Here is a 57671-nt window from a genome sequence, read left to right as displayed (position 1 = left end):
TAATCCAAAGGCGATACCGATGATAATCGCTAATGTGATACTGACCGCAGGGCTTGCAATAAAACCTTGTAATAACCAAGTCGCAATCACGTATTGCACTACGGAAGCCACAGCAGCAAACGAAATATCAATGCCCCCAGTGACAAGAACCACAAATAAGCCCAAGGCGAAAATACCCGTCACCGCATAGCTTTCACTGAGGTCGAGTAAATTTTGAATAGTCAGAAATTGCGGGCTCATCAATGTGAAGAACACCACCATGATAAGAATGACCCAAGTCAGCCAGCCTTCGACAGATTGTGGTCGTAATTTTTGCCAATTAGCCATTGATGATTTCCTCCAATTGTTGCTCATTGATGGAATCTGTCACAATTTCTTTGACGATAGAGCCTTGTTTCATATGTAAAATTCTGTCGCAATTGTAATAAGCTTCGGAGGCTTCATCGGTAATTAATAAAATAGAGATACCGACACCTGACAAACGGTGAATGAGTTTGTAAATACTGTCTTTTGCACCGATATCGACGCCAACGGTTGGGGAATCTAAAATCAGTACTTTAGGGCGTGTTAAAATCCATTTGGCAAGTACCACTTTTTGCTGGTTACCGCCTGAAAGTGTTGAAAGGGCGTTATTTGGGTCGGTGACTTTAATATCTAAGTCGGCTATCCACTCTTGTACGATGTCTTGGCACTGTTTTTCATCGATTAAATGCCATGGTGTTTTGAGTCGATCAAGAATCGAAATCACCATATTGTCTGCGATGGATTGCTGTAAGATAGCGCCTAAAGTCAGGCGGTCTTCAGATACATAACCAATACCACGCTTAATAGCGTCGGTGTTATTTTTTAACTTAACAGGCTTGCCTTCGATGAATAATTCGCCGCTGTCTGGATGGGTAATGCCAAACAACGATAGCGCTAATTCGGTGCGGCCTGAACCAAGCAAACCACATAAACCTAATACTTCGCCGCGTTTTAAATTTAAGTTGATATCACGATATTGCCCAGCTCGACTGAGGTTTTTTATCTCGAGTACCGTGCGTCGGTCTTCCGCGTTATTTGGTGGCTTACGTTCATGGACAATGTCTAAGCCAGTCATTAATTCAGTAATTTTGCGTGTAGTTAAGCCTTCAGCAGGCCATGTCCCAATTTTTTGACCATCACGGATCACGGTGATGCGGTCAGAGATCTCTTTGACTTCTTCTAGTCGATGACTCACAAAAACAACGGTAATTCCCTTATCTTTTAGGTAATTAACTGTTGAGAGTAGTTGGTTGACTTCTGTACGGGTCAATGAAGCCGTTGGTTCATCCATAATCACCAGACGTGCATCGGCGACTAAGGCTCGGCAGATAGCAACTTGTTGGCGTTGAGCAATGGGTAAGAATTGTACCGGTGTGTCAGGGTCAATGGTGAAAGCCAACTCATTGAGGATTTCTAACGCTTTTTCGCGCAGTTGTTTTTTGCGAAACCAGCCAAAATAGCCTTTGAGATTCAGCTCAAAAGCGATATTTTCGGCAACGGTTAAATTTGGAAATAACGACAAATCTTGGTAGATAACTTGTACACCTAATTCACGGGCTTTATCTGGCGTCAGCCGATGATAGCTTTTTCCATCAATTTCAATTTTGCTACCGTCATCAGGGGCATAGACACCACTGATGGTTTTAATTAATGTGCTTTTCCCACACCCATTGGTGCCTGCTAAACAGTGCACTTCACCTTTGTTGAGCGTCAAATCGATATTGCGTAATGCACGGTGACCACCGAAGCTTTTGGAAAGGTCTCGCAAGGTAATGAGTGGATCGGATTTGTCAGCTTTTGAGGTGCTTGTCATAAGTACAATTCCTACTGCAAATAAATTGGTGTTGGCTTGTTCGTGATGAGTTCGAGCTGCTGTGTTAGTACAGGCAACTCGAACTCAAAGAACATAAAATTTAATATATTGATAAATATTGTATTTTTGTTGTGAATGTTATTTTAACAGGGTGAAATTACAGACCGACTTCGACTAATTTTTTAGTATTTTCAATATTCAAATTAACGGGGTTATCACTCAAAATGGTGTTACCACTGACTTTGATTTCACCCATATCACCAATAGACACGCCATCTTTAATTTCTTCACCATTCATCATGGCAGTCGCAACCTGTACAAATACTTGTCCTGCGACTTTTGGATTGGAAATATAGCCGCCATCAATTGCACCTTTTTCCAGTAATTTGATGCCTTGGCCTGGCGTAAATGTCCCGAATACACAGGTTTCATCATTTTTGCGGCGTTTATCAATGGCACGGCCTGCACCGATAGGGCCTTGTGAACCAAATGACATGATGCCTTTTAAGTCTTTGTGTTTAGATAATAAATCATTGGCTGTGCGCATTGAGTCATCAACGGATTCGGCAACACCAAAGCGGTCATCGACCATTTGCATTTTCGGGTAATTTGCTTTTTGGTAAGCAATTGCCGCGTCGGCCCATTCGTTCACTAATGGTACTGTCAGGCTTCCCACAAACATGGCATATTTACCTTCTTCGCCCATGCATGCCGCCATATCTCTCATATGGTTAGCCCCCATACTTTGGGTATCAAGTAATTCAAAGTCCCAATCTGCATTTTTTTGGTTTGGTGATTCGTGGGTAATGACTTTAATTCCAGCGTCTTGAGCTCGCTTTAATACAGGTTCAAGAACTTTAGCGTCGTTAGGGACAACGCCAATGACATCTACTTTTTTGGCGATTAAATCTTCGATAGCACGAACTTGTTCTGCAGGGTCAGCGGTTGTTGGGCCAACTTGGAAGGCGTTTACTCCCAGTTTTTTGCCTTCTTCAGTAATACCTTGTTCCATAACATTAAACCAAGGAATACCACCGACTTTCACGACGACACCCATGGTAAAGGGCTTTTGTGCTTTTTGTGATTCAGCCATCGCGACATTTGAAAATAGTGCAACGCTCATTAAACAAGGTAAAACTAGCTTCTTCATGTTCATAGTTGTATTCCTTAGTGTAGATGGATACTAAATCAAGAATTTTCATTTTTAGAAATAATGAATTTCTCATATTTAGATATGCCTATAATTAAGTGCTAGGAATTATGAGTAAATAATATCCCTGCACTTATTTAATACAGAAAATAAAATGGAACTTATTATTTTTACTTACATTACAGCTATATAATTTTTATTTTTATAAATTATTTGTCACACTCGATAATTTTAAGATTAGAGAATTGTTTTTGAAAATTATTATCATTTAGTTTGTTTGTAATTAATACGTCAATATCATCAAATGTACAAACCTGACTAAATGCATACTTTCCTAATTTACTATTATCCGCGAGCAAAACTTTATTTTCAGAAACCTGTAACATAATATTTTTTAATTTTGAGTTTATTTCACTGCCATCGCGAATACCATTTTCGATATTGAATCCTTGGCATGAAAGAAATAAGGTTTTTATCTGAAAGCTACGAATAATACTTTCTGCAATTGGGCCATGAAAATCATCATGACGTTCTGAATATTCCCCACCAATACCAATAACACGAACTCGGTCACGGCAGGCCAATGCTTGGATAATTTTGACCGAGTTTGTCACCACAGTGATGTCGATATCGGGTATTTGCCGTGCTAGAAACCAGCAAGTACTGCTGTTATCTAGCATAATACAGTCACCAGGCTGAATTAATTTTAGTGCAGCCTTCGAAATTTTCATTTTGGCATCAGGATGCTCTTCAGTTCTTTTACGAAAAGACTCTGCGCCATCAACCATTTGACTGAGTTTGACCGAAGATGGCATAACATTCACCATCGGCATTTCTTCTTGGTCGATGGCCACCGCGCCTCCAAAGCTACGGATGATCCTATTTTCTCTCTCAAGAGTCGTTAAATCGCGACGAATAGTTTCTTGAGACACGAGACATAATTGAGCTAAATCACGTACCAACGCCGAACCATTCTGCGAAACATGAGAACATATTAATTTATGGCGTTCGGCTTGTAACATATTTAGCTCCTATTATTTCCACGGTATTCATTCTGCCCGTGTTGCTTTTTTTTTGTCGTGATTGGATTCAAGTAATCTCTTTTTGAAAAAAACAAAGCCGATTAAAGTGACTTTGATCTTCATTTTATGAATTTATAATAATTTTATTACATAATAATTAGACTCATATCACCATATTGGCGGTGTCTTTTTGTTTTTCTCACAATAAACAAAAAATATTGGGCTAACTCGGTCAATTAACCACATCTTGGTGGTGACTTTATTTGACTGAATGTAACCGATTATGCCTGAGTTAGGCTGTTTTGTTGCGAATTTGTAAAGTGAGGTGCTTTTTAAATGGCCTAAATCTGTTTACCTTAATAGGTAGATATAGGTTATCAACACACAAAAAACATCACCATAATAAATTTTTGTTGTTGATATTAAAGCATATTTTAGCAAACTAGGGAGTTGTTATGTTAGAACAATTGAAACAACAGGTTTTTGAAGCGAATCTCGCCTTACCCAAACATAACCTAGTAACTTTTACTTGGGGTAATGTGAGTGGTATTGACCGTGAAGCTGGGTTAATGGTGATAAAACCTTCTGGCGTTGACTATGAAACCATGAAAGCAGAGGACATGGTGGTGGTCTCGTTGGAAAGTGGAGAGGTGGTAGAAGGGAAATATCGCCCTTCTTCAGATACTGACACGCATTTGGCGCTGTACCAAGCATTCCCTGAAATTGGCGGTATTGTTCATACTCACTCCCGTCATGCCACTATTTGGGCTCAAGCAGGGCAGCCATTGAGTGCCTTAGGGACAACCCACGCTGATTATTTCTATGGTGAAATCCCTTGTACCCGTAAAATGACAGAAAGTGAAATTGAAGGGGAATATGAAAGAGAAACAGGCCATGTGATCATCGAAACCTTCAAGGAAAAAGGGCTGTCAGCAAAAGATATTCCAGCGGTATTAGTGAATAGCCATGGCCCATTTGCTTGGGGAACAAGCCCCGATAATGCAGTGCATAATGCCGTGGTATTAGAAGAAATTGCCTATATGAATTTATTTACCCGTCAATTAAGTTCACAAATAGGTTCAATGCAACAAGTATTATTAGATAAACATTATTTACGTAAACACGGTAAAAATGCGTATTACGGGCAAAAATAAAGCAGTTAAAAATTTATTGAATAAAACTGGCGAATAAAAGTAATTATTGATTTTATAACCAATAACGGATTTTTTCGTCAATAAAATAGCCACAATAAATAGGCTATGTGGCTATTTTACTATTTATTAAATACAGCCATCACTCAGGTTTATTTTATTAAGCCTGTGGTTGTTTATATAACAAGTGAATTTATTTAAACTAAGTATATTTCTCTAAGTTGCTTAATATCATTATTTGTGAATTTAAGTTCATTTTTAATATAGTTTTCTACAGAGCCGGATATTTCTTCCATCGTATTAAATACCTCTATAATAAATGATTCTTGAGTATCAATCAGTGAAAGTAAATAATCCAGTACATTTTTGTCTTGAGTTATTTTCCGATATCCTGCCATTTTAATTTCGTTACGTTCAAGCCGGTTAAAATGGGTGAGCATATAGTCCTGCACAATGGTTTCTTTCGGAACACCTAACATGGAAAGTACCAGTAATGCGCCATAACCGGTTCGATCTTTTCCGCCGCGGCAATGCTGAATATTTGGGGCATTATGACTATCTAATAAGACTTCTATCATTTGCTTAAAGGCGGATTTTGACTTATCACTCACTACAAATTGGCGATATTGTTCTAATATTTGTAACCCATCGCCGTTAATCATCTCTTTCGGAATATGCTGGATAACACTTTCGATTAACGCTTTATCTTCATTATCTGGTGATGCGGCAAATTGTGCTGCTAATTCAGCAGTTTGAGCCGTTGCATCAAGATGGTAGGTTTTCTTTTCACCAACATGGCAATTGGGCGATTTATTAATTTCATTTTGAGTACGATAATCGATAATGCTGTTAATCCCTAGATGGGAAATATAATTTACCGCTTGTTCATTCAAATTAAATAGATGGTTGGAACGGTATAACATTCCCCATTTCACCTGTTTTCCGTCTGTTGTGGTATAACCCCCAAAATCACGGAAGTTATTTAATCCCTCAATAGGTAATGTTCTTTCAGCGAATAATTTACGTCCATTGGCATTTTGTAAAATAAAATAGATGCGTTGTTTAGCATTTAATGGGTCTTGAACTGTAATGGTATTCTCTAATTTATCTGTAATGAAATTCTCAGGATAAACCTGAGTATCAGGTTTATCCGTCCAATATAATGCCAGAGGAGAGGATGGAATTTCACTAAACTTTATTTCGAGTGTTGATTCATTCACTCTGTTGACTTCGATTTCCATATATTTCCCTTTATCATCCTAAAATTCCGAACACGGAACAAACAACACCTAAAACCATAATGGCAACAATGAGTGCAACGGTATGTTTTCCTTGAAATTTACGAACAAGGAAGAAAATACCGAGTGCAAAGAGAAGGGTGAGTAAGTTAGGTATTACCTTATCAAACATCTCTTGTACTTTGATAGATTGTTCACCGACGGCGATGGTTAGCGGAGTGGAAAGCTTGACGGTCGTCGCTATCAAGGAACCTAGGACCATGACCCCGACAACGTTCGCTATATTAGTAATTCGCTGAATAATATTTGATTTTTTCGATTGCTCGATTAAATCAACGCCTTTGTTATAGCCATAATGAATAAAGAAATATTTGGTACCGATATTGACGATATTAAACAGAATAAACATTAATATAGGGCCGATAATATTACCTTGCAGCGCAAATGCGGCTCCGATGCTGCCGCAAATGGGCAGCCATGTAAATTTTAATAAGCTATCACCAAGACCTGCAAATGGCCCCATCAAACCAGCTTTTACAGAAATGACTGCCTCTTTTTCTTCTTCTGTTGTTTTTTCTTCTAATGCTGCGGTGACACCGAGAATTAATGCACCTGCGTTAATTTGTGTATTAAAAAACTCGAAGTGGCGTTGCATGGCTTTAATACGTGTTTCTTGATCTGCTTTTTCATAAAGTTTATCGAGAACGGGTACCATACAATGAGCAAAACCAATTGTTTGCAGTTTTTCGTAGTTGTATGAGAATGACATGGTTTGAATTCGCCAAAACATACTATTAAGCTCTTTTTTCGTGAGTTTTTTATTTTCAGAGGTGGTTATTTCACTCATAGGTCATACTCCTCTTCTTCATTTTTATGGGAAGTTGGTGCTGTTTTTTCTTCTGGTGTTTGGCGCAAGCTGTTGGCAAATGCCATGTCATAAAGCACAGCAAATGCCAGAGCGATAAAAGTAATTGGGATAATTGGTAGTTTTAAATAGGTTGTGAGCATAAAACCGAGCAGAAAGAAAAACCACATTCTGCCTTTAAGTAACATGAGTAACAGAATACAGATACCGACAGCAGGGATTAGTTTAGATGCGACACCCATACCGGTAAGAATACTTTCAGGTACGGCATTTAATATGCTATTGACTAAGTCACTACCAAAATAAACCGCAATAAAGCAGGGAATGGCACGAATAAAAAACCACAGTGGCGTCGAGAAATAATGCACTTTTGTTAGGCCACTGTAGTTGCCATCAAGAATGGATTTACTGGCCCAGACATTTAAAAAACTAGCAAAAGAACGCCAGATAATCAGTAATTGCTGACATAGAATAGAGACTGGTACGGCAAGGGCGATACCCGCTGCAATTCCGCCATTGGAAGCAATACCGAGCGCAACTCCAATAATTGAACCGGCGATAATATCGGGTGCAGAATAAGCACCAACATTACCAATTCCCATCCACATTAATTCTAATGTGGCGCTAATGGCTAACCCTTGAACCATATCGCCCATGATAATACCGGCCACAGTACCGGTGAGTAATGGGCGTCTTAGCATTTGCGGACCGACATCATCCAATGAGCAAATACCTGCCCAAATCGCAATTAAAATGGCCTCTACCAACATAATAATAGGCTCCTCACTTATTGAGTGAAAATAAGTATGATTAGATGAATTAATTGAGTAATGTTTTTAATTCAACAATGGGATCTTTAGGAACCATTTGAATTTCAACAGTAATGTTATTGTTGATGAGCGACCTAAAGGCTTGTTCTTCATCCGGTGTCACAGCAACCGCACGAGATAAATTACGACGGCCTTCTTGCATACGCATTCCGCCGACATTCAGTTTTTCCAATTTTAAGCCACTTTCGACGAGCCTATTCACATCAATACTGTTAGTAAACAGCAACATAGTGCGGCGTTTAATTTCTGCTTTTTTTAAGACTTCAATGAATTTATCGACACCAAAAACGACGACTTTTAGATCTGGTGGCGCCGCCATAGTAAGAACGGATTGTTGAACGGTGTCATTGGCAACTTTGTCGTTGACGATAATCACCTGCTCAATATCAAAATTTTTAACCCAAGTAGTAATAACTTGGCCGTGGATAAGTCTGTCATCAATTCGGGCAACATTAATTGGCATGGGATTCTCCTAAAGTTCGCTATCGTTTTGTGCTAATGGTTTAAGTTGTTCACCGACATTAATGCAACTATCAGGGAATACATCATTAATGACTTGATGAAGTTCATGTAAAGGAAGGTCTCGGTTGCTGAGTATTTCGAGAAAAGTCGGAACGTTAATTCCGCAGTACAGCACGACATCATTTTGAGTAATAACGAGCTCACTGGCTAAATTGCAAGGAGAACCGCCTAATAAATCGACCAAAATTAAAACGCCATTGCCTTTATTAACATGCTGATATGTTTCAAATAAATGTTTTTTTACCTCATTAATATTGCTTTCTCTTTGAATCGAAATCACGCTGATATCTTCTTGCGAGCCGATCAGCATTTCAGCACATTCCAGTAATCCTTGTGCAAAAGGCCCATGGCTAGCCAGTATGATAGGTATTTGAGAGCTCATTTTTTCCCCTTGTATTTATCTTTTTTATTTTAGTAATAAAATTACTTTTATATATTTATTTTAAAGTAACAATATCACAAAAAATAGGAATGAAAAGAGGGAACTCCCTAGAAAGGGTCATTTTTGTGAGCAAGATCGAAGTGGCTACTCAGAGCCACATAGTCGATATTAAGAAGGAGAAAGCTGATCAGTTATTGCTATTTAGACGAGTAAAGCGTTCCGCACGAGTGTTAATTTGTTTTTGAATTCTTTCATCATACTGTTTGATAAATAAGTTAGTAATCAACATATTAATTACAGTGAGTTGGGATATTTTTGAGCGAATGGGGATGATCCTTGAAATATTTTCAGTCGATATTGTATGCAAGATAGTCTCAGCTAAGGTTGATACTGAACTTTGTCCCATTTTTGTGATAGCAATGGTCGGAACTTTCAATTCTCTGGCAAGAGTGAGTAGCTTGATACATTCGTGGTTTTCACCGGAATGAGATATGACAATGACAAGATCGTTCTGATCTAACGTATTCACGATACTAAATTGAATGCTGTAATCAAGGTGACAATTAACATCTTTTTTTATTTTAATTAATTGATATTCAAATTCTTTTGCAACTAATCCACTACTACCAGCACCATAAATTACAATTTTTTTACTCTTGCTAATTAACTCATTTGCTTGCTTAAAGGCATTTAAATTAACCAAAGCACAAGTTTCTTCTATGGATGATTTTTCAATCAGTCCTACTTTGTGATTAACGGTTTCCATCGAGTCATTAATATCAATATCTTCTTGTAATAGGGTGCCGTAAGATTTGTGATTAATCGATGAAATTAAATCAATTTTTAGGTCACTAAAACCTTGGTAGCCTAACTTATGACACAGGCGCAAAATAGTGGTGGTACTGACCTTATTTTCTTGGGCAAGGGATTGAATGCTAATACTTTGCATGTTTTTCTTATTAGCAATAATGTACTCAGCGACTTGTTTTTCTTTGGTGGAAAGGCTGTCTCTGGCCTCTCTAAGTTTTAGGTCTATCATTATTTATCCTGCTAATAAATTAAAATTTGCCATCAAGAAACGGATCCTACCATATCCTAAAAATAGGGAAATGGTGACTTTTCTTTATTGGGTTCATGTCACGATAAATGAATTTATGGCTCAGGATAGAAAGTCAGGTCTGTAGGGAAAATTAATAAATATAAGTAGTTAGTTATATCCCTATTGCTTAACGATGGCCTAAGCAATAGGGAATAGTTTGTTTTTAAAGTGTGACGCCCATTTTGAAAATTGCTAATTCACGAAAGTCATTGATTTCATTTTTGGTGTGCTCACCATTAACGGTTTTCACAACAAGCTGAATGAAGTCATCTAATAACTGATCCATAGATTTTCCTGTTAATAGGGCGCCCGCATTGAAGTCAATCCAATGGGGTTTTTTGGCGGCTAACTCATTATTAGTCGCAATTTTCATGGTGGGAACAAAGCCACCGTATGGTGTACCGCGACCGGTTGTAAATAACACCATATGACAGCCTGCTGCACCTAAGGCACTGGTCGCAATGGCATCATTACCCGGTGCACTTAACAAGTTGAACCCTGGGGTTGTCAGGCGCTCTCCGTATTTTAAAACATCCATTACTTGGCTAGTGCCTGCTTTTTGTGTGCAGCCGAGGGATTTTTCTTCGAGTGTCGAAATACCGCCTGCTTTATTCCCTGGAGATGGGTTTTCATAAATTGGCTGGTCATGGGCAATAAAATATTGTTTGAAGTCATTGATCATATTGACCGTTTTCTCAAACGTCGGTTCATCATGGCAGTGGTTCATTAGAATTTGTTCCGCGCCAAACATTTCAGGGACTTCCGTTAACACCGTGGTTCCGTTATGGCTGACTAAAAAATCAGAAAAACAGCCCAACAGTGGGTTAGCGGTGATGCCTGAAAGCCCATCAGATCCACCACATTCAAGGCCAAATTTCACTTCACTCAGTTTGCCTGCTTCACGTTTGTCCTGCTGTACGAATTGATAAAGCGTATTAAGGTGCTCGACACCGGCTTCAATTTCATCATCTAATTGTTGGCATACCATGAATTTTACACGTTCATCATCATAGTCACCTAATGTTTCTTTAAAGGCGGCTACTTGATTGTTTTCACAGCCTAAGCCAATGACTAGAACACCACCTGCGTTAGGGTGCTTAACCATATCTTGTAAAATAGTACGCGTTGTTAAATGGTCATCACCGAGCTGGGAACATCCTAAAGTATGGTTATACAGATAAACGCCATCAATATCAGAAGCACCATGATGTTGTTTATTAAAGCGCTCGATCATTTTTCTAGCGAGTGCATTCACGCAGCCAACGGTTGGGATCACCCAAATTTCATTGCGGATCGCGACATCACCGTTTGCTCGACGATAGATTTGCACATCTGGATCCGGCCGTGTAGCGGTAATTATGTTGTGTTCAGGGTGGTATTCATATTCATTTAAGGCACTTAAATTAGTCGCTGTATTATGTGTATGAATATGCTCGCCAACGGTTATTTTCGTTGTTGCGTGGCCGATAGGCGCACCATACTTCATGACATTTTCACCCGCTTCAATCGTATCTAGGGCAATTTTATGGCCGCGACCGATGTCCTGCTTTAATGTCACGGATTGGCCATCAACGCTGACAGTATCACCCGAGAGTCTATCGATTAAGGTAATGGCGACATTGTCATTCGGATGTATTTTTATTATATCTTTTATCATATTGCATTCTCTGGGTTGAAAATCGGATTCAGTGCGATCGGCCACTTAGTGTCGATTTTTGGGTTGTCTAAATTTCAAACATTATACGATCTGGTTTATAACTTTTAAAGATGTTATACCAATTTATTGTGATTTATTTATGGGAGCACTTCTATTTCACCCATCACCATAAAATTTCGTTATACTGTGAGGCATTAGTGGCCAATGAGTCGGGTTGTTATATGAAAGGAGAAAATAATGAGCTCACAAGAGAGTGAACCGCGCCTATACCAACAAGTTGCGGCTCTGGTCAAAGAACGCATCGAAAATGATGAATACCCAATTGGCACTAAATTGCCTGCAGAACGGTTACTTGCTGATGAAATGAAGGTGAGCCGTACGGTGATCCGCGAAGCTATCATTATGTTAGAAGTGGAAGGATATGTGGATGTACGCAAAGGATCTGGCATACACGTCATCAGTAATCGGTCTAATAACTCAGTCAATACAGAAACCGGATTAGAATTTAGTCGTTGTGGGCCATTTGAGCTATTACAAGCAAGGCAACTGATTGAAAGCCACATAGCCGAATTTGCCGCAAGCCAAGCCACGAAAGAAGATATTTTAAAATTGGTTGATATTCAAAAGCATGCCCGTAAAGAGGATCGTTTTCGTGACTCAACATGGGATCTTGCCTTTCACATGCAAATTGCCGCGTCGACCCATAACAGTGCGATGGTGGTAATTGTTGAGCAAATGTGGAGCCAACGCTTACGTAATCCTTACTGGCTCAAGCTTCATGAGCACATTGATAACCGTTCGATTGAGAGCTGGTGTGATGAGCACGACCAAATTTTACAGGCGTTAGCGCGTCGAGACCCGAAAGGGGCGCGGCAAGCCATGTGGCAACATTTGGAAAATACCAAAAAAATGTTGTTCAATGCGACCAGTGATGACTTTGAATTCACTATGGATCGCTACTTCTTCGCAGATAGCCCAACGATGGATGATAACAGCTAGTTATTCTTCATCATCCTCAGAGATCTGCTTCAGCGCGGGGAGATTAACTAAAATAATTTTCCCGTATTTTGCATCAATCCAACCGAGTTTTTCCCATGCAACTAAACGCTTATTGATAGTTTGCCGTGTGGTATTAATGATGGTCGCCAAGTCATCTTGTGTCAGGTATAGGCTCAATTGAATCCCCTTTTCATGAGGTTCACCATAACCTTCCGCTAAGCTCAATAAGCGCTTGGCCAGCCGGGCGGAAACAGACAATAAGGCGCTGTCATTGATAATGGTAAAGGCGTTACGAATCACTTTGCAGAGCAAAATATTCAGAAATTGGTAAAAAACGGGGTGCTTTTCCAAGATCATGGCTAAATCTTTCGGTGATATCGTCAGTAAAATGGTTGGGCTGATTGCTTTAGCGTCATGGGTGCGCGCTGACTTATCTAGCATGGCAATTTCGCCAAACCAATTGCCAGGTGAAAGATAGCGAAATACACATTCACGGCCATCTGAGGATATCGAACTCACTTTTACTGAGCCTTGAATCACCGCATATAAACCACGTGCAGGGTCACCTTGATAGTGAACCATTTCACCATCAGGATAGAAGCGTAATGTGGCGCATGTCATTAAGATGGAAATTAAATAATCGGGTAAGTTACTAAACCAACTATTTGTTTTTAATATTTCAAGAATACTTTCATGCGTTAGAACTAATTGACTGTTTTGTACCGCAATGTTCATCTGAATGCTCCCTGCATGATTAGCTGACTTTATCATGACATTTGGTAGGGTTATGTTCAATCATGAACCGCCGTAATATTCGAATAAACCTCACTAATAAGAAATAGAGTAATAGAAAACCCGAGCCATTTATTGTGGCTCGGGAGGGGATTCAAAAGATCATTAATTAATCTTCAAATCGTTTTTCAATACCTAATCTTCTTAATGTCAGAATCAACAGACCACCGATAAAGGCGACTAAAGCGATAAAATAGAGCCCTGCACGGGCAGACTCAAAGGTGGTTTCTGCCCACACTCTTAAGTTTGGTGCCACAAAGCCACCTAAGTTACCCACAGAGTTAATCAGGGCGATTCCTGATGCCGCAGCGGTACCGCCTAAGTATGCAGATGGGAAGCTCCAATACAGAGGTTGCATAGCTAAGTGGCCTGCTGCTGCGACACATAACGCAATAATGGCAATAACTGGAATGCTATCGAATAAACCAGAAACAGCGATCCCTGCAGCCCCTAACATAAAGGTAATGGCAGCAACTTTACGGCGTTCTTTTAGACGTTCTGAAATACGAGGAACGTAGTAAACTGCAATGGCTGCACACAGTGGTGGTATGGCGGTGACAAAGCCTACTAGTATGCCGACTTTACTGCCTAATAATGTACCAATTTGGGTTGGTAAGAAGAAATAAATACCGTAACCACAGACTTGAACGGTAAACCAAATCAGACACAGGTAGAGAACACGCATATCTAATAATGCTCTCAGGGCACCTTTCGGGCTATGACCTGCTTTGGCGTCTTCTTCCAAAGCTAATTTAGCGGAAAGTGCATTTTTTTCCTCAGCCGTCAGCCATTTGGCTTTTTCTGGGCGGTCATCAAGGTAAAAGAATACCCAAATCCCGACAATAGATGCCAATAAGCCTTCTACGACAAACATTAACTGCCAGCCGTATAAACCGAAGGCAAATGAAGTTCCTTCTAGTGACAGGAGTGAGCCTGATAATGGGCCCCCAATGATAAATGCCAGTGGTGCACCAAATAAGAAGTAGCCTGTCACCCGTGCCCGGATATTTTGTGGGAACCAGAAGGTTAAATACAAAATAACCCCCGGAAAGAAGCCAGCTTCACTGACACCAAGCAAGAAGCGCAGCACAATAAAGGTGGTTTCATCATGGGCAAACATCATGGCGGCAGAGACTAGCCCCCATGTGACCATAATGCGCGATAGCCATACTCGAGCACCAATGCGGTACAGTAGAATATTACTTGGCACTTCAAACAGTGCGTAGCCGATAAAAAAGATCCCTGCGCCAAATGCGTATGCAGCGTCACTTAACCCAGTCGTTAACTGAAACTCTTGTTTTGCGAAACCAATATTAGAACGGTCTAAATAAGCCAATATGAACATTAATACCACCATTGGTATTATTTTTCGTATTGCTTTGCTGGTAGCCGATGATAAATGATCCGTATTGGTGGACATGGTTCACCCCAGTTTTTTGTAAGATAGTAATGTTATCTATTCATTTTTATTATGTGTTTAGCCCGCCGCTGAATAACCAGCAGAGTAGAGTATAGAGCTAAAATACTCGCCATACTTCAAGTTGCAGTGTTGTTGACCGCATCATGAATTATTTAGAGTGTAAATAAGTAATTTAAAATGAATAATTCTTGTTATTAATTTCCCTTTTTCATGTTGTTAGAAATGAAATATTGAAAAAGGGAATGATCATTATTTCACGTTAAATTTAGCTAATGCTTCAGGTTTTAACGTTGTACCTGCCCCAGGCGCGGTTGGTGTGGTATAAACACCATCAATAACTTCGACCGGGTCAACAAAGCAGTCCAGCGTCCAAGGAATGAATTCTAGTAAAGAGCAGGCTGGATGCGCCATGACCAGATGCAATTGTGCCTGCATCATATCGCCATGGTGTGGTGTCACCGGTAAATTAAAGGCCATACCTAAATCAGCAATTTCCCATACTGCTGTTAAACCACCACAGCGTGTGGCGTCAGGTTGTAAGTAATCAACGGCACCTGCCAAGACAAATTCCTTAAACGAATCATTGTGATAAAGTAATTCACCTAATGCGATAGGTGTGTCCATATAAGCGGCAAGTTGTTTATGGCTGGCGACATCATCATGCCACAACGGCTCTTCAAACCACTTAATATTAAAATCATTTAAACGGTGGCCATATTGCTTGGCTATACTGATATCCCACTTACCATTCGCATCTACCATTAAGTCGATATCATCGCCAATTGCGTGGCGAACCGCTTCAATACGTTGTAGATCTTCGCGTGGGTCTGGTTTGCCAATCTTCATTTTTATTGCTTTGAAGCCTTCTTCGAAGATCATTTTTTTACAATCATCGACTAAGTCTTCTTGGCTACGCACTAACCAACCGCAGTCGGTGTTATAGGCGTTAACTTTATTGTGTTTTGAACCGCCAAACAGTTGCCATAACGGCTGATCTGCGGCTTTAGCTTTGAGATCCCAAAGGGCGATGTCGATGGCAGAAATTGCCATTTGCATTAAACCACCGCGACCAACCCAAATATTGGTTGAGCTGCGAGTGAGTTTTCGATGCAAATAACGTACTTCTGTTGGGTCTTCACCGAGTAACATTGGACCGAAAACATCTTCAATAATGGTGGTGATTAACCGGTCGGTAGTGATATCGGCGTGTGTTCCGGTGTGGCCATAGCCGACTAACCCACATTCTGTTTTGATCATGACACCCGGCATTCCCCAATGGGTAATACTGTGAGTTGAGTCACCAATTAGGTCATTAGTGACAGGTACGTGCATGATAAAAGTACTAATTTCTTTTATTTTCATTGTTGTTCCCAGGTGTTGTAAGGTGGTTGAATGCCAATCTAGCAGTGGGAAATGGATTAAACTGTCAAATGATTTACAGATTGTGCCTTGATGGCGCCTTTTACTGATAAATATGAGCTAGATCTCTTTATTTTGTATGATAGATCACGATGGAATATCTAAATTGGTATAACAACTTAAGGGGTTAAGATAACAACCATACATTTTAAGTATTATTTTTCGTGATAATAATGAGAGTGGGACAATAAAAATTTTTATTGGGGTATGGGGTTCAATCTAGAGTAGGTTTAGAATAATTGCGGAAACCCAGCGTTATAGCGGATGAAAAATGTCTAAACGATTACTTTTATTACTGTGTATTTTATTTACGAGCTATCTCCCTCAATCTATGGCTTCTGAAATCGTCAATAATACAGATGATTGGCAGTTGGCAGACATCCCTCCCAAGCTAATTCAAACAAAACAGCCTGAAATTATTTTTGCGATGATTGCTGGAGAAATGCGCGCTGTCGCAGAACTGAACGCAGAACACGGGTTTTACGCTTATTCTCCCTCAGGGGATTATTGTGCGATGCAGTTTGGCAATGACTACGCATTTGTGAAAACGATATCATTTTCTAACAAAAAGCCGCGCTATGTACCTGAAGTAGATAGGCTAAATGACTTACAAAATCCCATTTATGATTATTTAGTCACACACCAAAAAACAGCGGTATACAACTCAACTCAAAGTAATCGTAAGCAAATAGCCTCTTTATGGGAAAACCTGCGTTATCCTGTGTTAGCGCGAATGATTAAAACGGATAAAACAGGTGAAAAAACGGCATGGTTAACCATTCGTATTGGGGATAGGCTAGGCTATGTGCGTTTAGATGATGTTTCGTTGGATAAAGGCATTCCGATTTTAACTTATCACCATATTCTCAAAGACAATGAAAATAAGCATTTTCGTGAAACATCCACCACGACATTGGTGGAAGCATTTCGCGAACAAATGAATTATTTAAAACAAGCGGGCTACCAAACCCTTTCGCTTGCTGATGTGGAAGATTATTTAAATAAATCTGCAAATCTACCGGGTAAGGCTGTTGTGTTGACATTTGACGACGGTTTAAAGTCAGTTTATCGCTATGCATTACCGATTTTAAGGCATAACCGCCAGCAAGCAACGCTGTTTATTATTTCTTCCCGGATTAAAACGCAGCCACAAAAATGGTCAGCGGATGGCTTACAATTTATGAGTAAGCAAGAAATTAAAGATAGCCGAGACGTTTTTAACATCCAATCTCATACTCACTTTTTGCATCGTTTAGATAACCATAACTCACCAATTTTATTTAGCCGGAAAGAACATACCATTATGTTGGACTTTAAACGGTCGATGAAAATTTTGAGTCGCTTCGAACCGGAACAACGCTATTTAGCCTATCCTTTTGGTGGATATAACTCCGCAGCGATGGACGCGGGGGGAAAAGCTGGCTTACATTTAGCACTGACAACCATTCAAGGAAAAGTCAAATTAGGGGATAACCCATTTGCCCTCAAACGTTTGTATGCTTTTCGGACTGACCCATTAGAGAAATTTGCTCAGATGGTTGGAAATAGTGAAAAAAGCGTCATAAATCAAAATATTATTATCGATAGATAATCAATATAGCGAAGTAAGCACTGGGGTGTTTGGCTCAGTGCTCATCCGCTTGCTTACCCTTTCCCATTTCTTTTAAAAACTTCTGTTGGTAAATAAACAATTCTTTCGCGCTAATACAATGATAATCCATCGAAAACTGCTTGGCAGTTTGCTCAATGATTTTAGCAAGGGCAGGGTAATGGCGGTGGTTCCAATTGGGAAATAAATGGTGTGTAAGATGTAAGTTTAATCCACCTAACCAATAAGTTAACCAACGAGGTGTAGTTTGCCAATCATAAGTGGTTGAAAAAGTGTGAGTATAAAAACCATGCGGCATATTGCCTTCTTTGGGGGGCGTATAAAAAGTCGCTTTCGCCCAATGGGTGCCAAGTATCAATACAACAAATATAAGAGAGGCTAACATTTGGCTAAATAAGTAAGTGAGTAGCAAGGTCGCTAAACTGATATCAGTGATAACAAAAGCGGGTATGACTATCGCCACAATCAAATGCAGTAACTTAGCCAATAAAAATGCTCCAATACCACGACGGCCTTGATGGCGCATATGAGGGGCGACGCGCGTCAAATGAAATCTATCCATCCAATCAAAGAACCAAATGAGTGCAGGGAAAGTCATTGCGGCAATTAATGGCCAATACAGATGCTGAGCTCGCATAAACGGGTACCAGCGCTGATAAGGCGTTTGCCGTAAGACAAAATTTTCTTCGATATCTAAATCATAATGGCGAATATTGGTGTGAGCGTGGTGAAAAATAATATGCCTGACGCGCCAGCATTCAGGATCTAAGCCCAACGGAATAGTGACCCAAAAATTGAGCCAATAGTTGGCTTTGGCCTGCTTGAAAATTGCATTATGGGAAGCATCGTGAACGAGATTAATGGCTAATAATAATGCGAAACAGATAAACAGAGGGTAAAAAATAAAAAATGCCCAAGACGTGTTAGCGCATAATGCTATGCCGTAACTGCCTAGGCAGCACAAAATTAAAACTAGACTTTTTAAATAAAAACGTAAGTCAGCGAACCGATGATCAGCACGCTGTTGTAAATAGTGTTTAGCGGCCATGTTCAATGCTTTTTGGAACGCTTGGTCATGGCGGTGTTGGTAGCCTAGTGGCCTTAGCGGCTCAGGGAACATCTCGCACCTGTATGGGTTTTCGGCCTATACCAAGTAACATTAACAAACTATGCAGCCATAGTGCACTGGTAAAAATAACCCAAAACGGGGTTGTCCATTGCCAAATAAATAAAATACAAATTAGTAGCAAGCAAGCGATGAAAAACCAGCTCATCAGGCCAATTTTACGTCCATCTGAAATACCCGATAGCGCTACAGTACCTAAGGATAATAAGATAAATAAAACCACTTGCTGTTGGGTTGTACCTTGATAACCATAACCATAAATATAGACGTAACCAATAACCAAGCTAAATAGGAGAAGTGTTCCCATTACTAATGCGATTTGGTTTACGCGAAATAATGGTGCGGGTTTTGCTTTGGGTTGGCTGCGACGTTTAATGATATGCCAAAAAGGTAAGTTACTGTCAATAAACGGGTTTTCAGAAGCGGGAGCGCCTTTGATACCAAAATGGTGTTCAGTTTCAGGTAACTTGGAAAATGTGCCAAACAGTTTGTCCCAAAAAATAAAACTGCCCCCGAAATTACGATTGGAATAATGCCCTTCTTTCACATGGTGAACTCTATGGTGCTGTGGCGTTACCATAAATTTCTCCAACCAACCCAAACGCGGGATCAGCGCACTGTGGTTAAAGAATTGAATAGTATAGTGCAATATTGAAACGGTGATAAACACCTCTAAGGGAATCCCCATTAGTGCCAGTAGCATAAAGAATGGGATTGATGTCAGTGATGAATACCACGAATTACGCACTCCTAATGATAGGTTATAGTGCTCCCCTTGGTGATGAACCACATGAACGGCCCATAGAACACGGTAGGTATGGTGCAAGCGGTGTAGCCAGTAAAAACCAAAGTCCCAAGCAAAAATCGCAAACACCCACACCAGTGCGGTTGGCCAGTTTTCAACGAGGTTGAATGAGTAGTGGGTCACGACAAAGCCGTAACAAAAAATTTCTAACCCTCTAAATAACCACAACATAATATGGCCAGAGTTCAGGTTGAACACCAATTCTTGCCAGCTAACGGTTCCTTTTTGCGTTTTGGCGATCACTAAACCTTCTGCGACCACGACCGCTAACATGAAAACAATCGGAAAGGTTAATTCATTCATCAGTGTTTCTCTTTAAGACAAATTTCGCTGTGTGAACAATCAGTAATGCACCACAAGCGGTGAGTGCACCAGTAACCACATCAATAACTAAATGGCGCTTTAGCACCAATACCGAGGCACAAATAGTAATCGCCCAAATAACGGCTAAAACCGTGCGAAATTTTTGTTGTGTTGACCATAATGCATTGAGCACGATGAGAGTCAATGAGACATGTAGAGAAGGTAATAAATTTTGTGGGCTATCAATATTAATCAAAGCAGACAAAGCCTGCCCAGATAAGGCCAATAAATCGTAGTCGTGGTACAGCATAGTCGTGGGGTACCACAAATAGACCGCCCCAGAAACCAGAGCACAGAGCTGCATGGCATACATGAGTGAGTAAGCTTTTTTTAGAGGGCTGAGAAAATACCCAAGTGGGATAAACAGAAAAAAGGAGAGATAAAGCCAGATGGCATCGGGTGAAAATGGGACGGCATTATCCAGCTCACTGGGTGATAAAACATGAGCTTGCCCAGTCACTTGCCCGGTATATTGATAAACAATGCCAACGGTTCCCCAACCGAGTAGGCAATAGATAAAGCGAGTGAATAATTCTCTGCCATTCATTTCGCTTCCTTACGGGTTATACGTCGCTTTTTAACGGAGAGTGTCTGTGTAATAGTGGCAGTGGATAATTGCCAATCTAATTGAGAAATATCAACATGTTGGTTTGTAAAATAGCGTGTTAGCTGTTGCTGGCAGCGGGATAGCTCTGTAAGAGAACATTCAGCCTGTAAATATAATGCGTTGCCTTGCTGGGTTAAGCGAAAGTCAGCAGTAACAGGCAAGTGATTCACAATCACCCGCACACAGGGATCTGCAAAAATAGTCACCATTTTGCCGTTATAGCCCGGAAGTTGAAGCAAATCATCACAGCGACCCTCAATACGTTCAATCGCCATTTCAGGAGAGCCACAAGGGCAAGGTGTATTTTTTACCACTAAAACATCATCGAGTTGATAACGTATGATAGGCTGTGTTTTGCGCGTAAAGTCCGTGATAATGGGTGAAAAACGGTCATTATCAAGCCAATTAGGCTCAATATGCACAAAAGTTTCATTTAAATGCATAGTACCATGAGAACAAGTGCAGCCTAAAAACCCTTCCGTTGCTTGGTAGACTTCCCCTACATGGGAAAAACAACCCTGTAATTTTTGTTTGTCATGAGGTTCTAGTACTTCAGCGACGGAAATTACTTTTTGTACATTTAATTGAATTTTCTGCTGGTTGATGGCGTCAGCAATCGTACATAACACTTGGGCTGGCGCAACGATAATTGAAGGCTGATATTGTTCAAGAGCGCTGAGTTGCAGGTCAAAATCCGCGAAAAGGTCATAAAACCGCAGTGAAATCCAACGGTTATTGACACTTTCATACAGGTTATTATTGGCGCGTAAAAACAGAGCAACACGCTCACCATTAAACAGGCCTTGGGGTAACATTTTAGCTAACATACTGCCAGACCAGACATTTTGTTCTTCTGGGCTGACAACGAAAAGGCCTCGACGGCCCGAAGTTCCAGAGGATAGCCCGACACTGTAGCGCCCCACTTTAGGGGCAAAATCCCGAGATTGTTCACTTTTTTGCGCACATTCTAGAAGTGTTTGGCTTAACAGCCCGGCGGTATTCATCTCATCAAAATTATCCATCATGATTTGTTTATTCATTATGGGGAAATTAGATAATGGCTGATTGATATACCGCTGAAAATAGGGGCTTTTCGCTAATACTTTGCGTTTAAAATGCGCTAAACGTTTTTGTTGATAAGCTTCCAGTTCACCACGGTTACGAAACGTCAAATGACGAGCTCGCCAGTAATGCCAAAGCATCGAAAGGATCACAATAAATCCCCTTCGTGGCACAGTTGGATAACCACATTGCGCTTATCAATTTCATGTAATTTATTCAGTGTTTCATAATAAGCCTGCTTATCATCCATAATAATATTGGCAATTGCCATGGGGCCACGCAATTCGCGGTAATTAGTGGGTGACCAAGCAGCATCACCTGCGAGCAATATCCAGCCTGAGTCAGTTAGTACACACAAACCAATATGCCCTGCGGCATGCCCAGGGAGCGGCACAATCAATAACGTCTTCTGCTGATTAACTGCATAGCCTTCGCCTAAAATTTGCAATTCATTTGGTAGCGCCACCTTGGGGAAACCTTCATAAAATACAGTGCGTTGTTCGAAGTCATTTGGTAATAGTCCACTGACAAAGGCATTTTTCAATGCAGCAAACCCAGTCAAAGGGCGTGTTTTAGCCCAGCCATCTCCTGAACAAATAATGGGGATATTAGGGAAGTCACGTAGCCCCGCGATATGGTCACCATGGAAATGAGATAAAATCACACCATTGATATCATTAGGTTTTAGGCCATCATTAGCCAATTGATTGACAAGGGCATCTTTGCTTTCGAAATACACTGGAGTGACTGCTCGATATAGCCGCATAATGCCATGGCGCGTATGATCATAAAAATGAGTGGCATACCCGGTATCAAACAGCCAACGCTGGTGTTCATCCTCTATCAGCCATGCCCTTGCTGGAAATTTACAAGATTTAAAACTGGCGCCTTTTAACGCGACACAGCCCGGATGTGTGCAATAACCCACTTCATATTGATGAATAGTTAGCATGGGTTCTCCTGTTTTTTCAGCCATTTTGCGGTCAAATGAACACCTTGTTGCATACTATATAAAGGATAGTAGCCCAGCTCTTGCTGTGCCTTTTGGTTATCTAATGTCATGGTGAAATAGGCTGCACCGAGGCTATAGCGTGTGAGTAATGGCTCTTTTCCCGTTAAACGGCCAATGACTTCTAATAGACTGGCAATAGCATACAGCAAAGGGTAAGGGGCTGAACGAATTTCGCACTCTAAATTAAGTTCATTAAACAATTGATTTAATGTCTTTTTTAGTGCTTGTGGCTGTTGGTTGGTAATATTGTAAATGGCTCCGTTAGGGAGTGTTTCTTTGAACGTCGCCAGCTGCATGCTGTGAACCACATTTCCCACATAGGTGAGGTCAAAATGGTTATTTCCCCCATTAGGTAACACCAGTTTTCCCTTGCGTGATTTTATTTGGGTGAGCAAACGCGGTAGCAAAACACGATCATGAGGACCAAATAAGCCACGAGGGCGCAAAATAGTATAACGAGTTGCCGGAAATTGACTAACGCATTGCTCGATCATGGTTTCGGCTAAATACTTTGTTCTGGCATATTGGTTAGCGAAATGTTTATTAACCGTGGACTCATGAATATTTTGCTGGTGGGTGAAATTAAAATAAATGGCAGGGGTGGAAATATGGATAAAGCGTGAGATTTTTGCTTCCCCTGCTGCGATAGCCAATATTTGAGTGGCGTGAACATTTGTTTTTTCAAAATCTTGGCGTTTTCCCCAAGGCGAAGAAAGGGCGGCGCAATGCCAAATAGCATCACAACCCGGCATGAGCATTTTCGCTTCTTCAACGGTGAGTTCAGCTAATTCAACAGCAATAAATGTTGCACCTAATTGACTTAGTTGTTCTCCTGCTTGTTGGTTTCGCCCACAAGCGACCACATCAATGCCTCTTTCAAGTAAGTACTCACTAGCATTGCGTCCCAGGCCACTTGTTGCGCCTGTTACCAATATTTTCATGGCACTAATACCATGGCGCACAGCGCTAACCCAGCAGCAGTACCGATTAACATGGCACTGGGTTTTTCATAGAAACGTCCTGTAATAATGGCTTCATGTAATGCAGAAGGGATGGAGGCCGCAACCTGATTCCCTCGATGTTTATAGATATCGACTAATTGTTCCGTTGTTACCCCGACACGTTGGCGCATATGCTCTAAAGAAAGGTGACTCGCTTGGTGTGGGATCACGGTACCAATTTGCTTAAGCTGTAAACCCGATTCACTGAAAACCTGTTGCATAAAATCTTCAATCAAAGAAGACGCGAGGCGAAACAATTTTTTCCCTTGCATGTGGAACAGGAAGTCATCATCGGTCATACCCGAGCGCGGATTGCATCTTGTACCACCTGCGCGAATTTCACAAAAATCAATGCCTGCAGTATGTGTGGTGTGGGTATAAGAAATAATTCCGCTATTTCCATCTCCTTTTTCCACGACAACACAAGCAGCACCGTCCCCAAAAATCAGTGATGACTCTTTATCCCGCCAGTCAATACCGCGCGAGGCGATATCCGCAGAAACAATCACAATGCGTTGATAAGCGCTGGTGGCTAATAGCCCCGCTGCAATCTGTAACGCAGTGATAAAGCTGATACAACTTGAATTGACATCAAAGCAGGCAATTCCTTGGTTTAAATTCGATTGCTCAAGGATATGCGCTGCTGAACACGGTAGCGCTTGCACTGGGATAGCAGAGGCATTAATCAACATATCAATACTGTTTGGTGGGATATGGTTCGCCTGCAATGCATTTTGAATCGCCTGGGCGGCTAAAAGGGCTTGTGAATCGGTATGACTTGCATGGAAGCGATATTCGATACCTGAATGCTTTTCGACAAACCCTTTTGATTTATTTAACTTTTCATCCAACATGGACGAGAGAATTTTATGCTCAGGAAGTGCCACACCAGAAGCGATAATTTTAAGGGGAGTTATTGACTGGTTACCAGACATATCAATATGTGCCTATCTTACGATGATAATGATAATAAATATCAGAGTTCAAATGTTTAATATATAGGAATTACGGAGTTATTCTGATTCACTCTCTCTTGAGAATGCTCCATAAACTTCATCAATTAATTCATGGATGGTGTTTTGCCATAATTTAGGTAATGAAGCCTGCCATACCACATCAATCCGCCATTGGGCATGTTCACAATGTTGAATCGGAATAAAACGTATGTCTTTTGAGCTGATATTTTTTGCACTATAGGGTAAGAGGCTCACACCAACCTCAGCGGCGACGAGTGCAATTAATGTTTGAATATCATTTGCTTCCTGAGAAGGCGTAATTAATAAGCTTTCATATTTTAGGTAGCGCTGAATTTGTTGATGAAGCTTTGAGCCACGTTCTGCGCGTAACAATAATAAAGGAAAATGAGTTAGATATTCCTTAACTGATAATCGAGACGCCGATTTTTGTGCGACGGCTAAAGCAAGTACTTCAAATTTTAATGCTTTGCTCACTAAGCTATCTGTGTTTTTAAATGCAAATTGGCGAGTAAAAGCAATATGCAATTCATGAGTTTGTAGCTGTTTCTCCATTTCGTGAGAAGGCATGTCATCCAGCTGAATTGGAATATCAGGGAGTTTTTCACGCAGCCGTGCAACAAATAAGGACGCTTCGTGAAATGTTGATATGCCAAATCCGACAGTTAGTTTTACAGGAGGTTGTTCTCGAAGAATTGCGGATTGACGTAAAAGCTCAGTAGTGTGAGCAAGCACTTGCTGTGCATAGGGAAATAGTATTTTACCGTGTGGAGTCAATACAGCGCCATGACGTCCACGTTCAAACAGAGTCATCTCTAATTGTTTTTCAAGTAATTGAATTTGTTTCGTTAAGGCTGGCTGGCTAATATATAAACGTGATGAAGCTTCGCGATAATTTTTTGTTTCTGCAAGAATGATAAATGCGCGGAGTAGTCGAGTATCCATGATGGTTAGCCAGTTCCTAATAGTAGAAGACGCCATAGTATTTGTATTATGAATGCTATGGCGTGTCATTGACTTTAGCTATTATGGCTTTTCTTTATGATAAGGGGAATTCTGCTCCGCAAAGCGAACACTACGAATATCGGTTTCATAGCCCAGAGTTTCAGTCATAATGCGGTATAATTCAGGTCTTCTACCTGTAAGCCAACGCCGCCCATTCGAGGTAGGAAGCAAACTAAGGTCAAGATCTGCAATGACCACATCATCCTCAACCAATAAACTCTCTTTGACAATTCGGCCATAGGGGTCTATCACCATTGCATTACCTGTGCGAATTTCATCATCATCTAGGCCAACGCCATTACTAAACAGATAAAAAACGCCATTATCGTGAGCTCTTGAAGGTAACCAGCGCATTAGCCATCCTCGCCCATTTTCACCTTGGCATGCCTCCAATAGTGCTTGGGGGTTCTGTTTTCTATTTTCCCAGAGACTAAGGTTGAGTGGTTTCATTCCATAAGGGCTACTCGAATGAGTTCCACCGGTTTGGTGGGGAGCAAGAATAATATCTGCGCCAAGTAGTGCGTTTATGCGTGGGTTTTCAATTAAGTTATTATCCCAACAAATTAAAATACCAACTTTTACCCCCCATGGTGTATCGAATACCGTGTAACTATCTCCACTATGAATGGTTGGGTGCTCAAACGCATGCAATTTACGGTGAGCATGGTATTGTCCATTTGGCATGCAAGCGACCCAAGTATTGTAGCATTTGCCATCTAACCCTTTTTCAATCAATCCAACACCAATAATCATGTCTAATTCAATCGCACGCTGGCGGATCAATGCTAATGATGGGCTATCGTGCAAGGTTTCACTCAATGCATAAACGGCGTCATCAGGTAGCTTCGGCACGTGCCAATAACCAGTGATACACATTTCAGGTAACACCAGTATTTTCACTTTTTGTTGTGCAGCTTGAGTAATAAAGTCATGGATACGTTCTAAATTATAGGGTTTGTCGCTAGGGCGGTGTTGGAACTGTACAGTTGCAACACGAAGCTGTGATTGTGTTGGCATCATTTTGATCTCCTTGGTTTAAGGAGATCAAACCATGTTGTTCAAACAAAAAATAATGAGTTATTTTCTTATTCAATAACGGTTAGTTATTGAATAAATCTTTAAGAACACTTAAAAATAGTTTTTTTATACGCAAATTAACGTAAAAAGATAGATTTGCATTATATTATACGAAATAAAACCTCACATTAAGCGTGATATTCTTATATTATCTACTTTATTTAAAGAGTGATTGGTTAATTATTCCTCAATAAATACTCTTATTTAGTGAATTAGGTATGCAAGTAGTCCTTATTCTCCGAATTAAAAGCATAAATTTAACCTAAGCTATATGAGCAAAATACAATATTCATATGCCTCCTTCTTGTCGTTTTGACTATTTTCTTGGGAAAAGGCGAGGTAAAACACTTGTTTTACTCGTTTTATTATGCCTGAAGCTATAATTATTATGTTTTATTTTTGTTATATTTCATTTTTATCCTATAAGTTTGCAATATACTTTTGTGATTTGTTACAATTGGAAATAAATGTAACGTATTGTTATTTAAGAGTTATTTTTGTTGTAGACTGTTGGTTTTTACTCAATATGTGGGTTATTGAAGGTTATCAATATTGATATTACTCTTATTACGGATAATTTGTTTTACTTATGAGTAGATCGTGGCCATTAAAAAAAAATCACCATTTTTTATATTCTAAACTCTTATTGCGAGTAAGCAAAAACCTCTGTTAATTTAATTAAAATAAATAATAAAAATAAAAAAACCATTGGCAGTTGTTTTTTTGAAGCAAACATTAAAAATGTAAAAAATAAATTAATATATAAAAAATAAGTATATAAAAATACTTAGTAATCAATGAATACCATAATAAATTTATGATAAATGTCTTAGTTATATTATAAATTAAATCCTCGCCATATTTTTGTTTATTACAACTGTTAATGGTAATAAATTATTTTTCTTTAAAATCAATTTGTTATGTTATATTTAATCATTTTCATTAAAATAGTAACTAATAAGAATAATGTGTTTTTTATCCTATAAGATAATTAAAACTAAAATAATGAAATATTGATAGGTTTCAATGGCTTTAATTTATTCGATTGATCGTTATAAACAGTTTTACTTTTATATATTGAAAACTATAATTAACTCAAATTTCGTGTTTTAATTGGTTTGTTCTACTTTGATTTGGTTATATAAGCAGTGCTGTTCATTATGTTAAAGGTTTTGATCTGTAATATAATTTAGCCATTTAATATTTTAGGTTATTTTGGGCTATTGTTGATGATAAATGTAAATCGGATAGTAGGTAGAGAGATTAGAAAAAGAAGAAAGCACTTAGGGCTTTCTGGTATTGAATTAGCGAATCTTGTTGGTGTAAGTCAGCAACAAATTTCACGCTATGAAAGAGGTGAGTGCAATATCAATATTGAAAATTTGCACGTGCTTGCTAATGCGTTAGAAACTGAAATGATTTGTTTTTTTATCGATGATGTTTTTATCAATAAAGAAAATAATTAATTTAAAATATTAAGAATAATCTAATTATAAATCGAAATTAATAAGATAATTATAAATAATATGTTTTAAAATTAATAAAACATCTAATCTAATAAAGATATAGCGTTTTTATTTTTCTTAATAAAAACCTAATCTTTATGTTTTTTATCATTAAATTCTCAGCAAATAGATATCAACTTAATAATTTATTGATTATTAGGTGATTGGTACGTATGTCGTCTTTTTATAGGAAAATATAAATGAAATTAACTAAAATTGCATTAGCTACAATTATCGCTTCTTCATTCGGTATTGCAAACGCAGCACCTGTAGATCAAGGAAGTGGTATCATCAATTTTACTGGTAAAGTTATTAATGCACCTTGCTCAATCCCAGGTGACGGTACAATTAACGTTGACCTTGGCCAAGTTGCAAATAAAGTATTAGAAACTGGTAACAAATATAGCCAAAGCGTTCAATACAATATCCAGTTAGAAAACTGTGATTTAGGTGAAGTTAAAGATTCTAGCGATGTAGTTGTCTTCCCTGCAGTTAGCAAAGTTAAAGTAACTTTCACGGGTACTCCAGATACTACAGCTAAAGAATTACTGGCAAACACTGGTACTTCTAAAGGTGTTGGTGTTCGTTTAATCAACGCTGATGGTGCAACAATGAAAGTTGGTGACACCAGTGTTGAGCTGCCATTAGCGGATGGTCCAAATAAATTAGCATTCAGTGCACGTGTTGAAGCAAATGGTAGTAAAGTTGAAACTGGTAGCATCATTTCTCAAGCAACTTATGCTTTAAACTACCTGTAATTTTTTATTTAAAATAACAGGCATATATTTGCCTGTTATTTTCCTTTCTTAGCTTTTATTTTTTGACAGGGAACATCATGTCTCTATTGCCTCAGTTTGAAATAAATAAAATATTATTTTCGATTGCGTTGGCATTTTCCGTTTCGGGAATATCAAATGCAGTGGAATTTAATATGAATATTATTGATGCTAAGGACAGAGATAATATTGATTTGAGTCAATTTTCAAACCCTGACTTTATTCCTGCAGGCGAATATCTAACGGATATTACATTAAATGGTAGAAAACTATCAGGGCAGTATTTAATTAAGTTCATTGAAGAGAGTAAAGATACTTCAACACTCTGTGTTACACCAGAGATGGTAAATATTTTTGCATTAAAAAAGAAGATAAAGGAAGAGCTTCTGCAAAATAATAATGGCCAGTGTGTTGAACTATCTAAAAATTTAGATATTAGTTATCGCTTTGATAAAGCGAATCAAAATATCTTATTTTCTATTCCTCAAGCTTGGCTTGAATACGATGATCCGTATTGGGTTCCACCTTCCCAATGGGAAAATGGGATTATGGGAGCATTTCTCGACTATAACCTGTTTGCTAATTATTCTGCGCCTAAAAATAACAGTGAAACATTCAGTGGTAGTAGTAACGGTACCGCTGGCGTTAACTTAGGTGCTTGGCGTTTCCGTGCGGACTATCAATATCAATATAATCGTTCTCAAGGTAAAACGAATGAACGGTTTGATTGGACTCAGTTATATGCCTTTCGTGCCTTACCTCAAATGGGGACAAAGGTTTTACTTGGTGAGTCTTATTTGAAGACTGATTTATTTGATAGTTTTCGCTTTATAGGGGCGTCTATTTTTAGTGATAATCGGATGCTTCCACCTTCACTACGTGGTTATGCGCCTCAGGTTACGGGTATCGCTAAAACAAATGCGATGGTGATTATTTCACAGAATGGGCGTGTGATTAAGCAAGTTAAAGTCGCTCCCGGGCCATTTAATGTTCAAGATATTACTGAAGCAGTACAAGGTACTTTAGATGTCACCATTGAGGAAGAAGACGGTTCAAAAACCACTTATCAAGTAACAGCAGCATCGTTGCCGTTTTTAACGCGTCAGGGGCAGCTGCTTTATAAATTTACCATGGGGCAATCTGACCCATTTGGCCGCTCACAGAAAATTGACCCTAAATTTATTGTCGGGGAAGTCTCCTATGGTTTATTTGGTAACACATCAATTTTCGGCGGGTTAATTGCCACGGTCGATAATAACAATTATCAAGCGATGAACTTGGGAATAGGGCAAAACATGAATATGTTTGGTGCTATTTCCCTTGATATTACTCGTACCCATGCAAATTTAGATAATTTTGGCTCTTATTCAGGTAACAGCTACCGTTTAAATTATTCTAAACGTTTTGAATCTACCAATTCGCAGGTGACATTTGCAGGCTATAAGTTTTCTGAAAAAGAATTCTTAACAATGCCTCAATACATTGATGTAGCTAATGGTGTGCTTGATTTTAGGCGTGACAAAAACGTCTATACCGCGTCTTTTAATCAATACATTAGCCCATTGGATTTAACGGTTTATTTTAATGCCTCTCATCGTCAATTTTGGAATAGCGAATCGACAACAAACTTTGGGATGAGCTTTAGTAAGTTATTCAGTATTGGGCAAATTAAAAATATTTCCGGCACATTATCTCTTAATAAAATTAAATATGAAGAGACGGATGATAACCAAATTTATCTGTCTTTCTCCGTGCCACTCGAAAACGGGGCTTCAGTGAGTTATGACGCCCAATATGCAGATAGTGACCATAGCTTTGGCCAGTCAGTGGGTTATTACAGTGCAAATGAGAATAACAACTACTGGAGTATGCGTGTGGGCGGTGACCAGCACAAACTTGGGCGTGCAGAACCAAATATCAGTGGTAGTTATCAATATTCATCGCCTTATGGCGTGTTAAATGTTAATGCGACAGAAAATGTGAATTCATATCGCGCTGTCGGCGGTAGTTGGTATGGCTCCATGACTGCAACAAAATACGGTGCGGCCATGCACCGTAACGGGACTAACAACGAACCTCGGGTAATGATTGATAGTGATAATGTCGCAGGAATTTCTATTGATAATGGAGAATCTGTCACGAACCGATTTGGTATTGGTGTTGCGACAAGTTTAAATAGTTTTTCTAATTCAGATGTTTACATTGATATGAATACATTACCTGATGATGTGGATGTCAATGACAACATTATTGGTAAAACATTGACTGAGGGCTCAATTGGTTATCAGAGAATAAAAGCGAACCAAGGAAAACGTATTCTAGCAATTATCCGTTTGAATAATGGAAATTATCCACCGCTTGGTACCAGTGTGATTGAAGTAGGCACAGGAAGAGAAGTCGGAATTATTGCAGATAGTGGCGTTGCTTATTTAACGGGTGTGGTTCCAGAAGAAAGCTACATAGTGAAATGGGCCGCTGGCGCAAACCAATGTAGTTTGAATTTACCTAATATTGCCGAAAAAAATCAGGGTAAAGTCCTGATCCCTTGCCAATAAAGGAATGATGTATGAGTAAAAAGTATGTAGTAGCTTTAGGATTTTCATTAGTTTTTGTCGGCATGCAAGTTGCGTCTGCTGCGATTAATATCGACCGTACACGGATTATTTTTCCAGGCAAAGATAAATCAATGAGTTTGGTTATTAACAACCAAAGTAAAACAATGCCCTACTTAGCTCAATCTTGGATGGAAGACGAAAAAGGGAATAAGATTTCTGAACCTTTTACCGTTTTACCTCCAATGCAACGTGTCGAACCGAATGCTAAAAACCAGATAAAAATTATTAAAACGGAGGGAATTGACGCTCTTCCACAAGATAGAGAATCGCTGTTCTATTTAAATGTGCGCGAAATTCCCCCTGTTGCAGATAAGGAAAATGTTGTCCAGATTGCGATTCAAAGTCGTCTAAAAATGTTTTATCGTCCACCTCAAATCGAAAATAATAGCGACAAAGTATGGGCTAAAGAGCTGAAATATACACATACAGGTGGGCAATTATTAATTGAAAATCCAACTAAATATTACGTGACTCTTGGTTACCTGAGTAATACCAACCAGAAAAACTTTCCTGGTTTTGAAAGTGTCATGATAGCCCCGTTTTCTAAAGAAAGTGTCCCCGTGCCATCAAGCAGTTTTAATCAGTTATATACCGGGTATATGGATGATTACGGTGGTATGAAAATGTTGACTTACCAATGCGCTGCATCAACCTGCCAGTTGTCAAAAGAGAGCCAATAGGATTTTAGATATGAGAAATTGCTACTTTTCAATATGTCTTTTTATGCTATCGCTATGCACCAGCCAAGCTTATGCAGATAGTAGCATGATGAGAGGTGATCTTAATTTTACGGGAAATGTGGTGGCATTACCTTGTAAGATTTCATTTTACTCGATAGATCAAAATATTGAATTAGGGCCAATATCTCTGAATTACTTTAATGAAATTGGGGACAGAAGCCCTAAGCACGAAATCAAATTGAAATTTGATGACTGCGTTTTCCCAAAACGTGATCGCGATGATAGAGATCCGGTTGTCCGGATCATGTTTATTTCAGAGCCAACTGAAAGTACAGACCGCAATTTATTCGGTGGTAAAACCATTCTAAATGGCTATGGCATTCGTTTGATGGATAAAGATGGCAATATTGTTCCTAATGGAGAATACCGCAGTTATCCCATCTATTTTGATGATAACCAGCAAATTACGATTTATTCCATGCTAGAGAGCTATCTGCCAAGAAATGAATTAACAGTGGGTAATATTAAAACGCAAATTACCTTAAATATTACTTACATATAAGGTGTATAAATCATGATACACACGTTTATTCAAAAATATGGTTTTTATATTTTATTTCTGTTCGTTTTTATTAGCCCAAAAACATTTGCTTTAGATTGTGTTGAAGCTGGGACTGGAGTCGTCATTAAACCTGCGGTACCGGTTGGGCAATTAGCGATTCCTTCAGATACACCTGCGGGAACGGTTATTTGGCAATCTGACCCATTAACAGTCACTGTTTATTGCGATAACGTACTCGGTAATATGGTTGACGTTGTTCATATGTATTTTAATCCGACATCACAAAAATTAGGGACAGGGTTGCTACTTGGTGCTAACTATCAAGGTGAACAACTTGAGCGTGATAAACAAAAAGTCAGCTTAGGAACACCGCCAATTAGTGGCAAGCAAAGCGTTACTGTGACTGTCACATTTACTTTATATATTAAGGTAACAGGTACGGTCCCGCCGTCTGGGAATTATGAAGGTGATAACCAATTTACGGTTTTCCAATTTGATGGGAGCGGGGGGATCAATACGACACCGGGAGCGAAAAACTTACGCTATTCGATATCTGGGTTACGAGGGATTCGTTTCTTAAAATGTGGTGCGGATATTAAAGTTTTCCCAGAATCACAGCAAATTGATTTTGGCCAGTTAATGATCACAGAATTGAATCAAGGAAAAGAATTTAAAAAGGATTTTCAAGTTCAAGCAGTGAAAAGAGGTTGTCTTGATAACTTCTCGATGAATATCAATTTTGAAACAACCGATCCATTAAATGGCGAATATGCGATTGATTTGAAAAATGGAACCAATTTGACAATTATGGATGATAAAAGTAATCAGATAAAATTCAATTACTTCCAATTTTTCGGCAGTTTACCACAAGGAAGCACATCAGTAACGCGTGATTATAGTGCAACCATTAAAAAGGCGGGAACGGTGAAAACGGGAGGATTTAACGCCTCAACCATTGTTCGAATTAACTATTATTGATGTTAGTTATGCATTGATGTGAGTGATAATAAAAGAGCGGGTTTTTGGCCTGCTCTTTTACTATGTAACTGTATGACTATGTAACATAATCATACAGGCTAACGAAAGTTAGCGCATTCCATTGCGCTAGAGTGGCAAATATTACTTAACGCATTTACTGCAAGTCTCATTTTGGACTTGTTCAAAGAAGTTATTGCCCTTGTCATCAACGAGAATGAATGCTGGCAGCCCTTCAACTTCCATTTTCCAAATTGCTTCCATGCCTAATTCTGGGTACTCAAGGCAATTTAAGCTTTTCACATATTCTTGCGCCAGTATTGCTGCTGAACCACCAATACTACCTAAGTAGAAACCGCCGTGTTTCTTACATGCATCGGTTACCGCTTGAGTTCGGTTGCCTTTCGCCAACATTATCATGCTACCACCGTGGGATTGGAACAGGTCAACGTAGGGGTCCATTCGGTTACCCGTTGTTGGGCCTAAAGAACCAGAAACCATATCTTCCGGTTTTTTGGCTGGCCCTGCGTAATAGACCATGTGGTCTTTAAAGTATTGTGGTAATTCTTCGCCGTTATCTAAACGTTCTTTAAGCTTGGTATGCGCAATATCTCGAGCGATGATCAGTGGGCCACTGAGGGAAACACGGGTCGATACAGGGTGTTTACTTAGCTCAGCCAAAATATCTTTCATTGGACGGTTGAGGTCGATATGCACCACTTTTCCTTCAGCTTGGTGACGCATAGATTCAGGAATGTATTGGGCTGGGTTATGCTCCATTTTTTCAAGCCATAAACCGCTTTTGGTGATTTTAGCCTTAATATTTCGGTCAGCCGAGCAAGAAATGGCTAAACCGATTGGGCAAGAGGCGCCATGACGAGGTAAACGAATAACACGCACATCGTGAGCAAAATATTTACCACCAAATTGGGCGCCAAAGCCAAGATGACGTGACGCTTCTAATAACTCATTTTCTAGCTCAATATCACGGAAAGCTCGGCCATATTCATTACCCGTGGTTGGCAGATTGTCGTAGTATTTCGCTGAGGCGAGTTTGGCTGTTTTCAGTGTTGTTTCCGCAGAGGTGCCACCGATAACGAAAGCAATATGATAAGGTGGACAAGCTGTTGTTCCTAAATTTCTCATTTTTTCAATTAAGAAATTTTTTAACTTAGCTGGTGTTAAGGTTGCTTTTGTTTCTTGATAAAGTGCTGATTTATTTGCAGAACCGCCGCCTTTATTGACAAACAGGAAGTGATACTCATCACCTGTGGTCGCAAAAATGTCAAACTGTGCTGGCAGGTTTGTACCTGTATTGACTTCATTAAACATATCTAGCGGTGCATTTTGCGAAAAACGCAGGTTTTCGTGTTGGAAGACGTTGTAAATCCCTCGTGACAGGTACTCTTCGTCATCACAGTCTGTCCAAACTTGTTGGCCTTTTTTCCCAACAACCGCAACGGTGCCGGTATCTTGGCAGTTTGGCAAAATACCTTTTGCAGAAATTTCAGCATTGCGAAGTAATTGCAATGCCACATATTTGTCGTTTTCGCTGGCTTCTGGGTCTTGTAAGATAGCAGCGACTTGTTTTTGGTGCGCAGCCCTTAAAAAAAACTGGGATTCATAAATTGCGTGTTCTGCAAGGAGGGTTAATGCTTCAGGTTCAATCTTTAAAATTTGCTTGCCTGCAAATTGTTCTACAGAAACATATTTATCAGAGACTTGGAAATACTCGGTTTTATCCTCAGATAATGGATAAGGTTCTTGGTAAAAAAACGCTTTATTGGCCATTTTGCTCACTCACATATTAATTTCAGTGGAATTTCCAAAAATAATCACCCGTAGGTTTATGCTTATTCTTTAATTGGTTTAACTCGAAAGATACAAAGTAAAATTTATAGGTGTAATAATGAAACAAAAATTACAAAATAAGTCACTAAAAGTTACAGTTTAGCTTGAAATTATATCAATTTGATTATTATATTCAAAGGGATGCAAAGGATAATATGATGTTGGTTAAATTTATTGAGATAAAAAACAAGGATTAATAAAAATTAGATTTAAATCACATAATAATATTATTAACTACGACTTTAATTATTTGTTATAGATGTTGCCAGTTATTAGCTTTTTTCATGTGTAATCACGATATATATCTAGCAGATATAATCATCATAAAAACTTGAATTAAAGCTTATATCATTCAATATATGAATTAAAAATTTAAAATTAATAAAAACTATTAATTCCATAATTATTATTATTTTTATTATGAATCATTTTAACTCTATGAATTTCATTGAATTTGACTTAAGTTTTGCCTTCCGATTTTTCATGTAAATCTATAGATATAGACAGACTGATTCTATAGATCGCTATGTCGCTTATTTTTCTAAAAAATCTGTTTTATTTATTGATAATTCATAATGAAAGGCAAACGAAGTTGTGAAAATGGCTTTCAATTTGCAAAAACAGTGTTTATCATGCATGCCTTATGAAGTTTAAATGGCGCTACTGGTTTTGGGCTTTGCTGGGGAAAATTAGTTACTCATGTTACTTAAGTCGACAGAGTAAACCTCCGACAAGCTTATACAGTCTTTAACGGTGGCGGTTCTATCTGCATTATTCCTAGGGATAGAGTGTATAATAAATGACTGAGACAACTTCTCTGACACCACTCATTGAATTAAAATCTTTAAGTAAAGGTTTTGATGGCAAACAAATTATTTCTGAGCTTGACTTAACCATTCAGAACGGTGAGTTTTTGACCATTCTGGGGCCTTCTGGTTGCGGTAAAACGACGGTTTTACGTCTTATTGCTGGGCTGGAAGATGTCGATGATGGTCAAATTATTCTTGATGGTCAAGATATTACGGATATTCCAGCGGAAAACCGCTTTGTAAATACCGTATTCCAAAGCTACGCTTTATTTCCTCATATGACAGTCTTCGACAACGTGGCATTTGGCCTACGCATGCAAAAAACGCCTGCGGCTGAAATCCAAAAACGTGTCGATCAAGCCTTACGTATGGTGCAGCTAGAAGATTTTGCTGAGCGTAGACCCAACCAACTGTCTGGTGGTCAACAACAGCGTGTGGCGATAGCCCGTGCGGTAGTGAATCGCCCGAAAGTCCTATTACTGGATGAATCATTGTCTGCGCTTGATTACAAACTGCGCAAACAAATGCAAAATGAGCTAAAAGCGCTTCAACGAAAACTGGGGATCACGTTTATTTTTGTGACTCACGATCAAGAAGAAGCCTTAGCCATGTCTGATCGAATCATTGTGATGCGTGAAGGGAAAATTGAGCAAGACGGAACACCTCGTGAAATCTATGAGGAACCAAAAAACCTGTTTGTTGCTCAATTTATTGGTGAAATTAATATTTTTGATGCGAAAGTATTGTATCGCATTGATGATAAACGTATTCGTGCCAATGTTGAAGGCCACGAATGCGATATTTTTACCGAACTCTCTGTCAAAGAAGGGCAGCACGTTAGTGTGTTATTACGTCCTGAAGACTTACGTGTTGAAGAGGTGAATGATGCAGATAACTATCCGGGGCTGATTGGCTACGTTCGTGAGCGTAACTATAAAGGCATGACGTTAGATTCAGTGGTTGAAATGGAAGATGGCAAAATTGTCATGGTAAGCGAATTCTTCAATGAAGATGACCCCGATGTCGACCACTCCCTTAACCAAAAAGTTGCTGTAACTTGGGTTGAAAGTTGGGAGGTAGTTCTGGATGATCATTCGTAAGCATAAAATTTTGCAGAACGTTATTATCACCGGGGTGGTCGCCTGGCTGCTGCTGTTCGTCTTTTTGCCTAATATTATGATTATTGGCACTAGCTTTTTGACGCGCAGTGACACCAACTTAGTTGACTTAGTTTTTACATGGGATAACTACATTCGCTTGTCTGACCCGATGTATGCAGAGGTCATGTTGCACTCGCTCAATATGGCGGTGATAGCAACCTTTTTCTGTTTGGTTATCGGCTATCCATTTGCCTTTATATTGGCAAGGTTACCGAAACGGATACAACCGTTGATGCTATTTTTGTTAATTGTGCCATTTTGGACCAATTCATTGATTCGTATTTACGGGTTAAAAGTTTTTCTTAGTACCAAAGGGTACTTAAATGACTTTTTACTGTGGGTTGGTGTTATCGATAAACCATTGAAAATTATGTATACACCTGAGGCCGTAATATTAGGCCTTATCTATATATTGTTGCCGTTTATGGTGATGCCACTGTATTCAAGTATTGAAAAGTTGGATAAGTCATATATAGAAGCTGCAAAGGATCTCGGAGCGAATAAATTTCAACGGTTTGTAAAAATCATCATTCCTTTAACGATGCCAGGAATTATTGCAGGTTGCTTGCTGGTTTTATTACCTGCAATGGGGCTGTTCTATGTGGCGGATTTAATGGGTGGTGCGAAAAATCTACTGATTGGTAACGTGATTAAGAGCCAGTTCTTAAATATTCGTGATTGGCCATTCGGGGCAGCAACAAGCATTTTCCTCACGGCGATGATGGGATTATTGCTGTATGTGTATTACCGAGCAGCTAAGCTTCTGAATAAAAAGGCATATGAAGAATGATCGGACGTACTCTGCGTGGTGGCTTTATGGCCATCATCTACGCTTATCTTTATATTCCAATCATCATTTTGATTGTTAATTCCTTTAATGAATCGCGTTTTGGTATTCAGTGGCAAGGGTTTTCAACCAAATGGTATGAGCTACTAAGTAATAACGATAGCTTATTAGAAGCCGCAGGGCATTCATTAACCATGGCTGTTTTGTCTGCGACCTTCGCAACAGCTATTGGTACACTAACGGCTGTCGCATTATTTCGCTATCGTTTTAGAGGAAAACCTTTCGTCGGTGGTATGTTATTTGTGGTAATGATGTCCCCTGATATCGTTATGGCGATTTCATTATTGGTTCTATTTATGATCCTTGGGGTCTCGTTAGGTTTTTGGTCATTGCTTTTTTCCCATATTACATTCTGTTTACCCTTTGTGGTGGTGACGGTGTATGCAAGGTTAAAGGATTTTGATGTAAAAATGCTAGAAGCGGCACGTGACCTTGGTGCGGGTGAGTTTACTATTTTAAGAAAAATCATTTTGCCATTAGCGCTACCCGCGGTTGTGGCAGGATGGTTACTGAGCTTTACATTGTCGATGGACGATGTGGTGGTTTCGTCATTTGTCACGGGGCCAAGCTATGAAATTTTGCCACTGAAAATATATTCAATGGTAAAAGTTGGGGTTTCCCCAGAAGTAAATGCTTTGGCGACAGTGTTGTTGATTATGTCCTTGCTACTTGTTTGTTTAAGTCAATGGGTGATGCGGGATAAATACTCGAAAAAAGCGAGATCATAAACGATTGGTAGCGCTGGTTTTTCTATAACAGCGCCTTTTTGATGCCATGCGGCGAGAGGGTGGGCTTCATTTAGCCTATAAGATATATGCCCTAAATAACTCAAGTGGTTACTTGATGTATATAGGGATAAAAAACACTTTGTTGAGGGAAACTCAGTAATGAAAAAATGGTCCTATCTACTGGCAGCAGGGTTAATGGCTGCAAGTATTGGCACGGCAACTGCCGCTGACGATAACAAAGACGTACTGTATTTCTATAACTGGACAGAATATGTTCCCCCCGGTTTATTAGAGCAATTCACCAAAGAAACTGGCATCAAGGTGATTTACTCCACCTATGAATCAAACGAAAGTATGTATACCAAGTTAAAGACCTATAAAGAAGGGGCTTATGACTTGGTGGTACCTTCGACTTATTTTATTGCCAAAATGAGTAAAGAAGGGATGCTACAAAAAATTGATCAAAGCAAACTGACCAATTTTAAAAATCTTGATCCAAACTTAATTCATAAAGAATTTGACCCGAATAATGATTATTCTGTACCTTATATTTGGGGAGCTACGGGGATTGGTATTAACGGTGAAGCGGTTGACCCACAATCTATCACCTCATGGGCAGATTTTTGGAAGCCTGAATATAAAAATAGCCTGCTGATGATGGATGATGCACGGGAAGTTTTCCAAGTCGCGCTCACCAAATTAGGCTATTCAGGTAATACTACTGACCCGAAACAAATTGAAGAAGCTTATAAAGAGCTACAAAAACTACGTCCAAATATTTTAGCCTTTAACTCTGATAACCCAGCGACACCATTTATTGAAGGTGAAGTGGATGTCGGTATGTTATGGAATGGCTCTGCGTTCGTTGCACGGCAAGCAGGCTTACCAATTGAAGTGGTATGGCCAAAAGAAGGCGGAATTTTTTGGATGGATAGCTTAGCGATTCCCGCCAATGCAAAAAATGTGGAAGGGGCTCATAAGCTAATTAATTTCTTATTGCGTCCAGAAATTGCGGCTCAAGTGGCTGAATCTATTGGTTACCCAACACCAAATTTAGCCGCTAAAAAATTATTACCTGCTGAGATTGCCAATGACCCATCACTTTATCCAAGTGAAGAAGTTCTGCAAAAAGGCGAATGGCAAAGCGACGTGGGGAATACCAATATCCTGTATGAAGAGTATTTCCAAAAGCTCAAAGCAGGGCGTTAATTGCTGTTTTAGTAGTAAGCCAAATAGTGTTTGAAGATAAAACAAAGGCATCACAATCGTGATGCCTTGAGGTTGTTGACAAAGCGCGATAAAAGCGTGGTTTTTCCCGCTTTGTGTTATCAGCTGAAAATCAATAAATTGATTTTCCTAATTTATTTTCAAAACCTATTAGACTTACTGCCAAACATAATAGGTTTGGCAGCAGTCTGAAAGCATCACAATCGTGATGCTTTTTTAATGGCTAATGTTTGGCATTATGGCCAACAAATTTCACAAAGGTATCTACCCACGGTTGTAGGAAATCTTTACTTTTTGGTGAGATGTTACCTTGTTCATCGACCATACCGTCATACCATTTTAGGAAACACTCAGGCTGGTTCATGGTCGGCATATTTAAAAATGCCAGGCTGTTGCGTAAGTGCTGTTGGGCAATTGCTGTGCTGATATTACCAATAGAAACACCTAAAACGCCTGCTGGAATACCATCCCACGAGTTATCTCCCCATGGACGAGAACCTTGGTCTATTGCATTTTTCAATACGCCAGGCATTGAACGGTTATATTCAGGGGTGGCAAAAATAATGCCATCACAAGCTTTAATTTGAGATTTAAAATTGGCCACAACTGAGGGCACATTTTGGTCTGCATCTTGGTTGTAGAGAGGTAGTTCACCAATATTGATAAAGTTAAACGTGAAATTCGCGGGGAATAATTTAGTTATGGCTTTAGCGACAACTAAATTGTAAGAATCAGCACGTAAGCTACCAACAATAACGCCAATATTGTATTGATTTGACATGATAAAACCTCTTTCACGGATAGTTAATTAGGAATATTGCAAACCGATATTACTTCTTCAGAATTTTATTTCGTTGTTATCATTAAACATCATAATCTGAATGTGTGCAAAACTAAGTTAAATTAATTAAGTCAATGAGCATCAAAAAAAATTGATATTTTAAAATTAACTATGGGGATACAACAGCTCATAATTCGATATTGTGAGTCCTCTTCCACTATTTAGATTTACCCATGAACAAATCAGGGTTACTTGATTTTAGTCAAAATGAAACATACCGACTGGTCGGTATCATTCATCGCATGAACAAATCCGCGCAGCATAGAAAAAAAGACCCAATCAAGCTTCAAGTGGAGCTACTGAAAGCTGCTCGTATTATTGCGGGTAGAGAAGGGATTTCTTCGTTGTCTCTCAATGCAGTAGCAAGAGAAGCGGGTGTCAGTAAAGGTGGATTGATGCACCATTTTCCCTCGAAGCAAGAGCTTATTCATGCCCTTTTCCTTCAATTGCTGGAAATTATGGATGAGCGGATAAATATCATTATGGAGAATGACCAAAACACTTATGGACGCTTTTCTCGTGCGTATTTGCACTACATCGGTGAGTTAAAAGAGTCTGATGAAAGTTTTCAACTTGCCTTACTGTCCTTAGCGATGCCAACTGAGCCTGTATTACGCCAGTGTTGGCGAGATTGGGTAGCCAACCATTTAGGGAAGGGCGATGAGTTTGATAACAGTTATTTAGGGGCGTTAGTACGTTATGCGGCTGATGGGTTATGGCTTTCGTCATTGACTGAGGGAGAAACATTATCACAGCAAGAACGTGATGCGATTGTTAGTCGGCTAACGGCAATATCATTTGAAAAAATTCCATAAGTAAAAACAGTACATAAGTAAAAATAGTAATAATAACGGTAGTGCAATTTTATTCATAAAATAAGCACATGAGGCGACAGTGAAATATAAAATCAATGCTTTCATTCTATATGATGCAGTTGATGGCACTTTATCTTTAAAAGAAGATGAGGTGGATACACAGCTGTCGATAACTGCCAATGCATTATTATTTTATTTTATTCAACACAGAGGCGTTGTTTCTCGAGATGAGGTATTAAAAGCGGTATGGGATGATAATGGATTAGTTTCATCGAACAGTAATTTAAACCAATACCTAAGTATATTAAGAAAAGCATTTCGCCCATATGGTATTGAAAATATTATTGTGACAGTTGCTCGTGGGCGATTAGAATTTAATTCCGATGTTTCCCTTGAATTAATTGATGATATTAAAATTCCTCAAACTGAATTAATAACTAGCTTAAGTGAAATAGAAGCAGCAGCGGTTGTTTTATCTCCAATTCCCAAACCCATTTCTGTCCCTAAAGATCCCCAAAGAATAGAATCAACATTGACGCCAGAAAAAAAAGAAATTTGTTGGTATCTCGCTAGTGGTGCTTTTTTATTGTGTTCTGTTTTACTCGCGACGATGGCTTATTTATCAAACCAACCGTCAGTGCCGATTAACATGACGGTACTTGAGCATACTAATTGTGATGTGTTATCGAATGAAAAAATGATCAATAACACCGTAGCACTAAACTATGTACAAAACTTTGATAAAGTAAGAGATAACTTAAATCTAGAATGTGTTGAGAAAGAACGATTTGTTTTTTTCTATGGCGATAAACTGCAAACAAATGGACTGGGGCGAGTGTTCCTAGCGCATTGCGCAGTCAATGAAGACAATCCCTTTAGCTATTGCGATAATTACTTTTACTATTCTTGGAAACCATCATGAAGATATCAGGAAAAGTATTATGCTTACTGAGCTTTTTACTATTTATTATTGTAGTGATTTACACTCAATCGGTTTTATTTTCAAATAAACAAGATGGTTTAATGGTGTGTTCCACGAAAGGCATCATGCGTTTTGAAAACATGAAAGATGAAAACGTTAATGGCAATATTCACTTCAATTTTGGCGCGAATGGAAAAGGATCAATTGTAGTAGAAGGTTATACCGACTCTAAAGCGGGATGGTTGTATTTACAACGCTATGTGAAATTTAACTATACGACAAAGCGCATTTCGCCTTCTGAACGACACTATAATATTAGCCAATGGGAAGCGAGTGCTTCTTCTATTGATGAATCTCCCGATGTAATATTTGATTACTTTATGCGAGAAATGTCAGATAGCCATGACGGTTTGTTTCTTAATGCGCAAAAGCTCAATGACAAAGCCTTATTACTAAGCTCAATCAATTCCCCTCTTTATATTTGTACACTCAAGCCGGGCAGTAAGTTTGATTAATCGCAGGATGATTAAAAGGCGAGACGAGGTATTTTATTGATCCCTTCCTGAGTTATCTAGGCTATTTACCTTCCTCCATGAACTTAAATTATTGTGACACGATACAGCTTTAGCCGCCTTGTATATTTGCACGATACATCAAATTGTACTACGACTGACTGCGCTAATTTACTCTTGTCACCTAGATGTGTGTTACATTTTTTACCGTCATTAGCCCAACCGCATTTATGTGCTTTATTCTGATATCCTGCAACAGAGAATCAACTATTCTATCAACAACGGCTTAGCAAAGCTTATAAGCAGGTGAGCCGCCCCACAGTTATTACTCTCTAAATTACCCCCACTTATCAGCTCGATAATATCTTGTTAACAATTCCATTGATTAACATCAATTCCGTTTTTTATCCATTTTCACTCTCCAGATAGATACGTGAATTTTTACTTTTTTTAGTATGGTTATATGAATTGACTACTAAATTACTCTAATTTTTAGAGTAAAAAACTAATTATGATGAATATGTGGATTTATATTTTGTTTTTATTTTTCAGCTCTATAGTGAGTTTGAAGCCAAAGGCTGCGTTCAATAAATCACCGCGCAGACACCATTGGCGTAAATGATTACCCAGATTCTTCAAGGGACATGTACTCGGACACATCAACTTGAAGCATCAGCGGTAAAGAAAAACAAAGAAGGCTTTTCGGAGGAAACAACAATGGGTGATGCATTAGGTCTTATTGAAACTAAAGGTCTGGTGGCTTGTATTGAAGCGGCGGATGCCATGTGCAAAGCGGCGAATGTTGAGCTAATTGGCTATGAAAATGTCGGTTCAGGCCTCGTGACTGCGATGGTCAAAGGCGATGTGGGTGCAGTCAAAGCGGCTGTCGATTCAGGCGTTGAGTCAGCTCAACGTGTTGGCGAAGTCGTGACTTCACTGGTCATTGCGCGTCCACACAACGATATCAACAAAATCGTTATTAAACATAAGGCATAACTTTTTCCGGAGGAAAAAACATGGGTGACGCATTAGGTCTTATTGAAACTCAAGGGTTAGTGGCTTGTATTGAAGCTGCGGACTCGATGTGCAAAGCCGCAAACGTTGTGCTGATTGGTTATGAAAATGTTGGGTCAGGTTTAGTTACCGCCATGGTCAAGGGCGATGTGGGCGCAGTGAAAGCTGCCGTAGATTCAGGTGTTGAATCTGCCTCTCGCGTTGGCACCGTCGTGACATCTTTGGTTATCGCACGTCCTCATAACGATATCCAAAAAATCGTCTCCCAGTATAAAGTCACGGAATAAAACAGGAAATTACTTATGAAAGAAGCACTTGGTCTAATTGAAACCAAAGGTTTAGTGGCGTGTATTGAAGCTGCTGATGCCATGTGTAAAGCCGCGAATGTTGAGCTAATTGGTTATGAAAATGTGGGTTCAGGGCTAGTAACAGCAATGGTTAAAGGTGATGTCGGTGCCGTTAACGCTGCTGTTGAGTCTGGTGTTGAGGCGGCAAAACGTATCGGAACTGTGGTGACTTCACGTGTTATTGCAAGACCACACAACGATATTGGCAAAATTGCACAGCAACACAAAGCCTAAGTTGTTGGCTGATTAGTAAATAAAACCACAAGTTAATGAGTTAATTTTTGACTCCGATACGGGGGAAGACATGGTTGCATTAGATAAAGATCTGCAATCCAGACAACTAGCAAGAGAGCTGGTTAGAAACGCGAAACAAGCACAGAAAGAATTTGCGACATTTTCGCAGGAAAAAATCGACAGTATTGTTAAGCACATCGCGATTGAGTCGGCACTTCATGCAGAAGAGCTGGCAAAAATGGCCAATGAAGAAACTGGGTTCGGTAAGTGGCAAGATAAAGTCCTGAAGAACACTTTTGCTTCAATACGTGTTTATGAACACATTAAAGATCTCAAAACCGTTGGCATCATTAATGATGACAAAATCAACAAAGTTATGGATGTGGGTGTCCCTCTTGGTGTGATTACGGCGTTAGTACCTTCTACTAACCCAACATCTACCATCATCTACAAAACGTTGATTGCCTTGAAGGCAGGTAATGCCATTGTCTTTTCCCCTCACCCAAATGCGAAAGCCTGTAGTTTTCGTACATTAGAAATTGTCAAAAAAGCCGCATTAGAAGCAGGGGCACCAGCGGGTATTGTGGATGGCGTCACGATGTTGACTCTTGAAGCAACGAAAGAACTGATGCACAGCAAAGACGTTTCTTTAATTTTGGCAACGGGAGGTGAAGGCATGGTACGCGCAGCTTACGCATCCGGTACACCAACCATTAGTGGCGGTCCAGGTAATGGCCCTGCATTTATTGAACGTAGCGCCAATATCAAACAAGCGGTGAGTGACATCATCACCAGTAAAACTTTTGATAACGGTGTCATTTGCGCTTCAGAACAATCCATCATTGTAGAACGTTGCATTTACAACGAAGTTCATCGTGAACTGCTCGCTCAAGGCGCTTACTTCATGAATGAAGACGAAGCGAAACGCATGGCATCCATGCTGCTAAGAGCGAATGGCACTATCAACCCAGAAGTGGTGGGTAAAGATGCCATCACATTAAGCCAGCGTGCAGGTTTCACTGTTCCAGCTAATACGCGTGTGTTGATTGCTCTGCAAGACACGGTATCACCGAAAAACCCATACTCCCGGGAAAAATTATGCCCAATTTTAGGGATGTATATCGAGGAAGACTGGCAGTCAGCTTGTCACCGTGTAGTTGACTTACTGACCAATGAAGGTCTCGGCCATACTTTGGTTATTCACACACAAAACGAAGATGTTATTCGTCAATTTTCTCTGGAAAAACCCGTTAATCGCATTTTGATTAATACACCGGCTGCATTGGGTGGGATCGGCGCAACGACTAATATCACGCCAGCGTTAACACTGGGTTGTGGCGCAGTAGGTGGTGGCTCTAGCTCTGATAACGTCGGCCCGATGAACTTGCTGAACATCCGTAAAGTCGGTTATGGCGTACGTTCCATTGATGATTTAAGACAGCCCGCCCAGTCTTGTACTTCCGCCCAGCCAGCGGTATCAGCAGCCGGCAATCAACCGCAAGTCAGCATTTTTGATGATAACCGCTTCCGTAACCCTGTTGCAGCGACAACGTCAGCGGTGACTGCTAACCTAACAGGCGACGACCGATTCGGCAGTGCGGTAACAACAGCTGCGATTGCTGAAGCGGTGGTTTCTCAAGGTGATATTACTGAAGAAAATGTTGAGCAAATCATCAAGGCCGTTCTCGGACGCCTAAATAAGTAACTTATTGGAATAAGGCGGTATAAACCATGATCCTCGCAAAGGTAGTTGGACATGTTGTTGCAACGCAGAAATGCCAAGAACTTAGCGGCAGTAACTTATTGATGGTAACCAAGCTAGGGGATGACCTTGAACCGTTGAAAAACAAAACATATGTGGCAGTCGACAGTGTTGGCGCAGGTATTAACGACATTGTTTTAGCTGAAGCTTACTTTGCTTTGAATAAAGACAATTACAAAGCCATGTCAGTGGTTGCCATTGTTGAGAAGGTTTATACCAAGGAGTAAAAACAGCATGAACCAGTTTTTGATTAAACCTAAAGTTCAATTCGGTGCGAATGCATTGGACTTTATCTCACACATGAATGCTCACCATGCCTTTATCGTCACTGACAAAGCGATGGTGAAGTTTGGCTTAGCCGATGAAGTCACTCGCAGGTTAACCCAAAGTGGCATCACATTTTCAATTTACGATGATGTTAAGCCAGATCCTGATATTTCAGCCATTGTTAACGGTATGAAAATCATGGATATGCAATATCCAGATGTGGTGATTGCACTCGGTGGTGGGTCGGTTATTGATGCTGCGAAAGCTGTTATTTACTCCCTCTGGCACACAAAAAAAGACGTCAGCCGCGTTAAACCACAGTTTATTGCCATCCCAACTACCAGTGGGACGGGCTCAGAAGTGACGTCGTTTTCAGTGATCAAATCCCAGTCTGAAAAACTGGTTTTGGTTGATGAATTCATGCTGCCAGATGTGGCTATCTTAGACCCTGCACTGGTGAAGTCAGTACCCGCTTCTATTACGGCAGACACAGGTATGGACGTGCTATGCCACGCGCTAGAAGCCTATGTTTCTCGCACTGCATCTGACTTTTCTGATGCCTTAGCTGAAAAAGCGGTGCAATTAGTGTTCGGCCATTTAATTGACTGCTATCGCGATGGTAGCAACTTAGTGGCTCGCGAAAAAATGCATAACGCGTCATGTATTGCGGGAATGGCTTTTACCAATGCCTCATTGGGAATAACGCACAGCTTAGCCCATGCATTAGGCGGCGTATTCCATATTCCTCATGGCCGTGCCAATGCGTTGTTGATGGCGCAAGTCGTGGCTTTCAATGCGGATTTAGAAGGGCGATGCGATAACGAAGCTGCAAAACGTTATGCCCATCTCGCAAAAAATTTAAGTTTACCTGCCTCAACAATACGTGAAGGCGTTGAAAGCCTAATTGTGGCAATCAACGTATTGAAAGATGAAATGAATATGCCAAAAGGCATTCAAGCAACCGGTACTAATGAATTCGATTTTAACGCCCGTTTAGGGGAAATGGTTGGGCAAGCACTGCGCGATAGTTGCACTCCGACCAATCCACGGGATGTGAGCAAGGTGCAACTGGAAGTGCTGTATAGACAGTCTTTTTAACAGTTAACGCTTTTATGTGATGAACAACAAACTAGAAAGAACATCAGGATAGGCTAACATGAATAAATATGCTTTGACCCCACGCGTAAAAATGCTGGCTGAACGCTTAAGTGCCCGCAACAGCTCAATTATTACTGAACGTGCAAATATTTTAGAAGCGCTTGGCAACCAACTGTCTGGCGCACCGCAGGCGATTAAACCTGCCCAACGTTTTTATGAATTTATCCGTCATTTTCCGGCATTTATTGCTCAAGATGAGCTGATTATTGGTAGCCAATCATCGACCCCTCGCGGAGCGATTTTTCATACTGAAAATGAAATCAATAGCCACAGTATTTATACCTTTTTAGCTGGCGATAGCACCATCGATGCGCCAGATTACTTAGCGGTATTAAACATCGGCTTTTTAGCTATCAAAGCACAGTTAGAGAACAAAGTTAGAAACATTGGTAGTGCGGTCAGTCGCAATAGTATTGATGAGGCAAATAACTGCCGTTCGGCAATTTACGCATGTGATGCGGCCATTCATTTTGCACAAGCTTTAGCTTCTAAAGCAGAGAGCATGGCAGCGGCAGAATCTAATCAATACCGTCGTGCAGAATTACAAGAAAGTGCAGCGATTTTACGCAATGTACCGGCAAAACCGGCGCAAACTTTTAAAGAAGCGTGCCAAGCTTTCTACTTACTTCAATTAATCCTGCATTTAGAAAATGGTAGCTATGCCGTTAACCCAATGGGATTCGATAAAGCGGTCTATCCATTCTACCAACGTGATATTGAACAAGGCCGTTTGACCCAAGCACAAGCTTATGAAATTGTAGAAAGCTTATGGTTGAAACTGGCTGAACTCTCTGAAGTTCGCTCAACCAAGCAAGTTGATGGCTACCCAATGTTTGATGCATTGAAAGACGGCATTTATCTGAATGACCCACGCGTATGCCTTAACGAATTATCAGCCATGATGTTATCCGCACATGAAAACATCAGCGCTATCAATAATGGATTGAAAGTCCGTTTATATTGTGGAAAAAATAGCGTTCAGCCGCAATATGCAGCACCAAATGCCAGCTATGTTGCGCCGGCAGCTCAAGCTGAAACTGAATTCAAAGTCATGGAAGGTTTAACGCCTCGCTTACAGCGCTTGCGTAATCGTTACTTAGAAGCACGCCCAAGCGTGTCTATCTACCGCGCACTCGCTTTTACTGAAGTTGTCAAAAATAACCCAGGTTTACCGCCAATTTTATTGCGTGCGAAAGCATTCCGCCGTGCTTGTGAAACCGCGCCAATCTTAATTCAACCCGAAGAGCTGATTGTGGGGCATCCCTGTGGTAAAGCCCGCGCAGGTGCATTCTCACCGGATATCGCATGGCGCTGGGTAGTCGAAGAACTCGATACGATGAGCACGCGTCCACAAGATCCGTTTGTTATCTCTGAAGAAGATAAAAAAGTGATCCGCGAGGAAATCGCTCCATTCTGGGAAGGCCGTTCACTGGATGAAATTTGTGAAGCTCAATACCGTGAAGCGGGAGTCTGGGAATTCAGTGGTGAAACTTTCGTCAGTGACTTGTCTTATCACCAAATCAATGGCGGTGGGGATACTTGCCCCGGTTATGACGTGTTGTTATTCACCAAAGGAATGAATGGCATCAAAGCAGATGCTCAGGCGAAACTGGCTGAATTAAGCATGGAAAACCCTGATGATATTGATCGCATTTATTTCTATAAAGCGTCAATTGAAACCTGTGAAGGGGTGATTGCGTATTCACACCGCATTGCTGCCCATGCTCGCGAATTAGCGGTGCTGGAGTCAGACCAAAAACGCCGTGAAGAATTGCTGACTATCGCACAAGTCAACGAAAACGTGCCAGCGAATCCGCCGGTGACGTTACAAGAAGCATTACAAAGCATTTGGACAGTTGAGTCACTGTTTGAAATCGAAGAAAACCAAACTGGCCTTTCTTTGGGACGTCTTGACCAATATTGCTTACCAATGTACGAAAACGACATCAAAACAGGCCGCTTAACCCAAGACCAAGCATTAGAAATGATGCAGGCATTTATTATCAAATGTGCGGAATTAATGTGGATGTCGAGTGAATTAGGCGCGAAATATTTCGCAGGTTATCAGCCATTTATCAACTTAACAGTGGGTGGACAAAAACGTTCAGGTGGCGATGCATGTAACGACTTAACCTACTTAATTATGGATGCGGTTCGCTTTGTTAAAGTGTATCAGCCATCTCTGGCTTGCCGTATTCATAACCAATCACCACAGAAATACATGGAAAAAATCGTTGATGTGGTGAAAGCCGGTATGGGCTTCCCTGCCTGTCACTTCGATGATTCCCACATCAAAATGATGCTGCGTAAAGGTTTTGACTTTGAAGATGCGCGTGATTACTGCTTGATGGGCTGTGTAGAGCCACAGAAATCTGGCCGTATTTATCAATGGACTTCAACGGGTTACACCCAATGGCCAATTGCGATTGAATTCGTATTAAACCGTGGCCGCATGGTGTTATTCGATAGCTATCAAGGTTTAGATACCGGTGACTTACGTGAGCTAAAAACATTCGAAGACTTTGATAATGCTGTGAAAGCGCAGATAGCTCATATTGTTCGCTTATCCGCTATCGGTACCGTCATCAGCCAACGTGTTCACCGTGATGTGGCACCAAAACCATTAATGTCCTTGCTGGTGGAAGGCTGTATGGAAAAAGGCAAGGACGTTGCGGCAGGTGGGGCGATGATCAACCACGGCCCAGGGCTGATTTTCTCTGGTCTGGCGACCTATGTTGACTCGATTGTCGCTATTCGCAAATTGGTTTACGAAGATGGCCGCTACACACTTGAGCAAATTCGTGATGGCTTATTAGCAAACTTTGAAGGTTACGACGAACTACGCCGTGACTGCTTAAATGCACCTAAATTTGGTAACGATGATGACTACGTTGACCAATATGCGCTGGATATTACGGAGTGGACAGAGCGTGAGTGCCGTAAGTACGACATGTTGTATTCAACACTGAGCCACGGAACCTTATCCATCTCTAACAACACGCCGATTGGTGAGTTAACCGCCGCGAGTGCCAATGGTCGCTTGGCTTGGATGCCGTTATCAGATGGTATCAGCCCGACACAAGGTGCGGATAAACAAGGCCCAACTGCCATCATTAAATCAATCAGTAAAATGAATGTTGAAACGATGAACATTGGCATGGTGCATAACTTTAAGTTCTTAAAAGGCTTATTGGACACACCAGAAGGTCGTCACGGTTTAATCACCTTGTTGAGAACCGCGTCTATCTTAGGCAATGGCCAAATGCAGTTCAGCTATGTCGATAACGAAATGCTGAAAAAAGCCCAGCAAGAGCCTGAAAAATATCGTGATTTAATCGTTCGTGTTGCAGGTTACAGTGCCTACTTCGTCGAACTTTGTAAAGAGGTTCAAGATGAAATTATTAGCCGTACTGTGATTGAGAAGTTCTAAATTAACGCTGGCAGGTATGGCTTCATACCTGCCATGTCTTACCGGCTATTTAATAACAACAATAATAAATTTTGAACCGATTTTAGAGGTGCAATGATGAGCGCGGCAGAAATTAAAGGTCGGATATTTAATATCCAAAAATACTCGATTTATGATGGCGACGGTATTCGGACGCTGATTTTCTTAAAAGGGTGCAATATTCGTTGCCCGTGGTGTGCTAACCCTGAAGGGTTAAGCAGCCAGTTCCAAGTGATGTTTTCCCACGATAAATGCGTCAATTGTGGGAAATGTGTTGATGTCTGCCCTACAGGGATCCACTACAAAACCATTAATGACCAAGGTGAACAAATTCACCGTGTGAATCGCAGCATTGACTGTATTGGCTGTCGTAAATGCGAAGAGGTGTGTATTGGTGGCGCGTTAGACATCATGGGGAAAGATGTCACGGTAGCTGAAATGATGGACATCATTATGCAAGATTATGATTTTTATATTTCTTCTGGTGGTGGCGTAACAATCGGTGGTGGCGAAATGAGCCTACAAACCGATTTTGCCGTCGCGCTGCTGCGTGAGTGTAAAAAAATGATGATCAATACGGCGATAGAAACCCAAGGGACGACATCATTAGAAAATTATGAAAAGTTATCTGAAGTTGTCGACCTGTTCCTCTATGACATTAAGCACATTGATACTGTTCAGCATAAAAACCTATTCGGCATTGGTAATGAAAATGTTCGCCGCAACCTCGAAAGACTGGTTGATCTCGGCGCGAACGTCGTCGTCAGAATGCCACTCGTTCGTGGTTATAACGACTCCTTTGATGCCATCACGGGGGCGATTCACTATGCGATGGAATTGTCCAAACGCGGCAATGTAAAACGCATCGATATTCTGCCTTATCACCAGTTGGGGCGTGGTAAATACGACAAGCTGGATATGATTTATCCCGTTAAGCAAGACCCAACCTATAGTGCAGAAGAATTAGACCAACTTGAAGCATTCTTCAAACAATTTGATTTCGATATTCGACTGGTTCGTCACTAAGTAGGAGAGACAGATGAAAAGTTTAGGCGTAATTGAAACTCGGGGACTGACATCCGCTATACAGGCTGCAGATGCGGCATGCAAAGCAGCCAGCGTAGAAATTGTAGGTTATCGAAAAATAGGTTCTGGACTGGTATCCGTTTGTTTTCAAGGGGAAATCAGTGCGGTTCGTACTGCGGTTGACCACGGCATTGAGGTCATCGCGAATAGCCAACTATTAGTCGGCTCATTAGTCATTGCTCGCCCAGAAGAAAGTGTTATCAGCAAACTGCTTACCGTGAAAAGCAAAAAAGGCGAATTAGAGAAAAGTATTCAGCCGGAAGTGAAAGCCGAAAAACTAGTGGAAAAAGTGGTCGTTGAAACTAAAACGGAAGCACCAGTGGCTGAAGTCAAAACCGACATCAATGCGAAAGACGTCAAAAATGACCCGCGTAAAGGGAAAAAATCATGATGAATGAGCAATTGATGGGGAAAATACTGGCTCGGCTTTCAGCTTACACACCAGCACAAGCAGGTGTCGCTAACATTGCTATTCCTGTCGGAATATCTAACCGCCATGTTCATCTTTCACAGCAGGACGTTGAAGCCTTGTTTGGCCAAGGTTATCAGCTAACGCCATTCAAAGATTTAAAACAGCCGGGGCAATTTGCTGCGAAAGAATGCGTCATGGTGGTGGGGCCAAAAGGGTCGATTAGCAAAGTCAGAGTATTGGGACCCGTTCGCCCAAAAACGCAGCTCGAAGTGTCTAAGGCCGACTGCTTTGCCCTTGGTATAAAAGCGCCGGTAAGAGAGTCTGGTGACATGGCAGGTTCAGGCAATGCTTTATTGATTGGCCCCGCAGGGCATGTCAATCTTGAATCACAAGTCATTTGTGCTCAGCGCCATATTCATATGAGTGTGATGGATGCGAGAACCTTAAATGTGGTGAATGGGCAAAAAGTGAATATCCGTACAGAAGGTGAGCGTCGCTTGGTGTTCGATGAGGTTGTCGTGAGGGTTGATGAGCGATTTTCCCTTGAGTTTCATATCGATACTGATGAGGCGAATGCTGCGGGATTACGTAATAACGATAGCGTATTCATCGCGGGTTAAGGGATGGTGGCAAAATGAACGAAAAACTGATTGAACAAATTGTGCAGCAAGTTTTACGTCAGTTAAAGCGACAAGTTTTGGTTGTGCTATCGCCAGTTGAGGGGTACCAGCAAGCCATTTACCAAAGGCTGGCACAGCTAGAGTCTGTGGCTTTTTCCTTTTATGCCACCGCATCCATGCTTCAGTCTTCCCAAGTTGAAAAATGGGCTGAACTGGGAAGTGTTATAAATAAAAACACCTTATCAATAAATGGGTTAAGTCATTATGACAGCCTGTTTTTACCTTTTATTGATGCAAAAGTAGTTGGTGAGATAGCCAATGGTTTGTTTGCCAGTGAAGAAAGTGAATTAGTCTTGTGTGCCTTATCACAAAACATGCCTATATTGGCATTGAAATACCATTGCTGCCCTGAAAGTGAATTAAGTCAGGTTTTAGGTTTAAATAAAAATGAAAATTATAATCGTCTGATTAAAGAAAATATTAGTAAGGCTATCAAGTTAGGTATTCATTTCGATTCATTAAATGAAATAGAAAAGAAAATATCAACGAATGAACTTTCTGAATGTTTAAAACCTGAAATAAATAATGAACACCCAAGTCGCTATATTACTTTAAAAGAAGTAATGAATAACCCTAGGGGGTACTGTGCGAATGAAAATAAATTAACGGATTCAGCAATCGATTATTTAAAGTCTCTTAAAAAATAAAGCTATTTAATCAAATTAAAAATTAATTTTAATCTTTCTATTTATCGTAGGAGTATTATCTATGTCCCCTAAAGCAAAGTCATGGCTTTGGATGCTGGCGGTTATTATTTCTGAAACCTCAGCCACATCGACCTTAAAAATGTTTGATAACAGTGAAGGTATGACCAAATCATTATTATTAGCATTAATCGTTGTACTGTATGTTATTTGTTATTACTCACTCTCTCGCGCAGTAAAATATATCCCTGTTGGTTTAGCTTATGCTACATGGTCAGGTACAGGAATTTTAATGGTTTCTACGCTGGGCATGTTGTTTTATGGTCAACATCCAGATACTGCGGCCATAATTGGAATGGTGGTGATTGCAAGTGGTATTGTGATCATGAATCTATTCTCCAAGATGGGCTCAGATGACCCAGAAGAAACAGAATCATCGAAAGATGAAACTGAGTCTTCATTAATATCCGCAAAAAATAACACTGCTCATTAAATCAACGCTAAGGGGAATATTATGTTTACTGGATTTTTATGGTTAGCGCTTTCTATTGGCTCTGAAATAACGGGCACCTCAATGATTAAAAAGACTAATAGCTTTAGCAAATTAGGTCCATCGGTATTAGTTATTATTGCTTATTGTTTATGCTATTTTGCCTTAACTCGTGCAATGGGTTATATCCCCGTCGGTGTGGCGTATTCACTGTGGTGTGGGTTTGGTATTGTCGGTGTAACTTTAGTTTCTATGATTTTATATAAACAAAAACCGGATTTTCCAGCGGTATTTGCGATGGGATTAATTATCTCTGGTGGGATCATTATGAATACATTTTCAACAATGTAATTAACAAGAAATTTTTATTTCAACCTATTTCCTGTCTTGTATCTTTTGCCCTCAATTTCTAATGAGGGCTATTTTTTGCTTATCTTCTTAACTCATGGTGGTCTGGCTACATAAAATGACGTTCTGGCGATAAAACGCAAAATCTGTTGTATGTTAACTTATGACACATAAGCAATTTAATTCAGGAATAAATTTATGCAAATTATTGAATGGGATGATTTTACTCGTGTTGAAATGCGTGTGGGTACGATTGTTAGTGCACAAATTAACAGTAAAGCCAAAAAGCCTGCTTATGTGATGGAAGTCGACCTAGGAGAATTGGGTATCAAGCGCTCAAGCGCACAGATCATCGTCAATTATACGCCAGAAGATTTGATTGGTAAGCAGGTGTTATGCGTGTGCAATTTTGAGGTTAAGCGAATCGCGGGGATCAAGTCTGAAGTATTAATTACCGGGGCTCCCGATGAAACAGGGGCAATTGTCCTTGCAGAGTTTAACTTACCTTTGCCGAATGGTGCACTTCTAGCCTAATGACTACATGGATTGATTTTATAGCGATAACCCACTAAAATATTTGTGTTAATAATTAACACAAAGGTGATCCTATGGCTCGTACCACAAGTGTGACAATCGGAGCGCAATTAGATGAATTTGTAAATCAACTGATTTCGTCTGGAAGGTATGGCTCTACAAGTGAAGTCGTTCGCTCCGCACTGCGTTTACTTGAAGCTCAAGAAAAACAAACGGCAGCATTAAAGATGCTAATTGATGCCGGTGAAAAAAGCGGTGAATCATCATTAACACTCCACGATATCGCCAAGAAAGTGAAGAATGCACATAATGTATAAACTTTCTAACTTAGCCGCTAAAGATTTTGAAGGAATATTTGAATATACTTTAATCAATTTTGGTGTCAGGAAAGCGGATGAGTATACAAAAAGTTTACATTGCGTATTAGAAATGCTTAGCTCCAATCCTTTGATAGGACTGGAGTGTGCGGAAATTTCAGTGGGAATTAGACGTTATAATCATTCTAAGCATGTCATTTTTTATCGACATAGAACCAACGATATCTTTGTTATGCGTGTTCTTCACCAGCAAATGGAACCGCTGAAACACTTCTATTTTGATGAATTTACTAAATAGGCTGGTCACTTCTTCTATAGCTATATTGCTGCCAATAGCCCTATACTCTTACTATTCATTGACTGTGGGAGTATAACCCTTTGCGATTGCCTGAGCTTCATTTTCGCCAATATTCGGACGAAGTCATTTCTCATCAACATGATGGGCAGTGGCAAGTTGTTCTGTCGTTATCTGGGCAAATGGAAATCAATATGTATCGCCAGCATTTTTTACTCAATGCAGGCAAGGGGATGGTGATCCCGCCAAGTGTTAATCACGCTTTTAGTGGACAGGTCGGCAATCAAAATTATGTATTAGAAATGCCAGCCACAGCACAATGGGCATTAAGTGAAAAAATGACGGAATTTACTCTGACACCTGCCGCAGTCGGTCTTTTGAATTGGCTGCAAAGTTTTCCACAAGCTCCCGAACATAATTTTACTGTTGCCCGTTTGTTATTGGCCCAGTTAAAACCTGAAAAAAAATGGATTGATGAAGTTTCTCAATGGGTGGAGCTGCGTTTACATCATCCTATTAGTTGTGAAGATATGGCGACCGCTTTTTGTATGTCAGTGAGTACGCTTCAACGCAAAATAAAGGCAGAAACACAATTAACGGCGATGCAATTTTTATTACAAAAACGCATGGAAGCAGCTGGGAGCTTGCTATTAACCGACACATCAATAGAACAAATTGCATTAGCAGTGGGTTATGATTCACATTCCTCATTTAGTCACGCATTTCGCCAATTTTATGGTAAAACACCGAATGAATATCGTTTGCAGGGAAGCCATTTACGGTAGG

58 protein-coding genes (1 of these 58 only partly in view) are annotated in these 57671 nt (G+C 40.0%); 33 read left to right on the top strand and 25 right to left on the bottom strand.

Annotated elements, in window-relative coordinates; all coding sequences use genetic code 11:
- From PR767_RS03355 to PR767_RS03340, 4 genes are all read right to left on the bottom strand, one after another.
- A protein-coding gene (locus PR767_RS03355) for an ABC transporter permease (protein WP_004259203.1) crosses the window boundary here: on the bottom strand, positions 1-327 show its start. 663 nt of this gene lie to the left of the window's left edge; 327 of the gene's 990 nt are visible here — the first part of the coding sequence; it begins with the start codon at positions 325-327; its stop codon lies beyond the left edge, outside the window.
- Positions 320-1837: a sugar ABC transporter ATP-binding protein gene (locus tag PR767_RS03350; protein WP_004907876.1), complete on the bottom strand. Its 1518-nt coding sequence runs from the start codon at positions 1835-1837 to the stop codon at positions 320-322. The genes PR767_RS03355 and PR767_RS03350 overlap by 8 nt, the downstream gene beginning before the upstream one ends.
- A 157-nt stretch (positions 1838-1994) precedes the next feature.
- Complete coding sequence (locus PR767_RS03345) at positions 1995-2987, bottom strand: substrate-binding domain-containing protein (protein WP_036958239.1); 993 nt, start codon at positions 2985-2987, stop codon at positions 1995-1997.
- A gap of 209 nt (positions 2988-3196) precedes the next feature.
- Positions 3197-4009, bottom strand: coding sequence for a DeoR/GlpR family DNA-binding transcription regulator (locus PR767_RS03340; protein WP_004907878.1), 813 nt, complete (start codon positions 4007-4009; stop codon positions 3197-3199).
- A 455-nt stretch (positions 4010-4464) separates the two neighbouring features.
- Here PR767_RS03340 and araD point away from each other — a divergent pair, with 455 nt between their 5' ends.
- Positions 4465-5163, top strand: coding sequence for an L-ribulose-5-phosphate 4-epimerase (araD, locus tag PR767_RS03335; RefSeq protein WP_004907879.1), 699 nt, complete (start codon positions 4465-4467; stop codon positions 5161-5163).
- 194 nt (positions 5164-5357) lie between these two features.
- Here the strand turns inward: araD and PR767_RS03330 are convergent, their stop codons facing one another.
- From PR767_RS03330 to PR767_RS03300, 7 genes are all read right to left on the bottom strand, one after another.
- Positions 5358-6401 (bottom strand): tyrosine-protein phosphatase, encoded by a 1044-nt coding sequence (locus tag PR767_RS03330; protein ID WP_109912665.1) that lies wholly within the window; start codon positions 6399-6401, stop codon positions 5358-5360.
- Positions 6402-6414: 13 nt separating this feature from the next.
- A complete protein-coding gene (locus PR767_RS03325; RefSeq protein WP_272519882.1) occupies positions 6415-7245 on the bottom strand; it encodes a PTS system mannose/fructose/sorbose family transporter subunit IID in 831 nt (276 codons plus the stop codon).
- On the bottom strand, positions 7242-8033 hold the full coding sequence (locus tag PR767_RS03320) for a PTS mannose/fructose/sorbose/N-acetylgalactosamine transporter subunit IIC (RefSeq protein WP_004907885.1): 792 nt from the start codon (positions 8031-8033) through the stop codon (positions 7242-7244). Before PR767_RS03320 ends, PR767_RS03325 begins: the two co-directional genes overlap by 4 nt.
- 49 nt (positions 8034-8082) lie before the next feature.
- Entirely contained in the window at positions 8083-8556 is a 474-nt protein-coding gene (locus PR767_RS03315; RefSeq protein ID WP_004907887.1) for a PTS system mannose/fructose/N-acetylgalactosamine-transporter subunit IIB, read from the bottom strand.
- Positions 8557-8565: 9 nt separating this feature from the next.
- Complete coding sequence (locus PR767_RS03310) at positions 8566-8997, bottom strand: PTS sugar transporter subunit IIA (protein ID WP_109912663.1); 432 nt, start codon at positions 8995-8997, stop codon at positions 8566-8568.
- A gap of 187 nt (positions 8998-9184) precedes the next feature.
- Positions 9185-10036: a MurR/RpiR family transcriptional regulator gene (locus tag PR767_RS03305; protein WP_109912662.1), complete on the bottom strand. Its 852-nt coding sequence runs from the start codon at positions 10034-10036 to the stop codon at positions 9185-9187.
- Between the two features lie 223 nt (positions 10037-10259).
- Positions 10260-11753 (bottom strand): UxaA family hydrolase, encoded by a 1494-nt coding sequence (locus PR767_RS03300; protein WP_004907892.1) that lies wholly within the window; start codon positions 11751-11753, stop codon positions 10260-10262.
- Positions 11754-11990: 237 nt separating this feature from the next.
- Here PR767_RS03300 and exuR point away from each other — a divergent pair, with 237 nt between their 5' ends.
- Positions 11991-12752 carry a transcriptional regulator ExuR gene (gene exuR, locus PR767_RS03295; protein WP_004907894.1) on the top strand — a complete coding sequence of 254 codons (762 nt, stop codon included), beginning with the start codon at positions 11991-11993 and terminating at the stop codon, positions 12750-12752.
- Here exuR and PR767_RS03290 read toward each other — a convergent pair whose 3' ends face one another.
- From PR767_RS03290 to PR767_RS03280, 3 genes are all read right to left on the bottom strand, one after another.
- Positions 12753-13487 carry a Crp/Fnr family transcriptional regulator gene (locus PR767_RS03290; protein ID WP_004907896.1) on the bottom strand — a complete coding sequence of 245 codons (735 nt, stop codon included), beginning with the start codon at positions 13485-13487 and terminating at the stop codon, positions 12753-12755. It lies immediately after the preceding gene.
- Between the two features lie 166 nt (positions 13488-13653).
- On the bottom strand, positions 13654-14964 hold the full coding sequence (locus tag PR767_RS03285; RefSeq protein WP_042851501.1) for an MFS transporter: 1311 nt from the start codon (positions 14962-14964) through the stop codon (positions 13654-13656).
- Positions 14965-15213: 249 nt separating this feature from the next.
- Positions 15214-16326, bottom strand: coding sequence for a mandelate racemase/muconate lactonizing enzyme family protein (locus PR767_RS03280; protein ID WP_004907900.1), 1113 nt, complete (start codon positions 16324-16326; stop codon positions 15214-15216).
- 328 nt (positions 16327-16654) lie between these two features.
- On the opposite strand from PR767_RS03280, the gene PR767_RS03275 reads away from it, so the two are divergent.
- A complete protein-coding gene (locus PR767_RS03275; protein WP_272519881.1) occupies positions 16655-17974 on the top strand; it encodes a polysaccharide deacetylase family protein in 1320 nt (439 codons plus the stop codon).
- 34 nt (positions 17975-18008) lie between these two features.
- Here the strand turns inward: PR767_RS03275 and PR767_RS03270 are convergent, their stop codons facing one another.
- The 9 genes from PR767_RS03270 to PR767_RS03230 form a co-directional block, all read right to left on the bottom strand.
- Positions 18009-19112: a fatty acid desaturase family protein gene (locus PR767_RS03270; RefSeq protein ID WP_004907904.1), complete on the bottom strand. Its 1104-nt coding sequence runs from the start codon at positions 19110-19112 to the stop codon at positions 18009-18011.
- Positions 19102-20226, bottom strand: a complete 1125-nt coding sequence (locus tag PR767_RS03265; RefSeq protein ID WP_272519880.1) for a sterol desaturase family protein — start codon at positions 20224-20226, stop codon at positions 19102-19104. The genes PR767_RS03270 and PR767_RS03265 overlap by 11 nt, the downstream gene beginning before the upstream one ends.
- A complete protein-coding gene (locus PR767_RS03260) occupies positions 20219-20833 on the bottom strand; it encodes a phosphatase PAP2 family protein (protein ID WP_272519879.1) in 615 nt (204 codons plus the stop codon). The genes PR767_RS03265 and PR767_RS03260 overlap by 8 nt, the downstream gene beginning before the upstream one ends.
- Positions 20830-22110: a F390 synthetase-related protein gene (locus PR767_RS03255; RefSeq protein ID WP_272519961.1), complete on the bottom strand. Its 1281-nt coding sequence runs from the start codon at positions 22108-22110 to the stop codon at positions 20830-20832. Before PR767_RS03255 ends, PR767_RS03260 begins: the two co-directional genes overlap by 4 nt.
- Positions 22104-22907 (bottom strand): MBL fold metallo-hydrolase, encoded by an 804-nt coding sequence (locus PR767_RS03250; protein ID WP_272519878.1) that lies wholly within the window; start codon positions 22905-22907, stop codon positions 22104-22106. Before PR767_RS03250 ends, PR767_RS03255 begins: the two co-directional genes overlap by 7 nt.
- Positions 22901-23908, bottom strand: a complete 1008-nt coding sequence (locus PR767_RS03245) for an NAD-dependent epimerase/dehydratase family protein (protein WP_272519877.1) — start codon at positions 23906-23908, stop codon at positions 22901-22903. The genes PR767_RS03250 and PR767_RS03245 overlap by 7 nt, the downstream gene beginning before the upstream one ends.
- Positions 23905-24903, bottom strand: coding sequence for a 3-oxoacyl-[acyl-carrier-protein] synthase III C-terminal domain-containing protein (locus PR767_RS03240; protein ID WP_272519876.1), 999 nt, complete (start codon positions 24901-24903; stop codon positions 23905-23907). The genes PR767_RS03245 and PR767_RS03240 overlap by 4 nt, the downstream gene beginning before the upstream one ends.
- Before the next feature lie 78 nt (positions 24904-24981).
- Positions 24982-25887 (bottom strand): LysR family transcriptional regulator, encoded by a 906-nt coding sequence (locus tag PR767_RS03235; RefSeq protein ID WP_164529188.1) that lies wholly within the window; start codon positions 25885-25887, stop codon positions 24982-24984.
- 81 nt (positions 25888-25968) lie between these two features.
- Positions 25969-26964: a nitrilase family protein gene (locus tag PR767_RS03230; protein ID WP_042851748.1), complete on the bottom strand. Its 996-nt coding sequence runs from the start codon at positions 26962-26964 to the stop codon at positions 25969-25971.
- A 1289-nt stretch (positions 26965-28253) separates the two neighbouring features.
- Between PR767_RS03230 and PR767_RS03225 the strand changes: the two genes are divergently transcribed.
- The 6 genes from PR767_RS03225 to PR767_RS03200 all read left to right on the top strand — a co-directional run bounded on the left by PR767_RS03225 (position 28254) and on the right by PR767_RS03200 (position 34140).
- Positions 28254-28490: a helix-turn-helix domain-containing protein gene (locus tag PR767_RS03225; protein ID WP_004907928.1), complete on the top strand. Its 237-nt coding sequence runs from the start codon at positions 28254-28256 to the stop codon at positions 28488-28490.
- A 239-nt stretch (positions 28491-28729) separates the two neighbouring features.
- Positions 28730-29287, top strand: a complete 558-nt coding sequence (locus PR767_RS03220; RefSeq protein ID WP_004907930.1) for a fimbrial protein — start codon at positions 28730-28732, stop codon at positions 29285-29287.
- A gap of 77 nt (positions 29288-29364) precedes the next feature.
- On the top strand, positions 29365-31860 hold the full coding sequence (locus PR767_RS03215) for a fimbria/pilus outer membrane usher protein (protein ID WP_272519875.1): 2496 nt from the start codon (positions 29365-29367) through the stop codon (positions 31858-31860).
- Between the two features lie 11 nt (positions 31861-31871).
- Complete coding sequence (locus PR767_RS03210; protein ID WP_004907935.1) at positions 31872-32600, top strand: fimbrial biogenesis chaperone; 729 nt, start codon at positions 31872-31874, stop codon at positions 32598-32600.
- An 85-nt stretch (positions 32601-32685) separates the two neighbouring features.
- Entirely contained in the window at positions 32686-33162 is a 477-nt protein-coding gene (locus PR767_RS03205) for a fimbrial protein (RefSeq protein ID WP_272519874.1), read from the top strand.
- A 12-nt stretch (positions 33163-33174) separates the two neighbouring features.
- Positions 33175-34140, top strand: a complete 966-nt coding sequence (locus PR767_RS03200; RefSeq protein WP_004907939.1) for a fimbrial protein — start codon at positions 33175-33177, stop codon at positions 34138-34140.
- A 141-nt stretch (positions 34141-34281) separates the two neighbouring features.
- Here the strand turns inward: PR767_RS03200 and PR767_RS03195 are convergent, their stop codons facing one another.
- Positions 34282-35928, bottom strand: coding sequence for a fumarate hydratase (locus PR767_RS03195; RefSeq protein ID WP_109912651.1), 1647 nt, complete (start codon positions 35926-35928; stop codon positions 34282-34284).
- Between the two features lie 859 nt (positions 35929-36787).
- On the opposite strand from PR767_RS03195, the gene potA reads away from it, so the two are divergent.
- The 4 genes from potA to potD all read left to right on the top strand — a co-directional run bounded on the left by potA (position 36788) and on the right by potD (position 40741).
- Positions 36788-37897: a spermidine/putrescine ABC transporter ATP-binding protein PotA gene (potA, locus tag PR767_RS03190; protein ID WP_004907942.1), complete on the top strand. Its 1110-nt coding sequence runs from the start codon at positions 36788-36790 to the stop codon at positions 37895-37897.
- Positions 37884-38747, top strand: coding sequence for a spermidine/putrescine ABC transporter permease PotB (gene potB / locus PR767_RS03185; RefSeq protein WP_004907944.1), 864 nt, complete (start codon positions 37884-37886; stop codon positions 38745-38747). The genes potA and potB overlap by 14 nt, the downstream gene beginning before the upstream one ends.
- A complete protein-coding gene (potC, locus tag PR767_RS03180) occupies positions 38744-39532 on the top strand; it encodes a spermidine/putrescine ABC transporter permease PotC (protein WP_004907946.1) in 789 nt (262 codons plus the stop codon). The genes potB and potC overlap by 4 nt, the downstream gene beginning before the upstream one ends.
- Positions 39533-39691: 159 nt before the next feature.
- Entirely contained in the window at positions 39692-40741 is a 1050-nt protein-coding gene (gene potD / locus PR767_RS03175; protein WP_004907947.1) for a spermidine/putrescine ABC transporter substrate-binding protein PotD, read from the top strand.
- A 241-nt stretch (positions 40742-40982) separates the two neighbouring features.
- Here the strand turns inward: potD and PR767_RS03170 are convergent, their stop codons facing one another.
- A complete protein-coding gene (locus tag PR767_RS03170) occupies positions 40983-41540 on the bottom strand; it encodes an NADPH-dependent FMN reductase (RefSeq protein WP_109912649.1) in 558 nt (185 codons plus the stop codon).
- Positions 41541-41842: 302 nt separating this feature from the next.
- Here PR767_RS03170 and PR767_RS03165 point away from each other — a divergent pair, with 302 nt between their 5' ends.
- From PR767_RS03165 to PR767_RS03070, 20 genes are all read left to right on the top strand, one after another.
- A complete protein-coding gene (locus PR767_RS03165; protein ID WP_272519960.1) occupies positions 41843-42415 on the top strand; it encodes a TetR/AcrR family transcriptional regulator in 573 nt (190 codons plus the stop codon).
- A gap of 79 nt (positions 42416-42494) precedes the next feature.
- A complete protein-coding gene (locus PR767_RS03160; protein ID WP_110731647.1) occupies positions 42495-43337 on the top strand; it encodes a transcriptional regulator in 843 nt (280 codons plus the stop codon).
- Positions 43334-43852 (top strand): FidL-like protein, encoded by a 519-nt coding sequence (locus tag PR767_RS03155; RefSeq protein WP_272519873.1) that lies wholly within the window; start codon positions 43334-43336, stop codon positions 43850-43852. Before PR767_RS03160 ends, PR767_RS03155 begins: the two co-directional genes overlap by 4 nt.
- A gap of 714 nt (positions 43853-44566) precedes the next feature.
- Entirely contained in the window at positions 44567-44845 is a 279-nt protein-coding gene (locus PR767_RS03150) for a BMC domain-containing protein (RefSeq protein WP_004249182.1), read from the top strand.
- Positions 44846-44865: 20 nt separating this feature from the next.
- Positions 44866-45150: a BMC domain-containing protein gene (locus tag PR767_RS03145; protein WP_004907958.1), complete on the top strand. Its 285-nt coding sequence runs from the start codon at positions 44866-44868 to the stop codon at positions 45148-45150.
- Between the two features lie 15 nt (positions 45151-45165).
- On the top strand, positions 45166-45444 hold the full coding sequence (locus tag PR767_RS03140; RefSeq protein WP_004259063.1) for a BMC domain-containing protein: 279 nt from the start codon (positions 45166-45168) through the stop codon (positions 45442-45444).
- A gap of 70 nt (positions 45445-45514) precedes the next feature.
- A complete protein-coding gene (locus PR767_RS03135; protein WP_272519872.1) occupies positions 45515-47149 on the top strand; it encodes an acetaldehyde dehydrogenase (acetylating) in 1635 nt (544 codons plus the stop codon).
- Between the two features lie 26 nt (positions 47150-47175).
- Positions 47176-47433 (top strand): EutN/CcmL family microcompartment protein, encoded by a 258-nt coding sequence (locus PR767_RS03130; protein WP_004259057.1) that lies wholly within the window; start codon positions 47176-47178, stop codon positions 47431-47433.
- 7 nt (positions 47434-47440) lie between these two features.
- A complete protein-coding gene (locus PR767_RS03125; RefSeq protein WP_272519871.1) occupies positions 47441-48571 on the top strand; it encodes a 1-propanol dehydrogenase PduQ in 1131 nt (376 codons plus the stop codon).
- Positions 48572-48629: 58 nt separating this feature from the next.
- Complete coding sequence (gene cutC / locus PR767_RS03120) at positions 48630-52061, top strand: choline trimethylamine-lyase (RefSeq protein ID WP_109912645.1); 3432 nt, start codon at positions 48630-48632, stop codon at positions 52059-52061.
- A gap of 93 nt (positions 52062-52154) precedes the next feature.
- Positions 52155-53105 carry a choline TMA-lyase-activating enzyme gene (cutD, locus tag PR767_RS03115; protein WP_042851506.1) on the top strand — a complete coding sequence of 317 codons (951 nt, stop codon included), beginning with the start codon at positions 52155-52157 and terminating at the stop codon, positions 53103-53105.
- 13 nt (positions 53106-53118) lie between these two features.
- Positions 53119-53556: a BMC domain-containing protein gene (locus PR767_RS03110; protein ID WP_004907968.1), complete on the top strand. Its 438-nt coding sequence runs from the start codon at positions 53119-53121 to the stop codon at positions 53554-53556.
- On the top strand, positions 53553-54197 hold the full coding sequence (locus tag PR767_RS03105; RefSeq protein ID WP_272519870.1) for a phosphate propanoyltransferase: 645 nt from the start codon (positions 53553-53555) through the stop codon (positions 54195-54197). The genes PR767_RS03110 and PR767_RS03105 overlap by 4 nt, the downstream gene beginning before the upstream one ends.
- A 14-nt stretch (positions 54198-54211) precedes the next feature.
- Positions 54212-54904, top strand: a complete 693-nt coding sequence (locus PR767_RS03100; protein ID WP_109912643.1) for a hypothetical protein — start codon at positions 54212-54214, stop codon at positions 54902-54904.
- Between the two features lie 61 nt (positions 54905-54965).
- Positions 54966-55394: a DMT family transporter gene (locus tag PR767_RS03095; protein WP_004907975.1), complete on the top strand. Its 429-nt coding sequence runs from the start codon at positions 54966-54968 to the stop codon at positions 55392-55394.
- A 21-nt stretch (positions 55395-55415) separates the two neighbouring features.
- The gene (locus PR767_RS03090) at positions 55416-55742 is read left to right on the top strand and encodes a DMT family transporter (protein ID WP_004907976.1); all 327 of its coding nucleotides are present in this window, start codon (positions 55416-55418) and stop codon (positions 55740-55742) included.
- Positions 55743-55937: 195 nt separating this feature from the next.
- On the top strand, positions 55938-56273 hold the full coding sequence (locus PR767_RS03085; RefSeq protein ID WP_004907979.1) for a tRNA-binding protein: 336 nt from the start codon (positions 55938-55940) through the stop codon (positions 56271-56273).
- 74 nt (positions 56274-56347) lie between these two features.
- Positions 56348-56590: a type II toxin-antitoxin system ParD family antitoxin gene (locus PR767_RS03080; protein WP_004907981.1), complete on the top strand. Its 243-nt coding sequence runs from the start codon at positions 56348-56350 to the stop codon at positions 56588-56590.
- Complete coding sequence (locus PR767_RS03075) at positions 56583-56888, top strand: type II toxin-antitoxin system RelE/ParE family toxin (RefSeq protein ID WP_042851508.1); 306 nt, start codon at positions 56583-56585, stop codon at positions 56886-56888. Before PR767_RS03080 ends, PR767_RS03075 begins: the two co-directional genes overlap by 8 nt.
- 80 nt (positions 56889-56968) lie before the next feature.
- Complete coding sequence (locus tag PR767_RS03070; protein WP_004907986.1) at positions 56969-57670, top strand: helix-turn-helix domain-containing protein; 702 nt, start codon at positions 56969-56971, stop codon at positions 57668-57670.
- The last annotated feature ends 1 nt before the right edge of the window (position 57671 follow it).

Source organism: Providencia sp. PROV223, from assembly GCF_028479245.1.
GTDB lineage: Bacteria > Pseudomonadota > Gammaproteobacteria > Enterobacterales > Enterobacteriaceae > Providencia > Providencia rettgeri.
Note: the sequence above shows the minus strand (reverse complement) of the source record. Positions and strands in the feature narration are given on the sequence as shown.

Bases quoted from the DNA above. Each gene is read 5' to 3' on its own strand.
- PR767_RS03350 (WP_004907876.1), bottom strand. From the start codon at position 1,837: ATGACAAGCACCTCAAAAGCTGACAAATCCGATCCACTCATTACCTTG.
- PR767_RS03345 (WP_036958239.1), bottom strand. From the start codon at position 2,987: ATGAAGAAGCTAGTTTTACCTTGTTTAATGAGCGTTGCACTATTTTCA.
- PR767_RS03340 (WP_004907878.1), bottom strand. From the start codon at position 4,009: ATGTTACAAGCCGAACGCCATAAATTAATATGTTCTCATGTTTCGCAG.
- araD (WP_004907879.1), top strand. From the start codon at position 4,465: ATGTTAGAACAATTGAAACAACAGGTTTTTGAAGCGAATCTCGCCTTA.
- PR767_RS03330 (WP_109912665.1), bottom strand. From the start codon at position 6,401: ATGGAAATCGAAGTCAACAGAGTGAATGAATCAACACTCGAAATAAAG.
- PR767_RS03325 (WP_272519882.1), bottom strand. From the start codon at position 7,245: ATGAGTGAAATAACCACCTCTGAAAATAAAAAACTCACGAAAAAAGAG.
- PR767_RS03320 (WP_004907885.1), bottom strand. From the start codon at position 8,033: ATGTTGGTAGAGGCCATTTTAATTGCGATTTGGGCAGGTATTTGCTCA.
- PR767_RS03315 (WP_004907887.1), bottom strand. From the start codon at position 8,556: ATGCCAATTAATGTTGCCCGAATTGATGACAGACTTATCCACGGCCAA.
- PR767_RS03310 (WP_109912663.1), bottom strand. From the start codon at position 8,997: ATGAGCTCTCAAATACCTATCATACTGGCTAGCCATGGGCCTTTTGCA.
- PR767_RS03305 (WP_109912662.1), bottom strand. From the start codon at position 10,036: ATGATAGACCTAAAACTTAGAGAGGCCAGAGACAGCCTTTCCACCAAA.
- PR767_RS03300 (WP_004907892.1), bottom strand. From the start codon at position 11,753: ATGATAAAAGATATAATAAAAATACATCCGAATGACAATGTCGCCATT.
- exuR (WP_004907894.1), top strand. From the start codon at position 11,991: ATGAGCTCACAAGAGAGTGAACCGCGCCTATACCAACAAGTTGCGGCT.
- PR767_RS03290 (WP_004907896.1), bottom strand. From the start codon at position 13,487: ATGAACATTGCGGTACAAAACAGTCAATTAGTTCTAACGCATGAAAGT.
- PR767_RS03285 (WP_042851501.1), bottom strand. From the start codon at position 14,964: ATGTCCACCAATACGGATCATTTATCATCGGCTACCAGCAAAGCAATA.
- PR767_RS03280 (WP_004907900.1), bottom strand. From the start codon at position 16,326: ATGAAAATAAAAGAAATTAGTACTTTTATCATGCACGTACCTGTCACT.
- PR767_RS03275 (WP_272519881.1), top strand. From the start codon at position 16,655: ATGTCTAAACGATTACTTTTATTACTGTGTATTTTATTTACGAGCTAT.
- PR767_RS03270 (WP_004907904.1), bottom strand. From the start codon at position 19,112: ATGTTCCCTGAGCCGCTAAGGCCACTAGGCTACCAACACCGCCATGAC.
- PR767_RS03265 (WP_272519880.1), bottom strand. From the start codon at position 20,226: ATGAATGAATTAACCTTTCCGATTGTTTTCATGTTAGCGGTCGTGGTC.
- PR767_RS03260 (WP_272519879.1), bottom strand. From the start codon at position 20,833: ATGAATGGCAGAGAATTATTCACTCGCTTTATCTATTGCCTACTCGGT.
- PR767_RS03250 (WP_272519878.1), bottom strand. From the start codon at position 22,907: ATGCTAACTATTCATCAATATGAAGTGGGTTATTGCACACATCCGGGC.
- PR767_RS03245 (WP_272519877.1), bottom strand. From the start codon at position 23,908: ATGAAAATATTGGTAACAGGCGCAACAAGTGGCCTGGGACGCAATGCT.
- PR767_RS03240 (WP_272519876.1), bottom strand. From the start codon at position 24,903: ATGTCTGGTAACCAGTCAATAACTCCCCTTAAAATTATCGCTTCTGGT.
- PR767_RS03235 (WP_164529188.1), bottom strand. From the start codon at position 25,887: ATGGATACTCGACTACTCCGCGCATTTATCATTCTTGCAGAAACAAAA.
- PR767_RS03230 (WP_042851748.1), bottom strand. From the start codon at position 26,964: ATGCCAACACAATCACAGCTTCGTGTTGCAACTGTACAGTTCCAACAC.
- PR767_RS03225 (WP_004907928.1), top strand. From the start codon at position 28,254: ATGATAAATGTAAATCGGATAGTAGGTAGAGAGATTAGAAAAAGAAGA.
- PR767_RS03220 (WP_004907930.1), top strand. From the start codon at position 28,730: ATGAAATTAACTAAAATTGCATTAGCTACAATTATCGCTTCTTCATTC.
- PR767_RS03215 (WP_272519875.1), top strand. From the start codon at position 29,365: ATGTCTCTATTGCCTCAGTTTGAAATAAATAAAATATTATTTTCGATT.
- PR767_RS03210 (WP_004907935.1), top strand. From the start codon at position 31,872: ATGAGTAAAAAGTATGTAGTAGCTTTAGGATTTTCATTAGTTTTTGTC.
- PR767_RS03205 (WP_272519874.1), top strand. From the start codon at position 32,686: ATGATGAGAGGTGATCTTAATTTTACGGGAAATGTGGTGGCATTACCT.
- PR767_RS03200 (WP_004907939.1), top strand. From the start codon at position 33,175: ATGATACACACGTTTATTCAAAAATATGGTTTTTATATTTTATTTCTG.
- PR767_RS03195 (WP_109912651.1), bottom strand. From the start codon at position 35,928: ATGGCCAATAAAGCGTTTTTTTACCAAGAACCTTATCCATTATCTGAG.
- potA (WP_004907942.1), top strand. From the start codon at position 36,788: ATGACTGAGACAACTTCTCTGACACCACTCATTGAATTAAAATCTTTA.
- potB (WP_004907944.1), top strand. From the start codon at position 37,884: ATGATCATTCGTAAGCATAAAATTTTGCAGAACGTTATTATCACCGGG.
- potC (WP_004907946.1), top strand. From the start codon at position 38,744: ATGATCGGACGTACTCTGCGTGGTGGCTTTATGGCCATCATCTACGCT.
- potD (WP_004907947.1), top strand. From the start codon at position 39,692: ATGAAAAAATGGTCCTATCTACTGGCAGCAGGGTTAATGGCTGCAAGT.
- PR767_RS03170 (WP_109912649.1), bottom strand. From the start codon at position 41,540: ATGTCAAATCAATACAATATTGGCGTTATTGTTGGTAGCTTACGTGCT.
- PR767_RS03165 (WP_272519960.1), top strand. From the start codon at position 41,843: ATGAACAAATCCGCGCAGCATAGAAAAAAAGACCCAATCAAGCTTCAA.
- PR767_RS03155 (WP_272519873.1), top strand. From the start codon at position 43,334: ATGAAGATATCAGGAAAAGTATTATGCTTACTGAGCTTTTTACTATTT.
- PR767_RS03150 (WP_004249182.1), top strand. From the start codon at position 44,567: ATGGGTGATGCATTAGGTCTTATTGAAACTAAAGGTCTGGTGGCTTGT.
- PR767_RS03145 (WP_004907958.1), top strand. From the start codon at position 44,866: ATGGGTGACGCATTAGGTCTTATTGAAACTCAAGGGTTAGTGGCTTGT.
- PR767_RS03140 (WP_004259063.1), top strand. From the start codon at position 45,166: ATGAAAGAAGCACTTGGTCTAATTGAAACCAAAGGTTTAGTGGCGTGT.
- PR767_RS03135 (WP_272519872.1), top strand. From the start codon at position 45,515: ATGGTTGCATTAGATAAAGATCTGCAATCCAGACAACTAGCAAGAGAG.
- PR767_RS03130 (WP_004259057.1), top strand. From the start codon at position 47,176: ATGATCCTCGCAAAGGTAGTTGGACATGTTGTTGCAACGCAGAAATGC.
- PR767_RS03125 (WP_272519871.1), top strand. From the start codon at position 47,441: ATGAACCAGTTTTTGATTAAACCTAAAGTTCAATTCGGTGCGAATGCA.
- cutC (WP_109912645.1), top strand. From the start codon at position 48,630: ATGAATAAATATGCTTTGACCCCACGCGTAAAAATGCTGGCTGAACGC.
- cutD (WP_042851506.1), top strand. From the start codon at position 52,155: ATGATGAGCGCGGCAGAAATTAAAGGTCGGATATTTAATATCCAAAAA.
- PR767_RS03110 (WP_004907968.1), top strand. From the start codon at position 53,119: ATGAAAAGTTTAGGCGTAATTGAAACTCGGGGACTGACATCCGCTATA.
- PR767_RS03105 (WP_272519870.1), top strand. From the start codon at position 53,553: ATGATGAATGAGCAATTGATGGGGAAAATACTGGCTCGGCTTTCAGCT.
- PR767_RS03100 (WP_109912643.1), top strand. From the start codon at position 54,212: ATGAACGAAAAACTGATTGAACAAATTGTGCAGCAAGTTTTACGTCAG.
- PR767_RS03095 (WP_004907975.1), top strand. From the start codon at position 54,966: ATGTCCCCTAAAGCAAAGTCATGGCTTTGGATGCTGGCGGTTATTATT.
- PR767_RS03090 (WP_004907976.1), top strand. From the start codon at position 55,416: ATGTTTACTGGATTTTTATGGTTAGCGCTTTCTATTGGCTCTGAAATA.
- PR767_RS03085 (WP_004907979.1), top strand. From the start codon at position 55,938: ATGCAAATTATTGAATGGGATGATTTTACTCGTGTTGAAATGCGTGTG.
- PR767_RS03080 (WP_004907981.1), top strand. From the start codon at position 56,348: ATGGCTCGTACCACAAGTGTGACAATCGGAGCGCAATTAGATGAATTT.
- PR767_RS03075 (WP_042851508.1), top strand. From the start codon at position 56,583: ATGTATAAACTTTCTAACTTAGCCGCTAAAGATTTTGAAGGAATATTT.